At 61.8% G+C, this 56753-nt stretch carries 50 protein-coding genes, 4 tRNA genes and 1 pseudogene (2 of these 55 cut by a window edge); 21 read left to right on the top strand and 34 right to left on the bottom strand.

The window, feature by feature from the left end; genetic code table 11:
• Both J8Z04_RS03460 and J8Z04_RS09505 read left to right on the top strand, forming a co-directional pair.
• Window positions 1-389: the 3' portion of a COG4648 family protein gene (locus J8Z04_RS03460; protein WP_192848528.1), read on the top strand. The gene continues 283 nt to the left of window position 1, outside the view; 389 of the gene's 672 nt are visible here — the last part of the coding sequence; its start codon lies off the left edge, out of view; it ends in the stop codon at window positions 387-389.
• 218 nt (window positions 390-607) lie between these two features.
• A pseudogene (locus J8Z04_RS09505) lies at window positions 608-982 on the top strand (chorismate transformation enzyme, FkbO/Hyg5 family); the annotation flags it as partial.
• A gap of 399 nt (window positions 983-1381) precedes the next feature.
• On the opposite strand, the gene J8Z04_RS03470 reads toward J8Z04_RS09505, so the two are convergent.
• The 7 genes from J8Z04_RS03470 to J8Z04_RS03500 all read right to left on the bottom strand — a co-directional run bounded on the left by J8Z04_RS03470 (window position 1382) and on the right by J8Z04_RS03500 (window position 8317).
• Window positions 1382-1540: a hypothetical protein gene (locus J8Z04_RS03470; RefSeq protein WP_212125572.1), complete on the bottom strand. Its 159-nt coding sequence runs from the start codon at window positions 1538-1540 to the stop codon at window positions 1382-1384.
• A gap of 108 nt (window positions 1541-1648) precedes the next feature.
• A tRNA-Glu gene (locus tag J8Z04_RS03475) sits at window positions 1649-1724 on the bottom strand.
• Between the two features lie 41 nt (window positions 1725-1765).
• Entirely contained in the window at window positions 1766-3592 is a 1827-nt protein-coding gene (recJ, locus tag J8Z04_RS03480) for a single-stranded-DNA-specific exonuclease RecJ (RefSeq protein ID WP_192848530.1), read from the bottom strand.
• 17 nt (window positions 3593-3609) lie between these two features.
• Window positions 3610-4614, bottom strand: coding sequence for a class II fructose-bisphosphatase (glpX, locus tag J8Z04_RS03485; RefSeq protein ID WP_192848531.1), 1005 nt, complete (start codon window positions 4612-4614; stop codon window positions 3610-3612).
• The gene (locus J8Z04_RS03490; protein WP_192848532.1) at window positions 4611-5945 is read right to left on the bottom strand and encodes a homoserine dehydrogenase; all 1335 of its coding nucleotides are present in this window, start codon (window positions 5943-5945) and stop codon (window positions 4611-4613) included. The genes glpX and J8Z04_RS03490 overlap by 4 nt, the downstream gene beginning before the upstream one ends.
• 57 nt (window positions 5946-6002) lie before the next feature.
• Window positions 6003-7196 carry an LL-diaminopimelate aminotransferase gene (locus J8Z04_RS03495; protein ID WP_043561808.1) on the bottom strand — a complete coding sequence of 398 codons (1194 nt, stop codon included), beginning with the start codon at window positions 7194-7196 and terminating at the stop codon, window positions 6003-6005.
• Window positions 7197-7345: 149 nt separating this feature from the next.
• A complete protein-coding gene (locus tag J8Z04_RS03500; RefSeq protein WP_192848533.1) occupies window positions 7346-8317 on the bottom strand; it encodes a hypothetical protein in 972 nt (323 codons plus the stop codon).
• A 330-nt stretch (window positions 8318-8647) separates the two neighbouring features.
• On the opposite strand from J8Z04_RS03500, the gene J8Z04_RS03505 reads away from it, so the two are divergent.
• Together J8Z04_RS03505 and J8Z04_RS03510 are read left to right on the top strand one after the other, a co-directional pair.
• Window positions 8648-9253 carry an ATP-dependent Clp protease proteolytic subunit gene (locus tag J8Z04_RS03505; protein ID WP_181005240.1) on the top strand — a complete coding sequence of 202 codons (606 nt, stop codon included), beginning with the start codon at window positions 8648-8650 and terminating at the stop codon, window positions 9251-9253.
• Between the two features lie 26 nt (window positions 9254-9279).
• Window positions 9280-10299, top strand: coding sequence for a hypothetical protein (locus tag J8Z04_RS03510; RefSeq protein ID WP_081562520.1), 1020 nt, complete (start codon window positions 9280-9282; stop codon window positions 10297-10299).
• A 120-nt stretch (window positions 10300-10419) separates the two neighbouring features.
• On the opposite strand, the gene recA is transcribed toward J8Z04_RS03510, so the two are convergent.
• Complete coding sequence (gene recA, locus J8Z04_RS03515) at window positions 10420-11520, bottom strand: recombinase RecA (protein ID WP_052349241.1); 1101 nt, start codon at window positions 11518-11520, stop codon at window positions 10420-10422.
• Between the two features lie 141 nt (window positions 11521-11661).
• Entirely contained in the window at window positions 11662-13083 is a 1422-nt protein-coding gene (locus J8Z04_RS03520) for a gamma-glutamyltransferase (protein WP_332067165.1), read from the bottom strand.
• A 338-nt stretch (window positions 13084-13421) separates the two neighbouring features.
• On the opposite strand from J8Z04_RS03520, the gene J8Z04_RS03525 reads away from it, so the two are divergent.
• From J8Z04_RS03525 to folE, 4 genes are read left to right on the top strand one after another with little or no spacing between them, the layout of a single operon-like run.
• The gene (locus J8Z04_RS03525; RefSeq protein WP_052349239.1) at window positions 13422-14189 is read left to right on the top strand and encodes a DsbA family protein; all 768 of its coding nucleotides are present in this window, start codon (window positions 13422-13424) and stop codon (window positions 14187-14189) included.
• Window positions 14190-14216: 27 nt separating this feature from the next.
• Window positions 14217-15077, top strand: coding sequence for a dihydropteroate synthase (folP, locus tag J8Z04_RS03530; protein ID WP_232086384.1), 861 nt, complete (start codon window positions 14217-14219; stop codon window positions 15075-15077).
• Window positions 15074-15943, top strand: coding sequence for a 2-amino-4-hydroxy-6-hydroxymethyldihydropteridine diphosphokinase (gene folK, locus J8Z04_RS03535; protein WP_081562519.1), 870 nt, complete (start codon window positions 15074-15076; stop codon window positions 15941-15943). The genes folP and folK overlap by 4 nt, the downstream gene beginning before the upstream one ends.
• A 17-nt stretch (window positions 15944-15960) precedes the next feature.
• Window positions 15961-16602, top strand: a complete 642-nt coding sequence (gene folE, locus J8Z04_RS03540; RefSeq protein WP_081847770.1) for a GTP cyclohydrolase I FolE — start codon at window positions 15961-15963, stop codon at window positions 16600-16602.
• Window positions 16603-16623: 21 nt separating this feature from the next.
• Here the strand turns inward: folE and J8Z04_RS03545 are convergent, their stop codons facing one another.
• From J8Z04_RS03545 to J8Z04_RS03570, 6 genes are all read right to left on the bottom strand, one after another.
• Complete coding sequence (locus tag J8Z04_RS03545; RefSeq protein WP_103765739.1) at window positions 16624-17178, bottom strand: 6-pyruvoyl trahydropterin synthase family protein; 555 nt, start codon at window positions 17176-17178, stop codon at window positions 16624-16626.
• Entirely contained in the window at window positions 17175-17915 is a 741-nt protein-coding gene (queC, locus tag J8Z04_RS03550; protein ID WP_232086385.1) for a 7-cyano-7-deazaguanine synthase QueC, read from the bottom strand. Before queC ends, J8Z04_RS03545 begins: the two co-directional genes overlap by 4 nt.
• Window positions 17915-18556: a 7-carboxy-7-deazaguanine synthase gene (gene queE, locus J8Z04_RS03555; protein ID WP_103765772.1), complete on the bottom strand. Its 642-nt coding sequence runs from the start codon at window positions 18554-18556 to the stop codon at window positions 17915-17917. The genes queC and queE overlap by 1 nt, the downstream gene beginning before the upstream one ends.
• A gap of 144 nt (window positions 18557-18700) precedes the next feature.
• Window positions 18701-18777 (bottom strand) — tRNA-Asp (locus tag J8Z04_RS03560).
• A gap of 121 nt (window positions 18778-18898) precedes the next feature.
• Window positions 18899-19849, bottom strand: coding sequence for a retroviral-like aspartic protease family protein (locus J8Z04_RS03565; protein ID WP_192848535.1), 951 nt, complete (start codon window positions 19847-19849; stop codon window positions 18899-18901).
• Between the two features lie 63 nt (window positions 19850-19912).
• Complete coding sequence (locus J8Z04_RS03570) at window positions 19913-20917, bottom strand: tyrosine recombinase XerC (RefSeq protein ID WP_227656450.1); 1005 nt, start codon at window positions 20915-20917, stop codon at window positions 19913-19915.
• A gap of 34 nt (window positions 20918-20951) precedes the next feature.
• Between J8Z04_RS03570 and J8Z04_RS03575 the strand changes: the two genes are divergently transcribed.
• Window positions 20952-23201 carry a primosomal protein N' gene (locus J8Z04_RS03575; protein ID WP_192848536.1) on the top strand — a complete coding sequence of 750 codons (2250 nt, stop codon included), beginning with the start codon at window positions 20952-20954 and terminating at the stop codon, window positions 23199-23201.
• A 10-nt stretch (window positions 23202-23211) separates the two neighbouring features.
• Here J8Z04_RS03575 and J8Z04_RS03580 read toward each other — a convergent pair whose 3' ends face one another.
• Both J8Z04_RS03580 and ykgO read right to left on the bottom strand, forming a co-directional pair.
• Entirely contained in the window at window positions 23212-23958 is a 747-nt protein-coding gene (locus J8Z04_RS03580; protein ID WP_192848537.1) for a tetratricopeptide repeat protein, read from the bottom strand.
• 27 nt (window positions 23959-23985) lie between these two features.
• Window positions 23986-24111: a type B 50S ribosomal protein L36 gene (gene ykgO / locus J8Z04_RS03585; RefSeq protein WP_043561915.1), complete on the bottom strand. Its 126-nt coding sequence runs from the start codon at window positions 24109-24111 to the stop codon at window positions 23986-23988.
• A gap of 185 nt (window positions 24112-24296) precedes the next feature.
• On the opposite strand from ykgO, the gene J8Z04_RS03590 reads away from it, so the two are divergent.
• A complete protein-coding gene (locus J8Z04_RS03590) occupies window positions 24297-24758 on the top strand; it encodes a hypothetical protein (protein ID WP_081562513.1) in 462 nt (153 codons plus the stop codon).
• A gap of 65 nt (window positions 24759-24823) precedes the next feature.
• Here J8Z04_RS03590 and J8Z04_RS03595 read toward each other — a convergent pair whose 3' ends face one another.
• Genes J8Z04_RS03595 through J8Z04_RS03605 form a run of 3 tightly spaced genes read right to left on the bottom strand, consistent with a single transcriptional unit; the run spans window position 24824 to window position 29249 of the window.
• The gene (locus tag J8Z04_RS03595) at window positions 24824-26965 is read right to left on the bottom strand and encodes a S9 family peptidase (RefSeq protein ID WP_197981637.1); all 2142 of its coding nucleotides are present in this window, start codon (window positions 26963-26965) and stop codon (window positions 24824-24826) included.
• A gap of 52 nt (window positions 26966-27017) precedes the next feature.
• Entirely contained in the window at window positions 27018-27839 is an 822-nt protein-coding gene (locus J8Z04_RS03600) for an aminotransferase class IV (protein WP_192848539.1), read from the bottom strand.
• Window positions 27840-27842: 3 nt separating this feature from the next.
• Complete coding sequence (locus J8Z04_RS03605; RefSeq protein WP_332067166.1) at window positions 27843-29249, bottom strand: anthranilate synthase component I family protein; 1407 nt, start codon at window positions 29247-29249, stop codon at window positions 27843-27845.
• Between the two features lie 120 nt (window positions 29250-29369).
• Here J8Z04_RS03605 and gyrA point away from each other — a divergent pair, with 120 nt between their 5' ends.
• The 9 genes from gyrA (at window position 29370) to J8Z04_RS03650 (ending at window position 39070) form a co-directional block, all read left to right on the top strand.
• The gene (gene gyrA, locus J8Z04_RS03610; RefSeq protein WP_081562510.1) at window positions 29370-32147 is read left to right on the top strand and encodes a DNA gyrase subunit A; all 2778 of its coding nucleotides are present in this window, start codon (window positions 29370-29372) and stop codon (window positions 32145-32147) included.
• Window positions 32140-32646 (top strand): pantetheine-phosphate adenylyltransferase, encoded by a 507-nt coding sequence (coaD, locus tag J8Z04_RS03615; RefSeq protein ID WP_373364577.1) that lies wholly within the window; start codon window positions 32140-32142, stop codon window positions 32644-32646. Before gyrA ends, coaD begins: the two co-directional genes overlap by 8 nt.
• 116 nt (window positions 32647-32762) lie before the next feature.
• Window positions 32763-33242, top strand: a complete 480-nt coding sequence (locus J8Z04_RS03620; protein WP_043561902.1) for a peptidylprolyl isomerase — start codon at window positions 32763-32765, stop codon at window positions 33240-33242.
• 141 nt (window positions 33243-33383) lie between these two features.
• A tRNA-Lys gene (locus J8Z04_RS03625) sits at window positions 33384-33459 on the top strand.
• A gap of 17 nt (window positions 33460-33476) precedes the next feature.
• Window positions 33477-33563: transfer RNA gene (locus J8Z04_RS03630), tRNA-Leu, on the top strand.
• A 486-nt stretch (window positions 33564-34049) separates the two neighbouring features.
• The gene (gene katG / locus J8Z04_RS03635) at window positions 34050-36290 is read left to right on the top strand and encodes a catalase/peroxidase HPI (protein WP_043561779.1); all 2241 of its coding nucleotides are present in this window, start codon (window positions 34050-34052) and stop codon (window positions 36288-36290) included.
• Between the two features lie 87 nt (window positions 36291-36377).
• Complete coding sequence (locus J8Z04_RS03640) at window positions 36378-36821, top strand: pseudoazurin (RefSeq protein ID WP_043561777.1); 444 nt, start codon at window positions 36378-36380, stop codon at window positions 36819-36821.
• A gap of 110 nt (window positions 36822-36931) precedes the next feature.
• Window positions 36932-37516, top strand: coding sequence for a cytochrome b (locus J8Z04_RS03645; protein WP_248460281.1), 585 nt, complete (start codon window positions 36932-36934; stop codon window positions 37514-37516).
• A 270-nt stretch (window positions 37517-37786) separates the two neighbouring features.
• Complete coding sequence (locus J8Z04_RS03650) at window positions 37787-39070, top strand: cystathionine gamma-synthase family protein (protein WP_043561774.1); 1284 nt, start codon at window positions 37787-37789, stop codon at window positions 39068-39070.
• An 88-nt stretch (window positions 39071-39158) separates the two neighbouring features.
• Here the strand turns inward: J8Z04_RS03650 and J8Z04_RS03655 are convergent, their stop codons facing one another.
• The 6 genes from J8Z04_RS03655 to J8Z04_RS03680 all read right to left on the bottom strand — a co-directional run bounded on the left by J8Z04_RS03655 (window position 39159) and on the right by J8Z04_RS03680 (window position 44181).
• The gene (locus tag J8Z04_RS03655; RefSeq protein WP_043561771.1) at window positions 39159-39809 is read right to left on the bottom strand and encodes a methionine ABC transporter permease; all 651 of its coding nucleotides are present in this window, start codon (window positions 39807-39809) and stop codon (window positions 39159-39161) included.
• On the bottom strand, window positions 39790-40827 hold the full coding sequence (locus tag J8Z04_RS03660; protein ID WP_043561769.1) for a methionine ABC transporter ATP-binding protein: 1038 nt from the start codon (window positions 40825-40827) through the stop codon (window positions 39790-39792). The genes J8Z04_RS03655 and J8Z04_RS03660 overlap by 20 nt, the downstream gene beginning before the upstream one ends.
• Window positions 40824-41654 carry a MetQ/NlpA family ABC transporter substrate-binding protein gene (locus tag J8Z04_RS03665; protein ID WP_081562507.1) on the bottom strand — a complete coding sequence of 277 codons (831 nt, stop codon included), beginning with the start codon at window positions 41652-41654 and terminating at the stop codon, window positions 40824-40826. Before J8Z04_RS03665 ends, J8Z04_RS03660 begins: the two co-directional genes overlap by 4 nt.
• A gap of 306 nt (window positions 41655-41960) precedes the next feature.
• A complete protein-coding gene (locus J8Z04_RS03670) occupies window positions 41961-42848 on the bottom strand; it encodes an SMP-30/gluconolactonase/LRE family protein (RefSeq protein WP_086431702.1) in 888 nt (295 codons plus the stop codon).
• Window positions 42845-43717: a 3-hydroxyacyl-CoA dehydrogenase family protein gene (locus tag J8Z04_RS03675; protein ID WP_043561766.1), complete on the bottom strand. Its 873-nt coding sequence runs from the start codon at window positions 43715-43717 to the stop codon at window positions 42845-42847. Before J8Z04_RS03675 ends, J8Z04_RS03670 begins: the two co-directional genes overlap by 4 nt.
• A 176-nt stretch (window positions 43718-43893) precedes the next feature.
• Window positions 43894-44181 (bottom strand): YciI family protein, encoded by a 288-nt coding sequence (locus J8Z04_RS03680; protein ID WP_043561763.1) that lies wholly within the window; start codon window positions 44179-44181, stop codon window positions 43894-43896.
• Between the two features lie 212 nt (window positions 44182-44393).
• Between J8Z04_RS03680 and J8Z04_RS03685 the strand changes: the two genes are divergently transcribed.
• Window positions 44394-44558 (top strand): YqaE/Pmp3 family membrane protein, encoded by a 165-nt coding sequence (locus J8Z04_RS03685; RefSeq protein WP_086441572.1) that lies wholly within the window; start codon window positions 44394-44396, stop codon window positions 44556-44558.
• Window positions 44559-44664: 106 nt separating this feature from the next.
• On the opposite strand, the gene J8Z04_RS03690 is transcribed toward J8Z04_RS03685, so the two are convergent.
• The 8 genes from J8Z04_RS03690 to J8Z04_RS03725 all read right to left on the bottom strand — a co-directional run bounded on the left by J8Z04_RS03690 (window position 44665) and on the right by J8Z04_RS03725 (window position 55874).
• Window positions 44665-47127, bottom strand: coding sequence for a mechanosensitive ion channel family protein (locus tag J8Z04_RS03690; RefSeq protein ID WP_192848540.1), 2463 nt, complete (start codon window positions 47125-47127; stop codon window positions 44665-44667).
• A gap of 211 nt (window positions 47128-47338) precedes the next feature.
• Window positions 47339-48622 carry a tetratricopeptide repeat protein gene (locus J8Z04_RS03695; protein ID WP_232086386.1) on the bottom strand — a complete coding sequence of 428 codons (1284 nt, stop codon included), beginning with the start codon at window positions 48620-48622 and terminating at the stop codon, window positions 47339-47341.
• 3 nt (window positions 48623-48625) lie between these two features.
• A complete protein-coding gene (locus tag J8Z04_RS03700; RefSeq protein WP_043558836.1) occupies window positions 48626-49066 on the bottom strand; it encodes an ExbD/TolR family protein in 441 nt (146 codons plus the stop codon).
• A gap of 113 nt (window positions 49067-49179) precedes the next feature.
• Window positions 49180-49602, bottom strand: a complete 423-nt coding sequence (locus J8Z04_RS03705; RefSeq protein ID WP_192848541.1) for an ExbD/TolR family protein — start codon at window positions 49600-49602, stop codon at window positions 49180-49182.
• Window positions 49603-49605: 3 nt separating this feature from the next.
• Window positions 49606-50652 (bottom strand): MotA/TolQ/ExbB proton channel family protein, encoded by a 1047-nt coding sequence (locus tag J8Z04_RS03710; RefSeq protein WP_081563354.1) that lies wholly within the window; start codon window positions 50650-50652, stop codon window positions 49606-49608.
• A 202-nt stretch (window positions 50653-50854) separates the two neighbouring features.
• Window positions 50855-51544 (bottom strand): energy transducer TonB, encoded by a 690-nt coding sequence (locus tag J8Z04_RS03715; RefSeq protein ID WP_043558736.1) that lies wholly within the window; start codon window positions 51542-51544, stop codon window positions 50855-50857.
• Window positions 51545-52144: 600 nt separating this feature from the next.
• Window positions 52145-53276, bottom strand: a protein-coding gene (prfB, locus tag J8Z04_RS03720) for a peptide chain release factor 2 (RefSeq protein ID WP_103765750.1) whose coding sequence is annotated in 2 segments (ribosomal slippage) — window positions 52145-53206 and window positions 53208-53276 — 1131 coding nt in all. Because the reading frame shifts where the segments join, the coding sequence is not laid out codon by codon here.
• A gap of 39 nt (window positions 53277-53315) precedes the next feature.
• Window positions 53316-55874, bottom strand: a complete 2559-nt coding sequence (locus J8Z04_RS03725) for a penicillin-binding protein 1A (protein WP_192848542.1) — start codon at window positions 55872-55874, stop codon at window positions 53316-53318.
• A 174-nt stretch (window positions 55875-56048) separates the two neighbouring features.
• On the opposite strand from J8Z04_RS03725, the gene rph reads away from it, so the two are divergent.
• Window positions 56049-56753, top strand: partial view of a ribonuclease PH gene (gene rph, locus J8Z04_RS03730; protein ID WP_086431706.1) — the 5' portion only. It continues 18 nt past the right edge of the window; 705 of the gene's 723 nt are visible here — the first part of the coding sequence; it begins with the start codon at window positions 56049-56051; its stop codon lies beyond the right edge, outside the window.

Below are 56753 nucleotides of genomic sequence, written 5' to 3' on the forward strand. Positions count from 1 at the left end.
CCATTTACGGGTTGATGTTGTGGGGGATGCTGTGGCTGTTTGTCCGCTCTCTCAGGCGGGAGCAGGTCCCATTGGTGACCCGGCTGGCCGGGGCCGTGCATGGGACTCCCCTGCGGGCGGATGTGCAGCGTTATACGGTGGGTGTGACATGGGCATGGAGCATTTTTTTCACTCTTGCTCTGCTGGCCCCTCTCATGTTGTGGCTCTGGGCACCACATGAGAGGGCATGGCGTTGGCCTCTTGAGGGAGGAACAGGCCTTGCGGCGGTCGTTTTCTTTGCTGTGGAGATGATCATCCGCCGTCTCGTCATCCGGCATTATGACCATTCCACCCTGAAGCAGAATTTCATGGCTGGCCGTGCCGTTTTCATGCGGAAGGACCTGAAATGAATGGCAGGTTTCTGGCTGGCCATTAAGGCCTGTCATCTGGCTGGGCTTTCGCTTAAGACACGGGCAGATGGGTGAATTTGCAGGGGATGGCCTGAAACATGATGGTATTGCTGCCAGTCTATCATTCTGAACCAGAGAGAGCGGGGCCATCCCCCTTGGCCACGATCTGCTATGGAGGGGCCAGTGGTGGGCTGGATGTGCGGAATGGTCGTGTCCACATGACATTGCCCGGGCCTTTGCCGGCGACCTGCGAACAGTGGTGTCCAGCATCCCTATCGGGTGAGACCCGGCACGAACAGGCTGCCAGAGGCCGGCAGGCAGGGCTGGAACAGGGGATCGGCTGGAGTGCAGAAGGTGATCTGCTTTTCGCTGCCTTCTGGGTGGAAGACCAGCCGGAGCTCTGCGAGGCGGTGCAGACCAGTTACGAAAGGCTGATCGGCCTGGCGCGGGGCAAGGGTTTTGGCCACATCTATCGGATGTGGAATTATCTGGGGGCCATCAATCAGGACAATGCCCGGGGTGAGGAACGGTATCGGGATTTCTGTAGTGGTCGTTCCCAGGCGTTTGAAGCCATGAGCATCGGTTTGGGTGAGCTGCCTGCGGCAACGGGCATTGGCCTCTCTTCCGGTGGTGTGGCTGTCTTCCTGATCGCCCATCGTCATGTGGGTGGTGTCAATCTGGAGAATCCCAGCCAGCTTCCTGCCTATCATTATCCGCCCCGTTACGGGCGGTGTTCACCGTCCTTTGCCCGTGCCACCGTCATGGAAGGACCAGATCGGACAGCTCTGTATCTCTCCGGCACGGCGAGCATCCGGGGGCATGAATCCGTCGGGACGACGGTGGAGGAGCAGCTCTCTGTCACGATTGAAACAATCAATTCATTGCTTGATGCGGCCCGGAAACGTTTTCCCCGTCTTGAAGCAGGGCGCTTTGAGAGCATGAAGCTCTATGTCCGTCATTCTGAAGATGCAGCGCTCGTGCGGGAGGGTATTTCACGGGCCTTCCAGTGCCCGCTGGAGCAGTCCCCGCTCTTCATTGCCGACATCTGCCGGGCAGAGCTGCTGCTGGAGGTCGAGGGGGTGTTTCTGGGGGGAGGGGGACGGCTGATCCGTATCGGCACAAAGGCTGATGGGAGGGTGTTCCCGCCTCATGGCGGCTCAACTGGGCCGGAGAGCTTGGCCCCTGGCAACGTAATCCGTTATTTATGGGAGATGGCCCATGAAAGGCCACATTGTTCTCTTCTCATGTGGAAGAAGATGTGGCGTCCCGTACGGGATTCGAACCCGTGTTGCCGCCGTGAAAGGGCGGTGTCCTAGGCCTCTAGACGAACGGGACTAAAGGCGCGAGGCGGTTAATAGGCAGGAACGGGGGTGGCGTCAAGCCCGTGCGGCATCAAAAATGAAAAAAGTAAGATTTTCCCGTTCCTGCCATGTTTCCAGACGCAGCTGCCCGGCTACATGCAGCAGGGGGCGGCTGCGATCTTCCAGAAGATCGGTGAAGTGTTTGTCCCCAGCCCGAAAGACCAGCCCCTTGATCCGGCTGTAGCCATCAGCATCCTGAAGAATGACACGCAGTGTGTTGCCATCCTGCCCGATCCGATCGGCCTTCACGCAGCGGACATCCCGTATGGCCAGCAGGGGCTCCTCATTGCCCGGCCCAAAGGGGGCCAGCAGGGCGATCTGTTGGGCCAGTGTGGGGGTAGCCCCCCTGATGGTGACGACACCATCCAGCAGCAGGTCATCTTGGGGGGGGAGGTGACGGGCCTCATCAAGGGCTTCATCCAGTCGGGCATGGAGGGCGGCGCAGTTTTCTTCTTTTACGGAGAATCCTGCCGCCATGGCGTGTCCTCCCCCCGTCAGGAGCAGGCCGGACTGATGGGCCTGGATGATGGCTGCTCCGATATCCAGACCCGTGACGGAACGGGCAGAGCCTTTCACCACACCATCCTTCAGGGCACCGACCAGAGCAGGACGGTTGAATCGTTCCTTCAGCCGCCCGGCCACGATGCCAACCACACCGGGGTGCCAGTCATCACCATGCAGGAAAATGACCGCATGACCGGCCTCAACCTGTTCCCGGGCCTGCTCGACAGCGGCATCCAGAATGTGGCTTTCCACGGTCTGGCGTTTGCGGTTGATGTCATCCAGCTCTTCAGCAATGGCCTGTGCTTCATGCTCGGACTGGCTGAGGAGCAGCCGCAGGCCGTGATCAGCCCTGGCAATGCGTCCACCAGCATTGATGCGCGGCCCAAGGGCGAAGCCGCAGCTCATGGCGCTGGCATTGGCCTTGACCCCGGCCACATTGGCCAAGGCGGCCAGCCCGATCCGTTCACGGCGGTTCATGACCTTCAGCCCCTGTGCCACAAGAGCACGGTTGAGGCCCTGCAACGGCATGACATCGCAGATGGTGGCCAGAGCAGTGAGGTCCAGCAGGGCCATGGGGTCTGGGGCGTGATGGGTTTCAAACCATCCCTGCTGGCGCAGGGTGCGCTGGAGGGCCACGACTGTCAGGAAGGCAACGGCCGTGGCGCAGAGATGGCCCAGACCGGACTCGCAGTCCAGCCGGTTCGGATTCACGACCAGCCCTTTGGGCAGGCGCCGTCCATCCGGTTTGTGATGATCCAGAACGATCCGGTCGGCCTGCCCTTCAAAATGGTCCAGAACATCAATGGCCGCTGTGCCGCAGTCCACGCAGACAAGCAGGCTGGCGCCTTGATCCAGCAGGGATTGCAGCGCCGGAATATTGGGGCCATACCCTTCAGCCAGCCGGTCGGGGATGTGGGTGACGACATGGCAGCCCAGAGCCGTGAGTGTGGAGCTGAGCAGCGCCGTACCACAGGCCCCATCCACGTCATAATCGCCCAGAATGCCTATGGTTGCCCGAGCCTGTACGGCAGCTGCCAGCCGCAGGGCTGTGGCATCCATGTCCCGCAGGATGGAGGGGTTGGGCAAGGCATCACGCAGGCGGGGCCGCAGATAGGATTCCACCATTCCAGCCGAAATGCCCCGCCCGGCCAGAATGCGGGCAGCCAGTTCGGAGATGTCCATCTTCTGGGCGAGGGCCAGCGCAAGCCGGTTGTCCGTTTCAGCCAGGACAGGATGCCGCCAGACCCAGCGGCGCAGCCCCGCACTGCGCTGGACATTCAGGACAAGGGCGGGAGTGACCCGGGTATCAGGTTCTGGCTGGGACGTCGTCTGGAGCATAAGGGCGGAGGAGTGGCTCAAACCTTGTGGGGGTCGAAATGGTGGTAAGTCTCCATGTAACGGATTGTACCGCTTTCTGAACGCATCATGACGGAATGGGTACGGATGTAATTGTCGGAGGGATATTCAATGCCCCGTAGCAGGTCGCCTGCTGTCACGCCCGTAGCGCAGAAGAAGACCGGTCCGGCCGCCATGTCTGTCAGGCTGAGGGCCTGTGTGGGGTCGAGGTCGGGGCGGATCATGCGGCGGGTGCGGGTAATCTGCGCTTCATTCTCGAAGAGCAGACGGCCCTGCATCTGTCCGTTCATGCAGCGTATGGCGGCAGCGGCCAGAACGCCTTCCGGTGCGCCTCCGCTACCGGCGTAGATGTCCACGCCACTGCCAGGCAGGCAGGTGGCAATCACGGCGGCCACGTCACCATCGCTGAGCAGGCGGACACGGGCACCGGCTTCCCGTGCCTTGGCAACGAGCTCCTCATGACGCTGACGTTCCAGCGCACAGAGGACCAGATCGCTGACATCACATTTTTTTGCCTGCGCAAGGCTGGCAAGATTCTGGCCTATGGAGGCGTCAATATCCACCACGCCTTCTGGCAGGCCGGGACCTACGGCAATTTTCTGCATGTAGATGTCAGGAGCATGGAGGAAGCAGCCTTTTTGTGCCAGAGCCACCACCGTGATGGCATTGGGCAGACTGCGGGCGCAGAGATTGGTGCCCTCCAGTGGATCCACGGCAATGTCCATTTCCGGTCCGCCACAGCCCACTTTTTCACCGATATACAGCATGGGGGCTTCATCCATTTCCCCCTCGCCAATGGTGACGGTGCCATCGATGGCAACCGTATCAAAGGCTTTCCGCATGGCCTCAACAGCGGCGCCATCTGCCGCATTCTTGTCGCCACGACCGGTCCAGCGGGCGGAGGCAATGGCGGCGGCCTCGGTCACACGGGCCAGGTCCAGCCCCAGATTGCGGCCCGTGACCCGATATTCATGGGGAACGTGATGGGGCTGTTTGGCTGTCATGGCAGGTCTTCCACTTTCAGGGCTAGTGGAGTGCCTTTTATCAGGGGCATTTCCTCAAGGAGGGGCAGGATGTGGTTGATCCCGCCCAGCGTGACAGGCCCTGTCAGCAGGATGAGCTGTGCGTCGCCCTTCTGTGATGTGTGATGGTGTCCTTTCTCCACGGCAACATCTTCATTGCCGAGGACGGTGCGGATGTCTTCCAGAGCCGTTTCTGCCTCCACGGAGCCCTTCAGCGTGATGCGGAGATAGAAGCGGCTGACCAGGCCCTCCACCGGTTCGCAGGGAATGGGAGCCTGTTCATCTACCCGGCCCCAGAGAGGCAGGCCATGACCACGGGCCAGGTCGATCACGTCGGCCATGACGGCATCGGCCGTGGGGCCTTCCCCGGCACCCTGCCCGGAGATGGTGATGGGACCACTGAAGGGGCCTTCTGTCGTCAGGGCGTTATAGACGCCATTGACCTGCGCCAGCCCGGACCGTGCCGGGATGAGGCAGGGCTGCACCCAGGCTTCCACACGGTCTTCCGGCAGGCGTCGGGCCACGCCCAGCATCTTGATGGCATAGCCCAGCTTGCGGGCCTGATGGATGTCATCTGTGGTGATGCGCCGCATCCCGCTGACAGCCAGACTGTCAAAAACGATCGGGCGGAAGGCGATGGCTGTCAGGATGCTCAGCTTGTGGGCAGCGTCCCAGCCATCAATGTCGGCAGAGGGATCGGCCTCGGCATAACCCTTGTCCTGGGCCTCTTTCAGCACATCCTCGAAGGCACGGCCTGTTTCGGCCATTTCGGTGAGGATGAAGTTGCTTGTCCCATTGAGGATACCGCCCAGACGGGTCAGGGCATCAGCCGCCACCCCCTCCCGGACTACCTTGATGGCCGGGATGCCACCCGCCACGGCGGCCTCGAACAGGAGAGGAGCTCCATGCTGGTGGCTGAGATGGGCCAGCTCTTCTGCATGGCGGGCGACCAGCGCCTTGTTGGCCGTCACGACGGCCTTGCCTGCCTTCAGGGCTTCTGTCACCAGCGTGTGGGCTGTTCCTTCGGCCCCGCCCATCAGTTCGACAACAACGTCCACATTCGGGTCATTGGCCAGAGCCACGGGGTCGTCATGCCAGTAGAGGCCGGAAAGGTCGATCCCACGGTCCCGCGTACGGTTACGGGCGCTGACGGCTACGACCTCGATGCTGCGGCCGGTGCGGTGGCGCAGCAGGTCTGCATGTTCACGCAGCAGACGGATGACGCCCGTACCCACTGTCCCGAGGCCGGCAATGCCCAGCCGGAGCGGGGATGTGACGGAGGATGAGGCAGTGTTGCGATGTACGGAAGTCATGAGAGGCGGTTTCCTGTCAGGCTGTGGCCCTGCATGGAGGCAGGGCCGGGTGTGGCATTATGGTTTGAGGGCGCTGTGCTGGTTCATGAAGTTTTTGATGGACCGTGTGGCCTGGCGGAGGCGCTGGTTGTTCTCCACCAGCCCGATACGGACAAAGCCATCCCCGTGTTCCCCGAAGCCCAGCCCCGGCGCCACGGCAACCTTGGCTTCCTTCAGAAGAAGCTTGGAAAATTCCACGCTGCCCATGTGGGCGAACTGGGGAGGAATCGGAGCCCAGGCGAACATGGAGCCTTCCGGTGTCGGAACATTCCACCCTGCTGCATGGAGGCCACGTATGAGCACGTCACGCCGGTCCTTGTAGAGCAGACGCATGTTCTCCACATAATCCTGCGGACCGTTCAGGGCGGCGGTGGCTGCAACCTGCACCGGTGTGAACGCTCCATAATCCAGATAGGACTTGATGCGTGTCAGCGCCTGGATGAGGCGGGGATTGCCAGCCGCAAAGCCGATTCGCCACCCCGCCATGGAATAGGTCTTGGACATGGAGGTGAACTCCACGGCAATGTCCTTGGCCCCTTCAATGGAGAGAATGGAGGGCGGGGGCTCATCCCCGAAGTAGAGCTCTGAATAGGCGAGATCGGACAAGACCCAGATGTTTTCTCTCCGGGCGAATTTGACAATCTCCCTGTAGAACTCCTTCGAGGCGAGATAGGCCGTCGGGTTGGAGGGGAAATTGATGATGAGCGCCGTCGGCTTGGGGACAGAGTGGCGCACGGCCCGGTACAGGGCCTCCAGCATGGCATCATCTGGCGAGGCCGGAACGGAGCGGACAGAGGCCCCGGCAATGATGAAGCCGAACTGGTGGATGGGGTAGGACGGGTTGGGGACCAGAATGGTATCGCCGGGGCTCGTGATGGCGGAGGCCAGATTGGCCAGCCCTTCCTTGGAGCCGAGCGTGGCGATGATTTCCGTTTCCGGGTCCAGCTTCACGCCAAAGCGGCGTTCGTAATAGGCGGCCTGCGCTTTTCGGAGGCCGGGAATCCCACGGCTGACGGAGTAGCCATGCACACGGGGATTGCGCAGCGTTTCTGCCAGCTTGTCGATGACATGCTGGGGGGGCGGGCTGTCCGGGTTGCCCATGCCGAGGTCCACAATATCCTCTCCGGCGGCACGCGCGGCGGCCTTGGCCTTGTTGACTTCGGCAAAGACATAAGGCGGCAGGCGGCGGATCTTGTGGAACTCTTCGGTCATGATACTCAATCAGTCAGATGGAAGGGAGCCGGGCTGGCTCCCGGGAAACGGGCATCCCATGTTTCATGAGGCTGGTCAGTCCGGCAAGGGGGGGCCAGCAGAAAAGACGGAATTTTTACCTGGTTCGTGCCTCTATGGTCCTGCGGCCTTCAGTGGGCGGGGGCAGTTCCGGCCCTGATGTTCTTTTCGTAAGAGACACGCACGCCATCGCCGATGGCCTCCCCTGTCAGGCGCATGTCGTCATGCGGCACGCCGAGGCTGGCCAGACGCTGGGCAACGGCCCGGGCCCGGAGCAGGGCCAGACCGATTTCATGCGTCTGTTCATCAGGAGAAAGGCCGCTTTGGGCGCTCAGGGTCGTGCCGAAGCCCCGGATGAGCAGGAGATGACGGTGTCGCTGGGCTACGATCTGGTTGAACGTGTCTGTCTGGTCTCCATCCAGATGGTCGGTATCGGCCTGGAAACGCACCAGAGCCCCGACCGGTGTGGCGGTATCGAAATCCGGTATGACGGGCAGAACCGTGCTGGGGAGTGAAAAGCCGGGGAAAAGCAGAGGCTTTGGCGGCTGGCCGGGGTCCGGCAGGTGGATGGGCAGCGCATGGGTGACGGGCTGGTAGATCAGGCTGGAGCCACTGCCTGCCGGGCCGGTGGACCTGTCCTGACGGATGATGGCCGGATGGCTGGCAGCAGGCCCGTTGCTCTGGCTTTCCAGCGTCATGGAACCGCCATTCTGGGGCTGGGGTGGTGGCGGGTTCATCATGCCGATGGGCAGGGCCCCGCCAGCAGCGGAAATGCGCTGGGAGTAGTTGCGATCCCGCTCCAGACGAGTCGTGATCATCGCCCGGGCATCGGCACTTGGGAATTCCGGCCGGGTGGTGGGGATGAGGGCGATGTTGGGGGCGGGCCTGTCATAACCCGGCGTGGGGGGGCGCAGCCGTCTGATCTCCCCGCCCATGATGTCGTGTGCGATGTCCCGTGTGGTGTCGATGGCATCACGGTGCTGGCAGCCTGCGGTGAAGGCAGGCAGGGCCAGCAGGCAGAGCCCGAACCGGAAGAGGCCGGCACCCCGTGTGAGGGTGGTGGAAATGGAACGGAAAGAACGGGTGAAAAGGCTGGGTGTCATGGTCCGGCGTGCAACAGGGCGGAAGGGGCAGGGCCAAAACAGGAAAGCCCCGGAATGAAAGGGTGGGGAGGCAGGATATGTGTCTCTTCCCTCGGACGCAATTCCTTACTGGGGAAGAAAGGGAGAAAAAGGGTCCTGATTCGATCATGGGAAATGATGAAAAAGCTGCAAGAAAGCGTCGTTTTAAGGCTTGGCAGAGAGGTCAAGCAGGGGCAGGATAGCGGCATGATGACATATGATGAATGCCACACCCATGATGTTGCCCGCCTGCGGGCTTCTGCCTCTTCTGGAGAGGATGTCCGCCATGGCACCGCCACGGTGCGTCCCCGCATGGAGGACGAGCCGGATGGGCCTCCGGAGGACGAGAAAAAGTCCGGCCCGGCCCCGGAGGTGGAGCGCCACCTCTTCGAGCAGCGCAAGGTGCTGATCTTCGGTGGAGTGAATGACCGCATGGCCCGTGACATTACGGGCAGGCTGCTGGCTCTGGCTGGGGAATCGGACAGGCCGATTGATGTTTACGTCAATTCTCCCGGCGGCCACGTGGAGAGCGGCGATACCATCCATGACATGATCCGCTTTGTGGATTCTGTTGCTCCGGTCAACATCATCGGTACGGGCTGGGTGGCGTCTGCCGGTGCGCTGATTTTTGCGGCGGGGCGTCCGGAGCGGCGTCTGTGTCTTCCCAATACCCGGTTCCTGCTGCACCAGCCGATGGGCGGCGTGCGGGGCCCGGCGACCGATATTGATATCGAGGCCCGCGAGATCATCAAGATGCGTGAACGTCTGAACAGGCTTTTCGCGCGTGAAACGGGACAGCCCTACGAGAAAGTGGCCCGTGATACGGACCGCAACTACTGGATGTCGGCGAAGGAGGCGGTTGAGTACGGGCTTGTTGGCCGCATCATTTCTTCGGCAGCCGATCTCGAACAGGCCTGAGTCCCAGCAAGGAAAGGAGCCTTATCGTGAGCGATGCATATAAAGCGGACGGGAAGAGCTCTCTGGCGGATATTTATTCCCATCTGCCGGATAGCCCATCCGAAAAAACGCTGGAGCAGGTGGACTACGATGCCCGCCACTGGAGCAGCCCGGTCAAAGGGCCGCTGAAGCCGGGTACCCCGGAGCACAAGAAGGCCATGGCCGACATGTTCCGGGAGACGTTCAACCCCTACAAGCCGTCAGTCATCCCCTGGCCGAAGCTGGACCCGGAGACGCTGCACCGCATCACCTCCCTGCCGATCTGGGATATCGCCGTGCAGACCGAAGGCAAGGCCCGCCTGCGCATGGCTGCCTATGCCGACATGCTGGACGACCCGGATGTGAAGGACGCCATTGCCCGTAATGCATGGGAAGAGAACCGCCACAAGGAGGTTCTGGCCCGCATGGTGGAGCATTACGGTATTCCGCTTGCCCCGGAAGACCCTTACATCGAACCGCGGGATACGGAATGGGCCTATCTGGTGACGGGTTTCTCCGAGTGCTGGGACAGCTTCTTCGCCTTCGGTCTGTTTTCTCTGGCCGAGAAGGCCGGCCTGTTCCCGATGGAGCTGATCGAGACATTCGAGCCTGTCATGCAGGAGGAGTGTCGCCACATCCTGCTGTTTGCCAACTGGCTGGCTTACCATCGTGCCGTCATGCCGCTCTGGCGCCGTCCGTGGTTCGAGATGCGGGTGATCGGTGTGCTGTTCTTCCTGCTTTATGAGCGTCTGAGCCTCGTCCGCAGCTTTGATGATGATGGCGTGGAGCATACGCAGGACAACAATTTCACCGTGACCGGTGCCCAGAGCATGACGGACAAGAAGGTGGATTTTGTTGAGCTGATGGAGCTGTGCCTCAAGGAGAACGAGCGCCGCTTTGCAGGGTATGACCCCCGCCTGCTGCGCCCGCAGATGGCACCGTTTGCGGCCCGCATGGCCCTGCGCGGTGTCAAGCTGTGGCGTCGCCTGCGTGGTCAGAAGGATGGTGATGCCCATCAGGCTGCCTGAGGGGTAGTGCCAGTTCTTGGGACTGGATGGAAAAAAGCCCTGCTCCAATGTGCTGGAGCGGGGCTTTTTGCATGAGGCGTTCTTTTGTCCCCCGCTGCTGGGGGACAAAAGGACCTTCCGTCAGCTTTTGCGGCGGTTGCCGGTGCTGGTGCTGTCCAGCGGCAGCTCATTGGATGAATCCGTATCATCCTCTGCCGACTCACCAACCATCATGTCTTCAGCGATGATGCCAGCATCCTGCCGGACCCGTTTTTCAATTTCCGCAGCCATTTCAGGATGCTCACGCAGATACTGCTTTGCATTTTCCCGGCCCTGGCCGATGCGGGTGCTGTCGTAAGAAAACCAGGCGCCAGATTTCTCCACCACATTGGCCTTTACGCCAAGGTCCAGCAGCTCGCCCATTTTGCTGACGCCCTCGCCATACATGATGTCGAATTCCACCTGCCGGAAAGGGGGGGCCATCTTGTTCTTGACGACCTTCACCCGTGTCTGGTTGCCCACGACCTCGTCCTTGTCCTTCACGGAGCCGATGCGGCGGATGTCCAGGCGGATGGAGGAATAGAATTTCAGGGCGTTGCCGCCTGTCGTGGTTTCCGGATTGCCGAACATCACGCCAATCTTCATGCGGATCTGGTTCAGGAAGATGATGGTGGTGTTGGAGCGGGAAACGGAGCCTGTCAGCTTGCGCAGGGCCTGGCTCATCAGGCGGGCATGGAGGCCGACATGGCTGTCCCCCATTTCCCCTTCCAGCTCGGCCTTGGGCACGAGGGCAGCGACAGAGTCCACGACCAGAATGTCGATGGCCCCGGAGCGGACGAGCGTATCAGCAATTTCCAGAGCCTGTTCCCCGGCATCTGGCTGGCTGAGCAGCAGATTGTCGATGTCCACCCCCAGCTTGCGGGCATAAATGGGGTCCAGCGCATGTTCAGCATCAATGAAGGCAGCCGTACCGCCCTTTTTTTGCGCTTCAGCCACGGCGTGGAGAGCCAGCGTGGTCTTGCCGGAGCTCTCCGGGCCGTAAATCTCGATGATGCGGCCCCGTGGCAGCCCACCGATGCCCAGCCCGATATCCAGTCCCAGCGACCCGGTGGAAATGACATCCACCTGCTCCTTGGGCCGCTGGCCCAGCCGCATGATGGACCCCTTGCCGAAGGAGCGTTCGATCTGGCTGAGAGCGCCATCCAGCGCTTTGCTTCTTTCTGCGTTCTTGTCTGCTGACATGAAGACCTCGTGACTGACAGGCCCCGGATGATGGGGCAGGGAGTGGTGGCGGGGCATGTGCCTGCCCCATCAGATGGCGTTCAGAAGGGCTCTGGACAAGCCCTTGGGGCGTATCTGTCCAGAGTGGTGTTCCCTGCTGGTTCAGTGGGTGATGGTATGGGCGGTCAGACCGTTCCCGTTGGGGGCGGCCTGTCCGACACAGTCATCACCGGAGCAGACGATGCTGTTGAGCTGCCCTGTCCCTGTAGAGGGAGCAATGGCCTGCCCCTGTGCGAGCTGCCGCAGCGCATCAGCAACGCTCTGGGCGGCGTCGTTCTGCCCCGAGGCTGCAAGGACGGCCTGCATCCGTTTGTGGGGGGCTTCCAGCATGGCAGCGCTGAGGAGCGGGCGGGGGTAGTCATGCGGGGCTCCAGCGAGGACGACCCCCGTACTGCCGGCCAGACGCCCCGTGCCAAACAGGTTGTTGTCTGTCAGCACGCAGCCAACGCTCAGGCCATGGCCATCCCGTACGACAAAGGAGGTGGAGGCCGGCAGAGGGGGCAGGCCGGTGGCATCGCTCTGGCCAGAGGCCATGAATATCTGGCCTTCCTGGAGGCTTGTCCGGCCGGAACGGCGCCATGCGCTGATGACATTTTCAGCCCGCAGGTTCTGGCGGAAGGCTGCAGCACTGCCCAGTCCACCATCAGCTGGTGGCGCAAGGAAGCTGAGGCGATACGGCCCGCTGGTAAAATGCAGGGCAGATGTCTGTCCGGGCAGGGAGCGGCGCAGGTCGTCGCGTGTCAGGCCTGCACCAGCCTTGTTGGCCTGTGTGACAAAAACATCGGACAGGGCACCGGTATAGAGGTCTCCCACCCCAACCAGTTTCAGGCGGGAGAGGAATGACGTCAGGCGGGGCTGGGTCAGCTGGTCCCCTTCCCGGATGGCCACACCGGAATCCCCCCGGCTGAAGAGGGCCTTCATTCCTTCGTTGGAAAGGAGAGGCCCCTGCACGGCGGCGATGTCACTGGCCAGCTGGCGGCTGACCGTGATGCCCTGCTGGCCAAGTGTTATGGCCGGGTCGATCGTATCACCCAGCTGGACTGACCCGTACCGGAGATTCAGCAGGAACAGTCCACGGGCCATCATGGGTACGGCAGCGGGGCGGTCTCCGCCCGTGCCGGTGCCGTCAACAGGCAGGAAGGAAATGCTCTCGGCGGGCTGGCCCGGGCGGGCAACCAGGCAGGCCCCGCCACCTCCCAGAGAGGCACGGGAGGGGAGTGTGACGGACAGAGCGAAGGCCGTTGCCGTGGCAGCATCGGCGGCATTGCCCCCACGGGCGAGGACATCACGGCCGACCAGTGCTGCCTGCGGTTCATCAGCTACCACAATGCCTGTGTTGGCTCTGGCGGATGGGGCTGTATGGCCGAAGAGATGATGCTTGAGGCTCCTGCCACCAGAACAGGCGACAAGGCTGCTGCCCAGAAGGCTCAGGCAGGCCAGCAGACCAAGCCCGCGCGCCCACCGGGGAGTGGGACGGTCAGACAGGCAGGGGGGATGAGGGGTCCGGCTGTCAGGCTTTACCACGGTGGCGGCTCTCCAGTGTTGCGGGTCACGATCAGGGCTGTTTGCAGGGACTGTCTGCCATCATGGCGGTCCCGGATTGAGGTATGATAGCGTTAAACTGCCGGGATTGGGAGGGCAACCCCGCAGGGGGTGGTTTTAACGGGTCTTACATGCTTCGGCTGTAGGCTGGGGAGCAGCATCATCGTTCCTCATGAAGGGATGGGGCTTCAAAAACAGACCGGTTTGCTGTTTAACAGGGCTGGTCATCGGGGCGGTTCTACCTGCATGGTCAGGTGGAGGGGCCCCTCTCTTTCTCAAGCGCCCATGAAATGCTGCATAACCCCATGGAGGGCACGACCATGAAACAGCGTGTGAAGTCATTTTCCCTGGCCCTGCTGGCTGGCCTCCCTCTCATGGGGCTGTCCCTTGCGGGGACGTCCCATGCGGCGGATGAAGCGGTTTTTACCGCAAAGCAGCGGGCGGCGATCGTGCAGATTGTCCGTGAGGCCCTGAAGAATGATCCGAGCATCCTGTCCGATGCCATCCGGTCCATCCAGCAGCAGGCCAGTTCCCAGCAGGAAGCCCACGTGAAGGCGGCCGTGCGGGCCAACTGGCAGGCTCTTTCCACGGCGCCATCCTACGCCGTACGGGGCAACCCGCAGGGGCAGGTCACGGTCGTGGAATTTCTGGACCCGCGCTGCACCTACTGCCGCCACATGGCCCCGGTGGTGGACCAGTTCCTTGCCAGACACCCGGATGTCCGGCTGGTGGAGAAGGTCATTCCCGTTCTGGGTGATGCCAGCCTGCTGGATGCACAGGCCATCTATGCGGCAGCCTTCCAGGGGCAGTATGACGCCATGCGCCGCCGCCTGATGGAGGAGACGGCCAAACCCGGCATGGAGCATCTCCGTGATGTGGCAAAGAGCCTGAAGCTGGACGTGGCCCGCTTCGAGAAGGACATGAAGGGGCAGGCCGTCATGGGGCTGCTGACAGCCAACCTTGGTCAGGCCCAGAGTGTGGGCGTGCAGGGGACGCCGACCTTCCTGTTCGGTCAGGCTGCCGTGGCACCCGGTGCGCTGGGCATGGAGCAGATGGAGCAGTTTCTCGAGGCAGCCCGCAAGGGGTGATCCTCCCCCTGCTGGTGAAAGGCTGAGATGATGACCCTTGCGGAGCAGATGGCCGCCTGGCTGGCAGCACGTCCTTCCCCTTCATGGAGGCAGCCCCTGCTGATGGGGATCGTCAATGTCACGCCGGATTCCTTCTCGGATGGCGGGCAGTTCTTTACGCCGGAGGCCGCCCTGAAGCAGGCCCATGCCCTTCTGGCCGAGGGGGCGGACCTGCTGGATGTCGGTGCGGAATCCACGAGGCCGGGTTTCACGCCCGTGGATGCGGAAGAGGAATGGCGGCGTCTGGAACCGGTCCTGACGCCTCTGGCCCGGGAGGGGGCGGTCCTGTCCGTCGATACCACGAAGGCCTCCGTGGCCCGGAAGGCCCTGGTGGCTGGCGTGCAGATGGTCAATGACGTGTGGGGGTTGCAGGCCGACCCGGACATGGCTTCCGTCGTGGCCTCCGCCGGTGCCGTGGTGGCCATCATGCACAATCGTGAGGTGGTTGATGCCAGCGTTGATCTCTGGGATGACTGGCGGCGTTTCTTTGACAGGTCCCTGAAGCTGGCCGACCGGGCAGGCATCGCCCGTGAGACCATCCTTCTGGACCCCGGCGTCGGGTTCGGCAAGACGGTGATGCAGAATCTCTGGGCTGTGCAGAACATGCGGCGGCTGGAGGCCTATTACGGCCTGCCCGTGCTGCTGGGTGTGTCCCGCAAATCCATGTTCGGCAGGCTGCTGGGGCGGGAAGTGCATGACCGTCTGCCAGCGACGCTGGCGGTCAATCTTTACGGGGCGACGCAGGGGGCCTGCATGGTGCGGGTGCATGACGTGCAGGCACACAGGGACGTGCTGGACATGACCGCCCTGCTGGCCGTGAATGGAATGGTGAAGGGAGATGTCGAGTGATCATTCCGTCCCTGACCCATGTGCGGGTGCATGATCTCTGCCTGTTCGGGCATCATGGCGTACATGAGGAAGAAACCCGTCTCGGTCAGCGTTTCTATGTGTCGCTGGAGGTTCGGGCTGACCTGTCGGTAGCGATTGCGGGGGATGATTATACACAGGCCGTCTGTTACGGGCAGCTCTGCCAGAGTGCCGAGCGGGTCTTTCAGGCTGGTCCCTGCAAGCTGATCGAAACTCTGGCCGGGCGGATAGGCACTGCCGTGCTGGCGGACTGCCCCGCCGTGCAGGATGTGTCCGTCACGGTGCGCAAGCCTTCAGCCCCTGTGCCCCATGCGGTGGAGGATGTATCCGTCACGGTGACGCAGCAGCGGGAATACCGGGTCGGTTTTTCGCTCGGGGCCAATCTGGGCGAGCGGGAGGCCGTGCTGCGGGCTGCCGTGGAGGCTCTGGGCCATCAGCCGGGGCTGGAGATAGAGGCGGTTTCCTCTTTTTACGACAGTGCTCCGTGGGGTGTGGAAGATCAGCCTCCCTTCGTGAATATCGCCGCCCTGGGGCGGACGGTCCTGCCCCCGCAGGCCGTTCTGGGTCTCTGCAAGGAGATCGAGCGGTCGCTGGGCCGTGTGCCCGGGCGACGCTGGGGCGAGCGGGCGGTGGATGTGGACCTGCTTTTTCATGGGGATGGCACTGTGTGCCATCCTCTTCTGACACTTCCCCATCGTCATCTTTTTGACCGTGCCTTCGTGCTGGAACCCCTTGCCGAGCTGGAGCCGGAGCTTGAGATCGCTGGACGTTCCGTGAAGGAAGCGTTAGCAGGGTTGGATCGTGTAGCTGGGGATGTCACACGGCGCAGGCCGGGGCAGGGTGGATGAACTTTGGGGGATGCTGAATGTCAGCCAATGAGACAGGGATTCCGGGGAAACAGGCCCCGACACCGGAGGGTGCCGCCGGAGCGATCACCCGGCCGGAGGACGCCATCAGCCGCATTGCCGGAGGCGTGCGGGAGCTTCTGCTGGCCATAGGGGAAGACCCCTCCCGTGAAGGGTTGCGGGATACGCCGGACCGTGTGGCCAAGATGTATCTGGAGATTTTCTCCGGCCTGTATGAGGACCCGCGGGACCACCTGAAAAAGCAGTTCAGTGCCGACCAGCATGGCGGCATGGTGCTGGTGAAGGACATACGCTTCCAGTCCACCTGCGAGCATCATCTCCTGCCGGTTCTGGGGCGTGCCCATGTGGCCTATCTGCCGGAAGGTGGCCGCCTGACGGGGCTGAGCAAGCTGGCCCGTGTCGTGGAAGGCTATGCCCGCCGCCCGCAGCTTCAGGAACGTCTGACAGACCAGATCGTGCAGGCGATGGTTGAGGTGCTGGAGCCGAAAGCCGTTCTGGTCGTGGTGGAAGCCGAGCATATGTGCATGAGCCTGCGGGGGGTCCGCAGCCCCGGTGCCACGACCGTGACGACAGGTTCTTACGGTCTCTGGGCCGATGATGCTCAGGCCCGGCAGGAAGTCATGGCCCTGATGCGGGACTGAGACCGCTTTGCGGGGGTGGTATCAGTCCCGTGTGGTATCGTCGGCCCGGTGCCACCAGCATCGGTCTGCCGGGCGGTCCACCAGCGGGAGATAGAGGGACGGGTCGCCATGCAGGCGCACCGTGTTGGTGGGCGTCTCCTTGATCTCGAGCGAGGCGGGGGACAGCAGCCCGCCCTGGGCGGTCAGGAACGCCTGAAGTTTGCTCATCAGCAGGGCGGCGAGCAGTTCCGTCGTCGGGTCGCCGGGCGTGACGACAAGGCGGTCCAGCCGCTGGGGTTCATGCTCGGCAAACCAGCCCAGAAGCGGGTCAGACTCGGAAAGCTGGAAACTGTGGTCCATCCGTTCGTCGATGAAGCGGTGCCAGCGGCCCTTGGCCTCGGCAAAGGGCAGCAGCATGTTGCCGTGCCCATCCAGCCGCCGGTCCTGCGGAGCGTTGGGGCCGGGCACCAGCGTGACGGTGACATATTCGTTATGCCCGTGCGGGATGGCACAACGCTCGCTGCTGCCTGAGATGAGCCGGTGTCCCATGCAGAAACGTCGTGTGAAAACCAGTTCTGTCCGGGTGATGTCGCTCATGCCCCCTCCTGATACTGCCGCCACCCTTCGGCACGCAGGGCACAGGCGGGGCAGTCTCCACAGCCGAATCCCCATGCATGCTCATGGGTGCGGTCTCCCTTATAGCAGGAATGGCTCTCATGGCGGATGGTTTCTGTCAGGTCAGCTCCGCCCAGATCGTGGCAGAGCCGCCATGTCTGTGCCTTGTTGATCCACATGAGCGGCGTGTGGAGGACGAAACGCTGCTCCATGCCCAGATTGAGGGCAACCTGAAGGGCCTTGATGGTGTCATCCCGGCAGTCGGGATAGCCGGAATAGTCCGTCTCGCACACACCGGTGATGATGTGGCGGATGCTGCGGCGGAAGGCGAGGGCAGCGGCGAAGGTCAGGAAGATCAGGTTCCGGCCCGGCACGAAGGTGTTGGGCAGCCCGTTCTCCCCCATGCTGATCTCGGCATCCCGTGTCAGGGCGGTATCAGAGAGGGCGCCGAGGCTGGCCAGGTCGATCGTGTGATCCTCTCCCAGCTTTTCTGCCCATGCGGGATTCTGGGCACTGATGCTCTGCCGCAGGGTGGTGCGGCACTCCAGCTCCACGGCGTGACGCTGCCCGTAGGCGAAGCCGACCGTCTCCACATGGTCGAAATGATGCAGGGCCCAGGCCAGGCAGGTGGCGGAATCCTGCCCACCGGAGAAGAGGACGAGCGCACGGCGGTTCCGGGCGGCCTGATGGCTGGCGGAGGGGGAAGCGGGTATCGTCATCAGGGGATTCCGATCAGTTTGTGGGTTTGCAGGCTCAGCCGCCATTGCGGGTGGGTCTGGCAGTAGCGCACGGCTTTTTCCGTATTGGCAGGGCGGTCTGGTCCATCCATGGGTTGTAGCCAGAAATGCTGGAAGTCGCACGCCGCAAACTGTTCCGGCGTCAGGGTGTCCTGTGGATAGACGAGCTTCAGCTCATGGCCATGTGTCTGTTTCAGCGGCTGGCCGGGTTTGGGGCTGACGCAGACCCAGTCGATTCCTTCAGGGGCAGGAAGACTGCCATTGGTTTCCACGGCGATGGTGAAACCACGGGCCCTTGTGGCGGCGATCAGGGCTGCATCAAGCTGGAGCAGGGGCTCCCCACCGGTGAAGACGACATAACGCCGGGTCACGTCCGCGGTGTGGGCCTGCCAGCAGTCATCCAGCGCAGCGGCCAGAGCTTCAGCCGTGGCAAAGCGGCCTCCGCCGGGGCCGTCCGTCCCGATGAAGTCCGTGTCGCAGAAGGTGCACTGGGCCTTGTGGCGGTCCTCTTCCCGGCCGGACCAGAGATTGCAGCCGGTGAACCGGCAGAATATGGCCGCACGCCCGGAATGGGCACCCTCACCCTGCAATGTGGCGAATAGTTCCTTGACGATATAAGGCATGGGCAGAGATGTCGGGCAGCTGCGTTCAGGATGCAAGGATTTTCTTGCCTGAAAGGGCCGAAACGATCTTTCCGCAGCAGAAGGCGGATCATGATATCAAGGGGGAGAGAAGGGAATAAAAAACGCCACCCTTTTAAAAAAGAGTGGCGCGAGTGACGGGGCTCGAACCCGCGACCTCCGGCGTGACAGGCCGGCGCTCTAACCAACTGAGCTACACCCGCAGTCTTCAGCTTTTCTGGAAAAGCGTCGTTCCCTTGGGATGGCGTCTATCTAGCGGGATACGGTGTTGTTGGCAATAGAGAAATATCACTTTTTTACGTTTTTCTTCATGAAAATTCCATTTCAGGGGGCGTGTATGAAAACGGCCCCCTCCGGCCCTGCCGAGAGCCAGAGCTGATGATGGATCAGCCAGTCGGCTCCGAGGAGCATGTCGGCCTGTTCATGCAGGGAAGTGACGGTGAGGACCGGGTGCAGCTGGGTCTGCCCGCCAAGGGTGAGGCGGTTGAAACGGTGCCAGTGATAGCGGTGTTCCCTGTCGCCAATGCCTGCGCTGGTCCCGCCGGGGTCCCGGTCCAGCTGCTCTTTCGTGATGCCGAGCCTGTGGACGAAGTCCCGGCTGATGATGTGGGAGCGGGCCCCGCTGTCGATCAGCGCCAGCCCTTTCTGACCATCCAGCGTGAAGGGGATGAAGAACCGGTTGCGGATGCGTTGGGCGACAAGCCGCTGCCCCGGTGTGGACCAGAAAGGCGGCTGGCGGCAGAGGAGGGACCCGGTATGGATGTCCCACAGGCTGAGCCGGTGATGGGGCAGGTCGAGGTCCAGATCATAATGGCCGAGCAGGTCCATGCCGATCAGCCCCAGCACGGGGGGCTGTATGGCGGGGAATCCCGGCAGGGTGCCCAAAGGCAGGACAGGATGGTGATAGGTGAGCTGTCCAAGCGTGATGGTCGCCAGCTGGATGGTCGGCACTACATGCCCCCGTCCGTCCGGCCCGGAGATGATGGTGGCATCTTCCTCATTGGGGGTGAGATGCAGGTGGGTGATGGCATCTGGTGTCAGCAGGCTGCCCTCGGACCCTGTATCCACGATCATGGAGAGGGAGTGGCCATGAATCTGCGCCACGGTCGTCAGGTAATAGCCTGTTTCCTTGAGGGGCAGCGTGGTGATGTGGGTCTGGCGGCAGGCCGGTTCGGGGCTGGAGGCCAGAGCCGCAGAAGACGCCATGAAGGAACTGCCAAATGCCAGAATGATGCTGGTGAGGAAAGGGAGGAAACGGGAAGTGTGCGTCGTCATGGGATGATGGGTCTGTCCGAAGAGGTCGGCAATGAAAGGTCAGTCTGGATCAGGAAGGAGCTGTCAACGGTCGGCCCGGGGATGGGCCTTCTGCCAGACCTCCATGAGGTGATGTTCGTCTGCCAGCGTGTATATCTGTGTGCTGGACAGGCTGGCATGGCCGAGAAGCTCCTGAATCGCCCGCAGGTCTGCTCCATTCTGGAGCAGGTGGGAGGCGAAGGCATGGCGCAGGGCGTGGGGGGTGGCAGAATCGGGCAGTCCTTCCATGAGGCGCCATTGCCGCATGGCCCGTTGGGCCACACCCGGATTGAGGCGTCCACCCCGTACGCCGCAGAAAAGCGGTGCACTGGCATGGGGTGAGGGATGGACGGCCAGCCAGCGTCCCAGAGCATCCCGGACGGCGGGCAGGACAGGCACGGCTCTTTCCTTCCCTCCCTTGCCTGTGACAAACAGAATGTCATCGCTGATCCGCTCCACGTCACCGACATTGAGGGACAGTCCCTCGCTGATGCGCAGGCCCGTGCCATATAGCAGGGTGAACAGGGCGGCATCCCGCAGGGCAAAATGGCCATCGGCTGTCTGGTCGGCAATACCGTCCGGGGCCGTGCGTGCGGTTTCCGGCGTTAGAGGGCGGGGGAGGCGGGTTTTCAGCCGGGGGCTGCGCAGGAGGGTGAGGGCCGGATTGGTGATGCGGTGTTCTTTTTCCAGATAGCGGTAAAAGGCCCGCAGAGCGGAGATGCGGCGGGCCCGGCTGCGGGCGTGGCCATCTGGCGTGTGACGGCTGCCGGGATGGAGGCGGGCCATCTTTTCGGCCCGGTTCGTTTCATGGGCCAGCCATGAGCGGAAATCAGCCAGTGTCAGCTTGTCCAGCGCTTCCAGCGGCAGGTCCCCACCAAAGTGGCGGCTGAAGAAACCGAGAGCGAGGGAGACATCGTGCAGATAGGCTGTCCGTGTGGCCTTGCTGGCTCTTTTCTCATGGGTCAGCCAGTCCTGCCAGGCCGTGAGGGCCTCATGGGCCGTATGAATGGTCATGGCGCTGGAGGGGGGGCTTCCAAATGGAAGGCGCATGGTATTTCCCTGCCGGAGAGGTTAGGATGAAGACATGGCAGAAAACAGCCTCCCTCCCCATAGCAGGAGAATGGAAGCCGGTCATCGTCTTTCCGTTCTGGTGCCCCGTCCCTTCGATGGCCCGCTGGATTATCGGTCCGACAGGCTTCTGGTACCGGGAACGCTGGTGCGTGTGCCGCTGGGGCGGCAGGAGCTGACAGGTTGTGTGTGGGACGGCGAGCCAGCCCATCTTCCTGTCGATTTCCGTCCGGTCTCCAGAGGGAAAACGTTCGCTTTTGCAAAACTGCGTCCCATCTCGGCCGTGCTGGAACATGTACCGCCCCTCCCGGATGATCTCCGCCAGTTCATCGACTGGGTGGCGGCCTATGGCCTGAGTGCGCCGGGCATGGTGCTGGCCATTGCCCTGCGGGTTCCGGCGCAGGCGGGCAGCATGAAACCCCTCATGGGCTGGATGCGGAAACCCGGCCCCCTGCCGGACACGCTGCGTCTGACCCCGGCCCGCAGGGCCGTTCTGGAGGCTCTGGAACAGGGTGGTCCCGGCACCACGGCGATGCTGGCGGCGCAGAGCGGGGCCAGTGCGGCGGTGATCCGGGGTCTGGCCAATGCAGGGGTGCTGGAAGAGTGCCTCATGGAGGTACCATCCCCTGCCGGACAGGCGGACCCGGACCATGCCCCGCCGACCCTTTCCGCAGAGCAGGCCGAGGCGGCGGAGGCCCTGGTGGCCGGCGTGGAGGAGCGGACCTTCAATGTCACGCTGCTGGAGGGGGTGACGGGGTCCGGCAAGACGGAGGTCTATTTCGAGGCTGTGGCAGCGTGCCTGAGGCAGGGCAGGCAGGTACTGGTGCTGCTGCCGGAGATCGTCCTGACGGCCCAGTGGACGGACCGTTTTGAACGGCGCTTCGGCATCCGGCCTGCCGTCTGGCATTCCGAGCTGGGGCAGAAGACACGGCGGGAGACATGGTGCGCCATTGCCGAGGGGCGGCAGCAGGTTGTCGTGGGGGCACGCTCTGCCCTGTTCCTGCCTTTTGCCCGTCTCGGGCTTGTGGTGGTCGATGAGGAACACGAGAACACCTACAAGCAGGAAGAAGGCGTTCTCTATCACGGGCGGGACATGGCCATCGTGCGGGCGAGGCTGGTGCAGGGGGCGGTCATTCTCGTCTCCGCCACACCGTCCATGGAGACGCTCGTCAATGTGCAGAAGGGGCGCTTCCGTCATGAGGTGCTGGAGGCCCGGCATGGAACGGCCCAGATGCCGGAGATCACCCTGATCGACATGAAGGAGCATGGCCCGGAGCGGGGGCAGTTTCTATCCCCTCTGCTCTGTGAGAGCATTGAAGAGCGGATGAAGGCCGGGGAGCAGAGCATGCTGTTTCTGAACCGGCGTGGCTATGCACCGATGACGTTGTGCCGTGCCTGTGGGCACCGCCTGCAATGTCCTCATTGTTCGGCGTGGATGGTGGAGCACAGGCGCCGCCGGATTCTGGCCTGTCATCACTGTGAATACACCCAGCCACTTGTCAGTGCCTGTCCATCCTGCGGGGCGCAGGACAGTCTCGTGCCGATCGGCCCGGGGGTGGAGCGCATTCATGAGGAGGCACAGGCCCGCTTCCCGGATGCACGGCTGCTGAGCATGGTCTCCGACACGCTGACCTCGCCCACGGCCATGGAAGAAGCCGTGCGGAAAATCGCCAGCAGGGAGGTGGACCTCATCATTGGCACGCAGGTCGTGGCCAAGGGCTGGCACTTCCCGGACCTGACGCTGGTCGGGGTGGTGGATGCGGACCTCGGGCTGGGTGGGGGTGACTTGCGGGCGGCGGAACGGACCATGCAGTTGCTTCATCAGGTGGCGGGGCGTGCAGGGCGTGGCACGAAGCCGGGGCAGGTGATGCTGCAAAGTTATGCGGGCGATCACCCGGTGATGAAGGCCCTGCTGGCCAATGACTTCATCAGCTTCATGGAGCAGGAGGCCGCCCAGCGTCGTCCGGGATTCTGGCCTCCTTACGGGCGTCTTGCTGCTGTGATCGTCAGTGCGCCGAAGGAGCGGCAGGCGGAGGAGCTGGCCCGCCTGCTGGCCATGCACGCCCCACGGGGGGAGGGGATTCAGGTTCTGGGGCCGGCTCCGGCCCCTCTGGCCCTGTTGCGGGACCGCTACCGGTACCGTCTTCTCCTGCGGACCCGGCGGGACATCGCCCTTCAGCCCCTGCTGAGGCGGTGGCTGGACGGTGCGCCCCGCAAGAATGATGCCCGCATCGACGTGGACGTGGACCCGGTGTCTTTCATGTAACCGGGAAAGGTCAGTCCGGGATGCCGTTGGCCTGCTGTTCCAGCTGCCGGTAGCGTTTCTGTCCGTCCGGGAGCAGGGGGGCGTGTGTCAGGGCCTCGGTATAGGCATGGAGGGCCTGATGGGGATGATGGAGATGTTCCTGCGTGTGGGCCAGAATGTCCCAGCTCTGGGCATCGCCAGGGTCATGCACCAGCGCCACCTGAAGGTCCTGCACGGCTCCTGTCAGATCATTGCCGAGAAAGCGGACGGCAGCCCGCTGGCGGCGGAGGAAGGCGTTGTCGGGCTGGAGGGTCAGAGCCGCAGAGAGGTCTTTTTCAGCGTCACCTGTATGGCCCTGTTTGAGTTCAGCCTGTGCCTCGCTGAGCAGGATGCGGCCACTGTTCTTGACACTGTAGAGGCGCAGCGTGTCAGCCTTTTTCATCAGGCTGTGGGCCTTCTGGTCATCCTGTTCGCTGGCAATGGCCTGCTCGGTCTGTTCTAGCTTTTCTTTCAGGCTCGGGCTGTGCGGCTTTGGGGGCGGTGGAACATGAAGGCTGTTTTTGGAGTCGGGTGCGGGTATTGCTGCATGGGGCTGGCCCTGCACTGGCTTGTGGGCCGGAGCGGTGGCTGCCATGGCCGCTGGCCCTGCACTGTAGAGTAGACAGGCCGTCGCCATAAAAAAAGCCCCCAGCCGAAAAGCGGGAGGCTTCAGCCCCCCCGAGGGGGCTTCACGCTTCAGAGCATGAAAGACAGGGCGGCGCAGCGGAGCCGTGGACATGCCGCACCGTCCCATCCGTCTGTCAGCTCAGCCCTGACGGGCCTTCATGCGCGGGTTCTGCTTGTTGATGACATACACGCGACCGCGACGGCGCACGACACGGCAGTTCTTGTCACGAACCTTGGCGGACTTCAGGCTGTTACGGATCTTCATGATGTTCAGGCTCCCCGACAGAAAAGACAGGCCTGCCTGCCCTTCCGGACAGCGGCTCTCATAATGCAGGGCTGAGACGCCCGCGAAACTTGGCGTCCGCATACCCTGTCCTTTGGGGGTGAGTCAAGGTTGTGGCGGCCAAAACCCCATTTCTTCCTGATCCTTTTCAGATTATGCTGCCCGGCATGAGCCAGTTTCCATCTTTTCGTCCTTCATGTTTCCGCAAGCTCGTGCCGGTTCTTTTCCTGGGGAGCCTCTGTCTGGCCAGCCAGGCCTGGGCAGGGGGTGCGGCCCGAACGGATGATGACGATCCAGCCGTGAATGCCAAGGGCGTCGTGGTGAACAATATCCTTGCTGTTCTGCGGGTCAGCCCGAATTCGGCGGGCAACCAGTGCCTGAAGACCCTGGATGAGATGCGCAAGGTGCAGAAGCAGCTGGATGACGAGGAAACGGCCCAGCGCAGCTTCGATGTCGGTCTTCTACGGGATGTGCTGGAATCGGACATGGAGAGCGTGATTGCCAGCTGCGGCCGGGATGCCCGCACGGCCTGTGGGGGTGGGGTTGCCGGGCAGAATGCACGGCTGGGCAAGATATGTAACCAGCTCTCTGAACTCGATTCGGAAGATCAGGGCGACGATCTCCAGTAAGTGGGCGGGACCGCCAGAAAAAGCCCCTGTTCCGTAAAAGGAGCAGGGGCTTTTCTTTCAGGAGGTCAGTTTTCTGCCTGTTTCAGGCTCCAGAGGGCGAAGGCCTGCACGAGAGCCACTTCCTTCAGGCGGGCAAAGCGCCCCGAAGACCCACCATGCCCTGCCTCCATGTTGATCTGGCAGAGGAAGGGCCCCCCCCGTGCCTCTTCCCGCAGGCGGGCGATCCATTTGGCAGGCTCCCAGTAGGTTACCCGTGGGTCGGACAACCCTCCCAGGGCCAGAATGGCCGGGTAGGAGACGGGGCGGATGTTGTCATAGGGAGAATAGCTGGCGATGAGGTCGTAAGCCTCCGGGTCCGTCAGCGGGTTACCCCATTCCGGCCATTCCGGCGGCGTAAGCGGCAGGGAGACGTCCGACATGGTGTTCAGCATGTCCACGAACGGTACCTGTGCGGCGATACCGGCAAACAGCTCCGGTGCCATGTTGGCAACGGCTCCCATCAGCAGCCCGCCTGCCGAGCCCCCATGCGCCACGATGCGGCGGGGGGCGGTGTAGCCTTCGGCAATCAGGTGCCGGGCACAGCTGATGAAGTCGGTGAAGCTGTTGGTCTTTTTGGTTGCCCGCCCTTCAAGGAACCAGTTCCAGCCTTTTTCACTGCCACCCCGCACGTGGGCCGTGGCATGGATCACGCCACGGTCCACGAGGCTGAGGGCGGTGGTGGAGAAGCTGGCCTCCATGGAGATGCCGTAGGAACCATAGCCGTACAGCAGCATGGGATTCTGCCCATCCAGCTTCGTCCCTTTCTTCATCAGGAGGGTGACGGGCACCATGGCGCCATCATCAGCCCGGGCGAACAGGCGGCGTGTCTCATAGGCGGCAGGGTCGTGGCCCGAGGGAACCTCCCGTATCTTGCGGAGGTTTTTCTCCCCTGTCCGCATGTCATAATCATACCAGTGCGCCGGGGTCGTGGGGGACTGGTAGATGTAGCGCAGGAAGGGCTGGTCATATTCCAGCACGCCCAGCAGGCTGAGCGTATAGGCGGGTTCGTCCATGCTGATATGGCGGGCATGGCGGCGGATGTCGCCCCTGTCGGCGTCCTCACGGCTGAGGGTGAAGATTTCCGTATTGCCGTTGCGCCGCTCCAGCCAGGCCAGATGGTCCTTCCCGGCACTGACACCGAGGAGGAAATGGCCTTCCTCATGGGGCAGGAACTCCCGCCAGTGGGCACGGTCCGGCGTGGCTTCCGGGGCCGTCATCAGCTTGAAGTCCACGGCCCCGCCTGCGTTGGTCAGGACGATGAAGCGGTCCTGCCAGTGGGTCAGGCTGTAGCGTTCCCCCCGCACCAGCGGTGCAGCGACTTTGGGCATGGCCGTCGGGTCTGAGGCGGGGATGAGCAGGGTCTCGTTCGTGTCATGGTCACCCCTTTCAATGGCGATCCATTTCCGGGAGGCACTGACACCGATGCTGAGGAAGAAGCCGGGGTCGGTTTCGTCAAAGATGAGCGTGTCCTCACCACCCAGAAGCGGGCGGCGATAGATGCGGGAGGGGCGACCATTGTCGTCCCGGTAGATCCAGAAGAGATGCTGGCTGTCCGGGGAGAGGGTGAAGCTGCCCGTGCTGCTTTCCACGGCGGGGGCGCAGAGTTCACCCGTGGCAAGGTCCTTGACCTGAATCCGGTAGACTTCCGACCCCTGCACGTCCTCGGCATAGACGTAATAACGGTGGTCCTCTGTGTGGGCGGCCTGGGCGAGGCTGTAGAAGCTGTGCCGGGCGGCCAGTTCGTTCACGTCCAGCAGGATTTCTTCCGGTCCGTCGGCCTCGCTGGCCCCGGCCTTGCGGGGGCGGCGGACATGGAGCGGGTACTGGGCGTCCTTCTCGAAGCGCAGGCCGTACAGCCACGGCCCGTCAGGCAGCGGCACGGACTCTTCTGCCGGAGGAATGCGGCCGACCATCTCCTTGAAGAGGTCTTCCTGAAGCGGCACCGTTCCGGCGAGGACGGCCTCCGTATAGGCGTTTTCCTGTTTCAGATGGGAGCGTATGTCATCCCGCAGGACGGACGGGTCCCGCAGGACCTTCTGCCAGTTTTCGTCCTTCATCCATGCGTAGGAATCTGTACGGGTGCGGCCGAGCTGTTCCAGCACGACGGGATTGCGCCGGGCCACGGGGGCCTTGGGCAGGGCGGGAGTGGTGTGTTTGTCAGCAGTCATGGGGGAGATGTGGCGGTTGATCGGGAGGGATTCAATGGTCCAGATGGAGACGTCATGAGGCGTCATAAAGAAAATGCCGCAGCCGGCCCGTCTGTTCCGGCTGAAGTGGCAGCGCCTGCGTCCCTATGGCGGCGACCGGGGTCAGGCTCAGGGCCGTGATGAGCCAGGCCCCCTGGAACTTGGGAATGTCGGCTTCCGTCAGGAGGCGTTCCGTGCAGAGACCGGCAGAGAGCAGGCGGCCCCGGGAGATTCCGGGCAGGATTCCGGCGGAGAGGGGTGGCGTGACGATCTGCCTATCCAGCAGGGCCAGAAAGCTGGCGGCTGTGGCTTCGGCAATCTCACCCTCGTGGGTGAGCCAGAGGGCATCATCGGCCCCTTTTTCCCGTGCTTCCATGCGGGCAAGGATGGCGGGCAGGGCGTTGAGGGACTTCACCCGGTTCAGCACGGCTTGCCTGTCCCGTCGCTGCGTGCTGACATGCAGCCGGACGGGGGTGGCGGACTGTTCTGACGGCGGGGCTGTCGTGATGAGCAGTGTGGTGTGTGGTCTGACAGGCGGAGCCAGCCCTCTTGGGCCGGGGCCTCGTGTGAGGGTCAGGCGGGCGGAACCATCCGTCAGGCTGTTGGCAGCCATCAGGTGGGGCAGGGCCTGCCGGATCGTGTCCCGTCCGGGAAAGGGCAGGCGCAGGGTATGGCAGCCATCTTCCAGCCGTGCCAGATGGGCTTCCAGCCGGGGGGCAGCCCCGTGGCGAAGCTGCATGGTTTCAAAAAGCCCATCACCCAGCAGAAAACCACGGTCCTGTGCCATGATGGCTGGACTGTCCGCCGGGAGCAGCTGGTCATTGAGCCAGAGAAAGGGGCAGGGTGTGGGTGCCATGCATCAGGCTCCATGGTCACGCAGGACGGCCAGCAGGGGAGCGGCCTTGAGGCACATTTCCTCATATTCCCGCTCTGGATGTGAAGGGTAGGTGATGCCCCCACCGGCTCCTACCTGCAAATGGCTGGCTGTGGCGCTGATGCTGCGGATGATGACGGAACTGTCCAGCGCACCATCCCAGCCCAGCCGGAAAAGCGTGCCGCAATAGGCTCCTCTGGCAGAAGACTCGACCTCATCAATGATCTGCATGGCCCGGTATTTCGGGGCTCCGGTGACGGAACCGGGGGGAATCGTGGCTGCCAGAAGGTCGGTGGCATCATGGTCCCTTTGAAGCTGCCCCGTCACGCTGGAGACGAGATGGTGAACGTGAGCGAACCGTTCCACGGCAAAAAGCTGCGGAACATCCACACTGCCCAGCTGACAGACCCTGCCGATGTCGTGGCGCATGAGGTCGGTGATCATCAGGTTCTCGGCCAGCTCTTTCTCATCCCTGTGGAGGGCCTCTTTCAGGGCGCCATTCTGCTGGGGATCATCACTGACGGGGCAGGTGCCCTTGATGGGCCGTGTCTCGATGCGTCCCTGACGGTCCAGTGAAAGAAAGCGTTCGACCGAGGCACTGAGCAGCGTGAAGTCCGGCGTGTGGAACCAGGCCCCGAAGGGGGCCGGGCAGCGAGTGCGGAGCTGATTGTAGAGGGCGTGCAGATCGAGCGTCTCCGGGCGGGGGGCGACCCAGCGCATTGTCAGGTTGGCCTGAAAGATGTCTCCGGCCGCAATGTACTCCTGCACGGTCCGGACGGCAGCCTGCCACGTGGCGGCATCCTGTTCGGCCACGGGAGTGAGAGACGGCCCCGGGTGGTCCGGTCTGGCCGTGGTGGCGGGCTGGCCCGGTGGTGGGGTGCCGTCCGCACTGGCCCACCAGAGCCTCTGCTCCCGCCTGTCGAAAATGAACAGGTCCCGGCAGGCCAGTGCTGTGAAGGCGGGGCAGTCCGTTGCGTGGCGGGAGGTGAGGCCCTCACGGGCCATGCCGGCCTCATAGCTGAGCAGGCCGATCACGCCGCCGGTGAAGGGAAGTTCCGGCAGATGGGGGGAAGGGCGGCCCGCCGGTGCATGGGCGGCCCGAAAGGCCCGCAGATGCTGCGGGAGATGGTGCATCTCCGCCAGGGGCAGGGTGAGCCGTCCGGCCGGACGGGGACAGAGGAAGCTCCAGCGATGCCGTTCCTGTTCTGCCGGGCCGCCGCTATCGAGAAAGACGGATGCGCCTCCCTCCCGGCAGAGGGGGAAGAGCCGCTCCGGGGGGCACCATGGCAGTTCCGTGATGTGGGGGGCAGGAAGAGGAGGAGAAAAAGGCATGGGGGAGGGGCGGGGTATCAGGTCACGTTGCAGCAGGGCGGGTGGGGAGGAACTAGGCACCTGAGGTAGAATGGGTTATGCTCGATCACTGACCATTTACAGAAAACTGGTGGACCTGTCTTGAGCGAGCCGCACGATATTTTGCCTTCCGACCGCCTCCCGGTGACGATTGAAGAGGAAATGCGTTCCTCCTATCTGGCCTATGCGATGTCGGTGATTGTTTCCCGTGCGCTGCCAGATGTGCGTGACGGCCTCAAGCCCGTGCACCGGCGTATCCTGTACGCCATGCGGGAGAGTGGTTTCACGGCGGACAAGCCCTACCGCAAGTCGGCCCGTGCGGTCGGTGACGTGATGGGTAAATATCACCCGCATGGTGACAGTTCCATTTACGACGCCATGGTGCGCATGGCGCAGTCTTGGTCCATGCGTGTGCGGCTGGTGGATGGGCAGGGCAATTTCGGGTCTGTCGATGGCGACAGTCCGGCGGCCATGCGCTACACCGAGGCCCGGCTGGCCAAATCTGCCTCCTTCCTGCTGGATGACATTGACCGGGATACGGTCGCCTTCCAGCCCAACTATGACGAGAGCGAGCAGGAGCCGCAGGTTCTTCCGGCTGCCTTCCCGAATCTTCTGGTCAATGGGGCGTCCGGCATTGCGGTGGGCATGGCCACCAACATCCCGCCCCACAATCCGGGCGAGGTGATCGATGCCGTTCTGGCCCTGATCGCCAACCCGGACATGACGCTGGAAGAGCTGATGCAGATCGTCCCGGGGCCGGATTTCCCGACCGGCGGGATCATCATGGGCCGTCGGGGCATCCGGCAGGCCTATGAGACGGGCCGTGGCTCCATCCCTGTCCGTGCCCGTGCCGAGATCGAGGAGATCCGCAAGGACCGCTTCGCCATCGTGGTGACGGAGATTCCATATCAGGTCAACAAGGCCACGCTGCAGGAGAAGATTGCCGATCTCGTCCGCTCCAAGGACATTGAGGGCATTTCCGACATCCGGGATGAAAGTGACCGTTCCGGCATGCGGGTGGTGATCGAGCTGAAGCGTGACGCCACGCCGGAAGTGGTGCTGAACCAGCTTTACCGTTTCACCCAGCTTCAGACGAGCTTCAGCGTCAACATGCTGGCACTGGATGAAGGCCGCCCCCGCACCATGGGGCTGCGGGACGTGCTGGAGGCCTTCATCCGCTTCCGTGAGGATGTGATTCTCCGCCGTGCCCGTTTCGACCTGAACAAGGCGAGGGATCGGGGGCATCTGCTGGTCGGTCTGGTGCTGGCCGTGGCCAACATTGACGAGGTGATCGCCCTCATCCGTTCCGCCCCGGATGCCGCTACGGCCCGTGAGCAGCTCATGACACGCACATGGCCTGCCGCCGATGTGGAGCCGCTGCTGGAGCTGATCCATGATGAAGGCAATGTGATCGTCGATGGCCGTGTCCATCTGACAGAAGCGCAGGCCCGTGGGATTCTGGAGCTGCGCCTCCAGCGTCTGACCGGTCTGGAGCGTGAGAAGATTCAGGCGGAGCTGGCAGAGGTCAGTGCCCGCATCACGGAGCTTCTGGAGATCATTGGCAGCCATGTGCGCCGCATGGAGGTCATGCGGGACGAGCTTCAGGCCGCCCGTGCTGCTCTGGCTGACCCACGCTGCACGGAAATCTCCGATGCGCTGGGTGACCAGTCCGATGAGAGCCTGATCGAGCCGGGACAGATGGTGGTGACCATCACACGGGACGGTTTCATCAAGCGGACGCCGCTGGAGCTGTTCCGTTCGCAGAACCGTGGTGGCCGTGGCCGCACGGCAGCGGGGCGGCGAGGCGATGACATCGTCATCCGCAGCTTCAATGCCCATACCCACCAGTGGGTGCTGTTCTTCTCCTCGGGCGGGAAGGCCTACCGCATGAAGGTCTGGCACCTGCCGGAGGCGGCCCCGACGGCCAAGGGGCGGGCACTGGTCAACCTGCTGCCGGAGCTGGGCGAGGATACCATCACGGCCGTTCTGCCGCTGCCGCAGGATGAGGAGCTGTGGGATGACCTGCATCTCGTCTTTGCCACGGCGAGCGGGAACGTGCGGCGCAACCGCCTGAGCGACTTCCGCAACATCCGTTCTTCCGGTCTGATCGCCATGAAGCTGGATGAGAATGACCAGCTGATCGGCGTGGCAACATGCCGGGAGGGGCAGGACGTGTTCCTCGCCACCCGTAATGCCCGGGCCATCCGCTTCCAGATCACGGATGACGTGCTGCGTGTTTTCGCTGGCCGTGGCAGCACCGGTGTGCGGGGCATCCGCCTTGCTGATGGTGACCGGGTCGTTTCCCTTGCCGTGCTGAACCATGTCGAGGCCAGCGTGGAGGAGCGGGCTGCTTACCTCCGGGCTGCCAATGCCCATCGCCGTGTTCTGGCGGCCCAGCCCGGGGATGAGGGGCTGGAGGAAGAGATCGAGGATGGCAGCGAGCTGGCTTCCGATGAGGAAGGGCTTGAGGAGATTCTGGCTGACAGCCCGCTGAGCGAAGACCGTTATGCCGAGCTTGAGGCGCAGGAGCAGATCCTGCTCACCGTGACGGACACGGGCTTCGGGCGGCGGTCCTCTGCCTATGACTATCGTGTCTCCGGCCGTGGCGGGCAGGGCATCAACAACATGACCTTCTCCAACGCCCGCCGTGGGCGTGAGGTCGTGGGTACGCTCGTGACGCTGGATGGCACGGACGTGATGATGGTGACGGATACGGGCCGTCTCATCCGTCTGCCGGTCGAGCAGGTGCGTGTGATGTCCCGTCAGGCAGGGGGTGTGACGCTCTTCCGTGTGGATGGTGACGAGCGCATCATCAGCGTCTTCCCCGTGATGGAAGATGATGCGGACGATACCGCCGAGGGTGAGACCGAGGCTGATGGGGCGGACGGTGGAGACACCGGAGCTGCCCCGGCGGCTGATGCCGGTGGGACGGATGACTGACCGGCGCATCGGCTTCTATCCTGGCACGTTCGACCCGGTCACGTTCGGTCATCTGGACGTGATCGACCGGGCGGCGGCCCTGTTCGACCATGTCGTGGTCGGTGTGGCGATCAATGATGCCAAGGGGCCCCTTCTGGGTTTCGAGGAGCGACGGGAGCTGCTGGAGCAGGAAGTGGCCGCCCTGCCGCATAAGGACCGCATTTCCGTCACCGGGTTTGACACGCTTCTGGTGGATGCCGTGAGGCAGGCCGGGGCGGGCACGGTGATCCGTGGTCTGCGTTCTGCCGGGGATTTCGATTTCGAGACCCAGCTTTCCGGTGCGCTGCGGCGTCTGGCCCCGGAGATTGAAACGGTTTTTCTTCTGGCATCCGAGAGCCACCGTACGACGGCGAGCCGGATCGTGAAGGAAATTGCCCGTCTTGGGGGGGATATTTCCCCATTTGTCAGCCCCATGACCGCCCGCCTCGTGCGGGCAAAACTGACAGGAGAACAGACATGAGACGGCGACATTTCATGGCCGGTCTTGCAGCAGTTTCTGCCTTGACCGGTGGAACCCTGACACAGGCATGGGCCGGTGGTCAGGATGGTAACGATCAGCTCAGGGAGAGCACGACAATGACAGGTACGACAACAGGCAAGAAGCTGGTTCTGGAGCTGAAGGATGGCAAGGTGGTCATCGCCCTGCGTCCCGATCTGGCCCCCAAGGCTGTCGAGCGTCTGGAGACGCTGGCCAATGAGGGTTTCTATAACGGCGTGAAGTTCCATCGTGTGATCGAGGGCTTCATGGCACAGGGTGGTGACCCGACAGGCACGGGGACGGGCGGCAGCTCCTATCCTGACCTGCCGGCCGAGTTCAGCCAGACGGCCACCTTCGACCGTGGCACGCTGGGCATGGCCCGCACGATGGACCCGAACTCCGCCAACAGCCAGTTCTTCATCATGTTCGACCGTGTGCCGTCCCTGGATGGCCAGTACACCATTGCCGGTCAGGTGATCGAGGGCATGGAGCATGTGGACAAGATCAAGCGTGGCTCCGGGGCTTCTGGCATGGTCCAGAATCCGGATCATATCATCAAGGCTTACATCGAGAACTGACATAACTGTCTGAAACCTGATGATTCTCCGTCCGCATGGTGGCGTGCCGTCCGGCGGATGAAGAAAATCGTGAGGGTGGTGTTTTCTGCGGCCTCCGGGGTTGACGCTCCCCGGGGGAGCAGGTAGATAGCCTCCTCAAGTGAACCGGTAGCTCAGTTGGTAGAGCATTCGACTTTTAATCGAATGGTCCTGGGTTCGAGTCCCAGCCGGTTCACCATGCTCGCAAGAGAGTGTGCCCAGATGGCGGAATTGGTAGACGCGCAGGCTTCAGGTGCCTGTGTCCGCAAGGACGTGGAAGTTCGAGTCTTCTTCTGGGCACCAGTCTTTTTTCCAGAAAATATAATATCCGGTAACAGAGTGCTTGATATGAAGCAGAATTACTGGTGTGGGCTGTTGTGAATATTTAACAGCTGATAAAAGAGCGGCCCCTTTATTTCATGCCCCTGCCTGTGTGCTGGTAGCGTGTGGGGCGGAAACACAAGCTGTCAGGCCAGGTTCCACATTGTAAGAGATGGCCCGAAAATGGCAGGAAACTGGCAAAAAAAGATAACAAAGGTATCGTGAGGGGCTTGCAATAATAGTTTTCCTTGTATATATGCTAGGTTTCCTTTATGAGGAAGGGTTTCTCTGAAAAGAGTTAACTTATAAGAGTTATTAAAAATAACGATTTACTTGTTTTATCCCCCATCGATAATATAACTCCTGCGATGTGTAGTAGTGGCGTGTGGGACGGCTCCAATCGTGCTCCGGCTCGTTGTTGCTATACAATCTGTCGAGATCTTATCCATGAATGGGGAACTGATCAGGATGAAACTGAAGAATTTCGGGGCTGCTCTGCTGATCGCCAGCACGACCCTGACATCTTTCGCCTCTGCAGCCATGGCTGCCGATGTTCCGAGCCCGAACCAGTACTACTGGCCGAAGGGCATGAACCTGGCCAAGCTGCGTGCTCACGATTCAGAGTCTGATCCGTACGGTGCGGATTATTATACGAACTATCACAAGAAGTTTGAGCAGCTGAACCTTCAGGAAGTCCGCAAGGACATCGAGAAGGTCATGCTGACCTCTCAGCCCTGGTGGCCGGCTGACTACGGCAACTATGGTCCGTTCTTCATCCGTATGGCCTGGCACAATGCCGGTACGTACCGTGCCATCGATGGCCGTGGTGGTGAAGAGGGTGCCCAGCAGCGTTTCGCCCAGTTGAACGACTGGCCGGACAATGCCAGCCTCGACAAGGCCAAGCGCCTCCTGTGGCCCGTCAAGAAGAAGTACGGTGAGAAGCTCTCCTGGGGTGACCTTATCGTCCTGACCGGTGACGTCGCCCTGAACCAGATGGGCTTCAAGACCCTCGGCTTCGTCGGTGGTCGTCCGGATGACTGGCAGTCCGAGCTGATCTACTGGGGTCCGGGCACGACGTTCTTCCCGAACAAGAGCTCCTTCCAGGTCGGTCAGAACGGTACTCTGAAGCACCCGCTGGCTGCCACGCACATGGGCCTGATCTACGTGAACCCGGAAGGGCCGAACGGCGATCCTGATCCGGTCAAGTCCGCTGCCATGATCCGTCTGGCATTCGGCCGCATGGCCATGAATGACGAAGAAACCGTGGCCCTGATCGCCGGTGGTCATACCTTCGGCAAGGCTCATGGTGCCCATCCGAACTCCTGCCTGAGCGGCCCGCCGGTTGCCAACGGTGTGGAACATCAGGGTCTGGGCTGGGCCGACCACTGCATCAAGGGCAAGCAGACGGCTGACGATGCGTCCACCAGCGGTCTGGAAGGCTCCTGGTCTGCCGATCCGATCCACTTCACCACGCAGTACATTGACAACCTGCTGAACAATGACTGGGTGCTGGGCACAAGCCCGACCGGTGCTCACCAGTGGCACACCAAGACGGATGACAAGATTGCTCCGGATCCGGCAAACCCGAACGATCCGTCCAAGATGCGTCCGATCATGATGTTCACCACGGACATCGCCCTGAAGACCGATCCGGCCTACCACAAGATCCTTGCCCGCTGGGCCGAGCATCCGAACGAGTTCGCCGATGCCTTCGCCCGTGCATGGTTCAAGCTGGTCGTTCGTGACATGGGTCCGAAGAGCCGCTACTTCGGCAGCGAAGTTCCGAAGGAAACCTTCGTGTGGCAGGACCCGGTCAACATGCCGGCCAAGCCGATCAACCAGGCTGACGTCCGTGAGCTGCGCAAGCTGATCGCTGCAACCGGTCTGTCCGACCGTGAGCTGATCAAGACAGCATGGGCTGCTGCTTCTTCCCACCGCGTGACCGATCACCGTGGCGGTGCCAACGGTGGCCGTCTGGCCCTGATGCCGCAGAACGGCTGGGCCGTGAACGATCCGGAAGAGCTGAAGACCGTCCTGCCGAAGCTGGAGCAGGTCCGCGACAAGTTCAACGCTCACAGCGCCCGCAAGGTTGCTCTGGCTGACATCATCGTTCTCGGCGGTAGCGTCGGTATCGAGGATGCTGCCAAGAAGGCTGGTGTGAATATCCAGGTGCCGTTCGCTCCGGGCCGTGGCGATGCCACACAGGACCAGACGGACGTCAACTCCTTCAACCTGCTGGAGCCGACGGCTGATGCCTTCCGCAACTACTACCGTGCGGATGCGGACAACACGCCGCCTCTGAACGCTCTGGTGGACAAGGCTGACACGCTGGGTCTGACCATCCCTGAGATGACAGTCCTGCTGGGTGGTCTGCGTACTCTGGACATCAACACGGGTCACTCCGCCAACGGTGTGCTGACGAAGAACCCGGGTGTGCTGAGCACGGACTTCTTCACCAACGTGCTGACGATGGACACACGCTGGCAGAAGGTTGAGGGTCAGGAAGACCTTTACGAGGGCTTTGACCGTGCAACCGGGCAGAAGCAGTGGACAGCCACGGACGTGGACCTGGTCTTCGGTGCCAACCCCGAGCTGCGTGCCGTTGCTGAGGTTTACGCTTCCAACGATGGCAAGGCGAAGTTCTACAATGACTTCGTGAAGGTCTGGACGAAGGTGATGAACCTCGACCGCTTCGACCTGCAGCGCTAAGATCTGCTCCTTCCTGCGGGAAGATCAGACGATACATTCCGTCGGGGAGACATCTCCCCGGCGGTCTGTCCAAACGTGGAGGATAGCATGTTGAAATTTGCTGGTGGTGCACTCGCCCTGTTTATGGCAACAGCCTTTTCTGCCACGGCGGCAACGGTTGATGTGCAGATGCTGAGCCATGGCAGTCACGGTTTCTCTTTTGAGCCAGCTGTCGTTTACATCCATTCTGGTGACAGTGTTCATTTCATTCCGACGGACAAGGGTCATAACGCCCAGTCCATCCCCGGCATGACACCTGATGGCGCACAGCCCATCAATGTTCCTTTCAGCCAGGAAAAGACGGTACAGTTCACCAAGCCGGGTCTGTATGGCTATAAGTGCCTGCCCCATTTTGCGCTGGGCATGGTAGGGCTGGTTGTTGTCGATAATGCCAACAATGAAGCAGAGGCCCGCAAGGCGCCGCTTTATGGCGCTGCCAAGCGTCGCTTCAATGAGCTGTTCCAGGATGTGGACAGCAAGAACGGCAAGTAAGAGGGGTCTGGCCCGAGGGCTGGAGACTGTTTACTGCTGGGTCGGCCCTGTTTCCGTTCTCAGGAACGGAGGGGCCGTTTTTTTTATTCCATGGTCTATGGAGGCAGAGTGTGTCAGAGAAAGTGGAAACAGGAACCGGCAGACCGGAACGTTATGGTTTGGTGGCCATCATCCTGCATTGGGTGATTGCGGTATTGATCCTCTTTATGATCGGCTTGGGGCTGTATATGGATCATGTACCCCTCAATGATCCGACACCCCTGCATCAGCTGCACAAGTCTGTCGGCATCGTGACCATGCTGCTGATCGTGGTGCGTGTCCTCTGGCGCCTGACACACAGGGCCCCGGCCTTGCCGCAGGACCTGTCGGCAGGGCAGCGTGTGGTGGCAGGTGGGATGGAAGGGCTCCTCTACCTGTATCAGATCATCCTGCCCGTGACGGGCTGGCTCATGGTCTCTGCCATGGCCATGCCGATCGTGCTGTTCGGGCTGGTATCGTGGCCGCTGATCCCTCTGCCGCAGAGCGTGATGGATAGCGGCTATCTGGCGGAAATCATGCCAGATGTTCATAACTGGCTTGCATGGACTTTCGGTGGATTCATAGTCCTGCATGTGCTGGCAGCTCTTTATCACCGTTTCATCCGGAAAGATCAGGTGGTGGACCGCATCCTGCCCCGCCATGGGGGGGGACGGTAAGCGGTTCCTTTTTGCCGGGTCAGCCAGCAAGCACCCTCATCGGTTTGATGGGGGTGTTTTTTTATGTTGGCTGCCAATGGGGGGCACAGCTTTATCCAGTCTGGGGGATGTGGTATCAGTCGATGGATCAGGCAGGATATAAGGAAAACAACATATCCTTGTTCTGCTTTCCAGACTGGCTGCCCTGGTGCCGTATTGGCACTGTCCGGCAGTCCTGAAGCTGGGTGATGGATCATATACAGGCTAGGTACCTGCTGAAGGAAATTCCCAATGGCGTCAGATCACAAGAAGACCCATATTGGCAGCCATAAGCTGCATCCCGAGACACAGATGCTCAATTACGGTTATGACCCGGCCCTTTCGGAAGGAGCCGTGAAACCGCCCGTGTTTCTGACGTCGACCTTCGTTTTTCCCACGGCAGAAGATGGCCGGGATTTTTTTGATTATGTTTCCGGCCGGAAAGAACCGCCGGAAGGCAAGGGGCAGGGGCTGGTCTATTCCCGCTTCAACCATCCGAACAGTGAGATTGTTGAAGACCGTCTGGCTGTTTACGAAGAAGCAGAGCGTGGGGTGCTGTTTTCTTCTGGCATGTCGGCCATTGCCACCACTCTGCTGGCCTATGCCCGCCCCGGTGATGTGATTCTTCATTCCCAGCCGCTCTATGGTGGGACGGAAACCCTGCTGACCAAGACCATGGCTTCTTTGGGAATCAAGTCCGTGGGGCTGGGAAGCTGCGGAGTGGATGAGGCCATCATGCGTGAGGCTGCCGAAAAGGCCATCGCAGAAGGGCGTGTCTCCCTGATCCTGATCGAGACACCGGCCAACCCGACCAATGGTCTGGTGGACCTGAAGCTGGTGCGCCGCATTGCCGAGGAGATCGAGGCCAGACAGGGCAGCCGTCCCATCATCGTCTGTGACAACACGCTGCTCGGGCCGCTTTATCAGCATCCGCTGAAGCATGGGGCTGATCTGTCACTGTATTCCCTGACAAAATATGTCGGCGGCCATTCCGATCTCGTGGCCGGGGCCGTTCTGGGCAGTGATGCCATGACACGCCCGGTGCGTCAGCTCCGTGGGGCCATTGGAACCCATCTGGACCCGCATAGCTGCTGGATGCTGGGCCGCTCTCTGGAGACGCTGGGGCTGCGCATGGAGCGTGCCACCCTCAATGCCCAGCGTGTGGCGGAGCTGCTGCGGGATCATGCCAAGGTGAACAAGGTGCATTTCCCACCGTTCTACGAGGCTGATTCGGCGGAGGGGAAAGTCTATGCCCGCCAGTGCAGTGGTGCCGGCTCGACCTTCTCCTTTGATATTGAAGGGGGTGAGGCTGCGGCTTTCCGCTTCCTTAATGCGCTGAAGATCATGAAGCTGGCTGTCAGCCTGGGAGGCACGGAGTCTCTGGCCAGCCATCCGGCGACGATGACACATTCCGGCGTGCCGAAAGAGGTACGGGAGCGCATTGGCGTCACGTCATCCACCGTGCGGCTCTCCATCGGTGTGGAGCATGTGGATGATCTGCTGGTGGACGTGAAGCAGGCGCTGGACGCCGCCTGAAGGTCACGGTGTCAGCCCTGATACGGAAAAGCCCGCCTCTCTGAAGGGGCGGGCTTTTTTTAGTGGCGATAGAAAGAAGGCGGATGCTTCAGTGTTTCAGCCAGCGGGCCAGACTGTTGCCGATGAGCTGCATCAGGCTGACCATGATGATGAGAACCACCACCACCCCGAACATGACGGTGGTGTTGAAACGCTGATACCCGTAACGGATGGCAAGGTCACCCAGGCCCCCCGCCCCGATGACGCCCGCCATGGCAGAGGCCCCGACCATGGTGATGAGCGTGACCGTCACGCCGGTGACAAGTCCCGGCAGGGCCTCGGCAATCAGGACGGAGCGGATGATGGTCATGCGTGTGCCACCCATGGCCCGGACGGCATCCACAAGGCCGGAATCAACCTCCCGCAGGGCCATTTCGGCAATGCGGGCAAAATAGGGAATCCCGGCGATGGATAGCGGCACGATGGCCGCTTCCGTCCCCAGAGACGTCCCGGCGATGAAGCGCGTGACAGGGATGAGCAGCACCAGCAGGATGATGAATGGCACGGCACGGACGGCATCCACCACCATGCCCATCAGTCGGGCGGCAAAAGGCAGCCGGTACAGCCCCTGCGGGCCGGTGGCGATCATGAACAGGGCCAGCGGCAGTCCGAATAGGACGGAAAGGGCCGTGGAGGCCACGACCATTTCCAGCGTCTGCCATGTGGAATGGAGGATCAGCTTAAGAATGAGAGGGGACATATCCCAGGACCTCCATGTTCTGCGCTGCCGTCTTCAGGTGATTCAGAGCCTGTTCCGTCCTGTCTCCTTCAAGGCTGAGGATCATGTCACCACTCAGATGGTCCCCGACGGTGGTCACGCCGCCCTGTAGCAGGGCCGTCTGCACGCCGAACCGTTCATGCAGTGCACTGAAGAGCGGCTCGCTGGCATCAGTCCCGCTGAGGACGAGCCGTACGATGGCCTTGTGTGGTCCTGCTGACGGTGTGGCAGCCATCGTCTGTGCCAGAAAGGCAGGGAGGGAGGGACGGATATCTGCCAGAAGGGTCTGGAGGGTCCGGTTGTTCTGTCCATCCCGGAGGAAGTCCAGCAGGGTTCCATCTTCGACGAGGCGGCCATGATCGAGGACCAGGATCCGCTGGGCAAAGCGGCGGACCACATCCATCTCATGGGTGATGAGAACGATGGTCAGCCCCAGCTTCCTGTTGATGTCGGCCAGCAGGTTGAGGATGGAGCTGGTGGATTCCGGGTCCAGAGCAGAGGTGGCCTCATCGCAGAGGAGCAGCGTCGGGTTGGCTGCCAGAGCACGGGCAATGCCGACACGCTGTTTCTGCCCGCCGGAAAGCTGGGAGGGGTATTTCTTTTCAAAGCCCTTCAGCCCGACAAGCTCCAGCAGTTCCGCAATGCGGTTGGCCTGTTCTTTGCGGGGGCATCCGGCGATCTGGAGGGGCAGGGCAATGTTGCCTGCCACGGTGCGGGAAGTCAGCAGATTGAAATGCTGGAAGACCAGACCGATCTTGCGGCGGATGCGGACAAGCTGCCGCTCTGGTTGTGTGGTGAGGTCCACACCATCCAGCAGGATGTGGCCCTGCTGGGGGCGTTCCAGCGCACAGAGGCAGCGGAGCAGGGTGGACTTCCCTGCTCCAGAGCGGCCGATCAGCCCCACGACCTCCCCCTGCTTTACCGAGAAGGAGATGTCCTGAAGAGCCGTATGCTGCCCAAAACTGTGGGTGACGTGCTGGATGTCGAGAATGGGCTTCATGGCCACGCAGGTGTGACTGTGCCGTGATAGATGTCCAGAATGAGCTTGTGGACATTCGGCTGGTGATAGCTTTCCACCAGCGGCTTGACCCATTCAGCGTTGGCATCACCCTCATTGACGGAGATGAAATTGACGTACGGGTTGTTCTTCAGCCCCTCCACGCCAATGCGTTCCTGCTCGGTGATGCCTGCCTTGCGGGCCCAGTCCATGTTGACAACGGCAGCATCCAGATCAGGCAGGGAGCGGCCAACCACACCGGCATCCAGCTCTTCGATGGAGATGTTGCGGGGGTTGTCGGTGACATCCAGCGCCGTGGGGAAAAGGCCGGAATCAGCAGGCAGACGGATCAGCCCCAGTGTCTCCAGCACATGGAGAGCACGACCCTCGTTGCTGGGGTCGTTGGGGATGCCAATACGGGCATTCTGCGGAATTTCGGCCACGGAGTGCCATTTGTGGGAATACAGGCCAATCGGCTGGAAGTATGTGTCGCCGACAGGGACGATCCTGTAGCCGTGGGCCTTGATCTGGGCATCGAGGAAGGGCCGGTGCTGGAAGGCATTGGCGTCCACGTCATGCTCGGACAGGGCCTCATTGGGCGTGTTGTAGTCGGAGAATGGGATGATCTTCAGCGTCAGGCCACGCTGGGCAGCATTCTGGCTGACGAGCCGCCAGATATCCTCGTCCTCGCCAGACATGATGCCGATTTTCAGCGTACGGCCATCGGCACGGGCGATTCCCGGATGGGCCAGGCCAAGGGCGGCAGCACCAGCCAGCCCTGCTGAAAGGCCAAGAAAACGGCGCCGGGGAAGGTGGGAAAACCGGGACATGGTGGTACCTTTCAACATTAAGGGGTGGATCAGTACGGTATCATGGACAGTTCCACAGAGGTGGAAAAGTCTTGCCAAGGCTGCACCATTACATCCCGCTTGTGCGGAATGATTTTTCTGGCCGGGGAAGGCCGTGCGTAGAGAGTGTTTTTAGCGGGTCGCTCTATTCTGTCAAGGTAAAGAGATGACCATATGAACAGTTAATGATAAAGGAATATAAAGCCTGATGAATATGTGCGGGACTTTATGAAAGGCCTTTCACCGTGTCTGTTCGGGGGCAGGTGTTCCTGCCCCCTGTAGAGGAGGTCAGTCTTCCTGTACCACCAAACAGAGACCTGTTGTTGGTGCCTGTTTGGTGATGAGTCTGGCCTGTCCGGTTTCGAGAATGACTTCCCGGATGGATCCGCCAAGGTCACTGACAAAGGCCAGGGTACCTTCGGCATCGACCGCCAGACCGATGGCCTCATCCAGGTCCCGCAGGATGACCTGCTGGTCATGCAGCCCGTGTTCATCCACCCGGGCGACATTGAGGCTGTTGCCATCGGGCGCAGCGCCACGGTCCGTCCACCAGAGCTTGCCCAGAGCAGGCGAGACATGTAGGTCGATCGGCTCTGGCAGATGGTCGGCCAGAAGCTCGATGTCATGACGGTCTGCGGGGTCCGTACCGGCAGGGAGGTCCAGAGACATGCGGAAAATGCGGCCACGCCCCCCTTTGGGAGGGCCTTTCTGCGACCAGTAGAGATGGCCGTTGCTGGTATCAAGGGTGATGCCTACACAGTGGCGTGTGGCATCCTTCATGTGCTCCGGGTAGGTGCCGGTCTGAAGAAGCACCTCCACGTCGGAGCCATCACGGCGGCACCGCATGATGCGCATTCCTTCACGGTCGCACCAGTAGAGATGCTCGCCTCCCGGGGTGGATGTCAGCTGTTTGGGGGTGACGACCAGTCCGTTGGCCACAAGCACCTTGTGGTCGCTGCCATCCAGTCGGGCGGATTCGATGGTGCCATCGGCATCACTGGGGTTGGCGCCCATGTTCGTCCAGTATATCCGGCCTTCCGTGGGGTCGATCCACACCCCGTCCGGGCAGCCCCAGCCGATGTCGATATGGGACAGTGGGCAGCCATCCTGTACGGAGAGGGCAGTGATCCGGGCAGGTTCGATCTCGAGTGAATGAAGAATGATGTTTCGGGTCATGAGGTGGCCTTGCTGTAATCATAGAAACCACGCCCGCTTTTCACGCCCAGCCTGTGTTCGGCAATCATCCTGCGGAGCAGCGTGCGGGGCGCTTCGGGCAGGTGGGGGAAGGCTGCGGCATAATGTTCCTCGATCTGGAGGACGATATCGAGTCCGACCTGGTCCATGAGGCGGAATGGCCCGGCAGTCGTGCCCTGTGTCTCGCAGTAGAGGCGGTCTATGGTTTCGGGGTCGGCCACACCTTCTGCGGCGACACAGAGGGCCTCACGCTTGATGGCGGCCCAGATGCGGTTCTCGATGAATCCGATGCTCTCTTTCCGGGCAATGTAGGGGGACAGTCCCACCTCGCTGAAATAGCGGGCCAGATCCTCCATGAGGGCCGTGTCAGTCTCTCCACAGGACATGAGTTCCACGGCCCGTTTTTCAGGTGGCATCATGAAGTGGGTGTTGAGGACCCGGTTCTTCTTCGTCACCTTGCCGACGATCTGGCTGGAAGGGAATGAGGAGGAGTTGGTGGCGAGGATGGCATCGGCAGGTGCCAGCTGGTCCAGCTGGCCAAAGATGTCCGTCTTGAGGTCCTGCTTTTCAGGCAGGGCCTCGATGACAAGCCAGGCGTCTTTCACGGCGTCTTCCAGTGTGGTGGCGATGTCCACATGGCCGGCTTTTCCACCTTCGACAGAGGCGACAACGTCAGGCAGGTGCTGCCCGACATAGGCGATGGCCTTCCGGGTGGTTTCTTCCTGCCTGTCAAAAAGGCGGACGGTGCCGCCGCGTGTTGCCAGCATCAGGGCGATACGGGAGCCCATCGTGCCAGCGCCAAGGATGGCGGCAGGGCGTTCAGGCACCTTTTCCGTCAGAAAATCTGCCATGGCATGTTCCTTTGCTGAAAGGGGCGGGCGGGGGCCAGACCTCACGGCTCATCTTATTGAATGAATGGCTAACATTTACTTTATCATTACGTGTCGCCTGCTGCGATCATCTTTGGATAACGGAGACGTCATCTGGCAGGCCATGCTCCTTGTGGCGTGGCCTGCCGGGCTCATGGTCAGCGGGTCTCTGTCAGTTCGGGGGCAAGTTGCGCCGTTCTGAACTCGGTGAAGTCGTATTGCCCCACGCCAGAGGTGATGAAAGGGTCTTCCGCCAGAAGGGTTTCAATTTCCTCTCTGGTGATCCCATCCCGGACAATGAGAATGCCCCCATCCCCCGATAGTTTGGGGCCGGATGCCAGCAGGATGCGCCGCTCGAAAAGCGTTGCAAGGAAGGCACGGTGTGCAGGGCGTTGGGCCTGAACCTCATCCGGGGAGGCGAGATAGGACACTGAGGCGATGATCATGGCAGATACTCTTTTGATTCATGGTGCCGTTTTGGGGGAGAGGAGCCCCCGGGGCGGGTGGAAGTTCCGGTTTTCTGGCAGTGTCATTCCAGCGGACAGAATAACACTTTCATAATAATGGCATTTTTTTCAGGGATGAAGGAGATGGTTTTCCGTACTGGGAACCCACTGTTTTTGCAGTCATACCCGTATTGCATGGAGGAATAGCCATGATTCGTATTCTGATCGCCTTTTTCGTCCCCTGGCTGACGTTCTTTACCATTGGCCGTCCGATTGCAGGGATCATCTGCCTGGTGTTGCAGGTCACCCTTCTGGGCTGGATTCCGGCAACCATCTGGGCGCTTCTGGCTCTGCGCTCCTATGATGAGGCTCGTTGAGCTTTCAGTCTGGCCGGAAAAAAGCCCCTGTCCGTAAAGGCAGGGGCTTTTCTGTATCAGCCCCCTTTGCCTGTCATGGCGGAAGGGGGGGAAGGGCAGAGGCCGGTCAGGCCTTGTTCTGCCCGGTGGTTGTATCGGGCACGCCCCTGCTGTTGATGAAATGTTCCAGCGCCGGGCCCTGGATGTCCACCACATCACGGGGGTACTGGATACCCGCCTGTTCGAACCGTTTTTTCATGCGGCGGTTGAATTCCCATTCCACCGTCCAGCGTCCGGCATTCGTGGTGGGATAGACACCCTTCACGGAGACGGAGGATGTGCCGATGGCAGACACGCCCCAAAGGTCGAAATCTGCCAGGATGAGGTCTCTGTAGGCCTCTTCATTCCGCATTTCCTTGCCAATTTCCACAAGGATGGCAGCGACCTGGTCCGTATCGCTGTCGATGTCCACCGTGGCGAGAATCATTGCACGGGAGAAGTCACGGTTGTAGTTGGTCACCTGGCTGAGCGAGCTGAACGAGAAAATGTTCATCGACCCGTCATTGGCCCGGACATGAACGGAGCGCAGGGAGAGCCGTTCGATCACGCCATAGGTGCCGTTCAGCGTTACGGAGTCGCCGACAGTCAGGGCATTTTCCAGCAGGAGGAAAATTCCGCTGATGAAGTCCTGCACCAGCTTCTGGGAGCCGAAACCCAGCGCCACACCAAAGATGGAAGCACTGGCGATGAGCGGGCCTGTATCAATTCCAAGCTGGGAGAGGACCGTCAGCCCGATGATGACAGCCAGAACCAGCAGGAACAGGATGCGGAACATCGGTGTCAGTGTCTGCAGGCGGGCAATGCGGATCTGCACATCCCGGCTGTCCTGTTCGCCCAGACGGCGGATATGATGCTCGATGGTCACATTGGCGACCTCCCAAGCCAGAATCCCGATGACCAGAGCTACCAGAATGGTCAAGGCTGCCTGGAAGATGCGGGGACCAAGCGTGTCATGGCCGAGCAGGATGTAAACCGGTGCGCCCCACGCCAGAGCAAGGGCCAGAATGGTCAGGACGGCCATGACGAGACGGATGACCGTCGTGGCAGCCGGGTAGTAACGGCGGATGCGGAACAGCGTTTCTTCATTGAGATTCCAGCTGTCCAGTGCCCGCATGAAGCGCTCCAGTCCGCCATAGGCCAGAATGCTGACAATGCGGACAGCTACCAGCGCCACCAGGGTACGGACGAATATCTGGAGGATGAGCTGGTATCCGCCATCAATGTCGGCTGCCCAGACAAGCCACAGGGCGAAGTCGAAGAACAGGGCCACAATCCACCAGCTGCCGGAGACCAGCGCCATGATGGACTGGAGGCGGCGGTTGGCTGCACCGATATGCTGGCAGGCATGCTGCACCCGCTTGCGGGAGCGGATGATCATGACGGCGAGGAAGAGGTGGACGGCCAGCAGCAGGAGCTTCTGGAGACCGCTGGAAACAGCCATAGGCATGGCCATGGCGTGCAGCATGGCCAGCAGTGAGAAGCCCCAGGCCAGAATGACACCAATCTGGCGGAAATAGCGGAAGATGAAGGTTGAGGAACTGTCCCGCAGGATGCTCAGCCGCAGCCATGGGGTCTGTGGGGCGAGGAAGATGCGCAGGACCAGGGTCCACACGCCCAGCCCGATGCCGATCAGCCAGGAGATGCTCCAGATTGCATGGGCCGCTTCGGTGGAAGGGGCAGGGTCCAGCACGCCCATCAGCAGGGCGATCAGGGGAAAGGTGCAGATGGTGATCAGCTCCAGCAGGGCGCAGGCCAGCGTATAGGGAGCGCGGCGCAGGCAGAGCATGAGCTGTGTCAGTGCCCCCTGATGGCGGAGACTGTCCTCAAGGCTGGCCTGGGTGGCGGCGGCCTCCTCTTTGGTCTGCTCATTATGGGTGGCTGCCGTGCGGGCTGTATCCGTGGCGGCTTCCGTTGCTTCGGCACGGGTCTTGTGCAGTTTTTCAGCTTCCTGCTGGAAAACCATGTGGTCGTGCTTTTTCGCCATGCTGCTGATGCGCCGGTAGAGAGGGCGCAGGATGATGCGCACGCCGAAGAAAAGCAGGTAGCTGCACACCAGCATGATGACCACACGCAGGGCGATGTGGCCGACACGGGCCTGTAGGGCCGGGTCATGCACAAGGGCCTGAACCCACGGGGCAATGGCGCCGAAATCGATGATGCTCTGATGCAGGATGTGCAGCTGCTGGAGGGCACGGTCACCGAAAAGGGCAATGTTTTCCCGGGCCAGATCAATGACGGAGGCATGTTTCGCCTGTGGCGCGGCCTGGGTCAGGTTCTGGAGGGTCGTCAGGAATTTCTGACGCTGGGCATCATCGCTCAGGACAGAAATGAGCTGGCGGGCCTGGTCAGCGGAGAGACCTGTCGTGGTGGCTGGTGCCGGGGCGTCTGCGGCCAGTGCCCGGGCGGGCAGGGACCCGAACAGGGCCAGACAGGCCACCAGCAGGGCTGGCAACAGGCTGCGTACGAACAGACCGGTAAAATGCCGGTACGGAGCGGCCCCCGTGTTGGGGTGCGGTATTCTGTCAGTCATGTAGATACGCATCTCCTTTTTTGGTGTGAGGCGGCAGCATGCCTTCTGTCCGGGCCGTTTTCGCAGAACAGTGTCAGGATTTTAAGGCACGCTCTGGTGAAAGGAGGATTAATTTTCTGAAATCCCCTGTTTCAGGCAGGAGGGGTACCGCCATCCCGTCCCGGTATCGGAGATGGAATGGCGGAGTATGCAAGGCCTTATGGCCCGTTTTTCAGTGGGATGGACGTGCGGAGAGCTGCACGGCCCATAGCTGGGCCAGATTGTTGGCAGTCCCCTCGCCATCCATGCTGCTGAAGAGCTGGAGGGCTTCTGTCCGGCGTCCGGCGTCCATCATGGCCATGCCCAGGGAGAGGCGGGCGAGGTCCGGCTGGTGGGGCTGTTTCCCCAGCCCCTGTTGCATGAGGGCCAGACCCTGATCCACCTGTCCGTTGAGGACAAGGTTGTATCCGGCTGTCAGGGAGGGGCCCGCCTCGGTGGAGGTTTTGGCTTTTTCTACCATGGCGGGGAGGCTGGTGCGGGCTTCTGCGGCACGTTGAGCCACGAAAGCCCGGAAATGCGCCTGGGCTTCTGCCCCGGTGCCAGTTCCCAGCAGGTGGCGGGCATAGCCTTCATCCAGAAGGTTCAGGGCCAGCTGGGGCAGCTCCATCTGCACGGCCCGCTCTGCCATGTCCTGAAACTCGGCCGGGCTGGTCAGCAGGCCAGTGGCCAGGCGCAGACGCTGGAGATTGAAGACCATGCGTGGCGTGAGGGAATGGTCGGTTGTCAGGTCATGGATCAGCATCTGCCAGTACTGGGGTCGGGCATGATATTTCACCAGTTTGACATAGATGCCTGTCTTGCCCGCCGTGTCATGCAGCTGGTCGTAAGCGGCGGCGAGCATCTGGAGCTGGTTTTCCGCCGGAATCTGTCCAGCCTTCCGGTCGGCGGCCAGCATGGCCCGGCCTGCCTCCACCGTGCCCTTCCAGTCCTGCTGGAGATAGTGGCACTGGAGGAGAAGGGTCTGCATCTGCTGGTTCGGGCCGACTTCCTTCAGATAACGGCTGGCTGCGTTGGCGGCACTGGCATAGTCACGGGCTCCATAGGCCAGACTGGCCTGCGCCATGAGCATCTGCTGCCGTGCGGCCGGAGTGGTGCGGCTGTTCCTAATGAGGGTTTCATAGGCCTTCAGTGCGACAGGGACATTGCCCGCCTGGCTGGCCGCCGCTGCCCGCATCTGGGCGATGACGTAGCTTTCATAGTCGCTCTTTCCTGCCACGGCATCAGCAGCATTGACGAACTCCAGGGCTTTGGCTGGCTGATGGCTGGACAGAGCCGACTGTGCATTCTGGAGCTGCGTGCCGACCTCCCGGCCCAGCTCATCCTCTGCCTGCGCTGCCCCGATGAGCAGGCGGGTGGGAGCCTGCCCGGAGATGGGGGACAGGCAGGAGAGGGCAGACAGGCCAAACATGCCAGCCAGCAGCCAGCCGTGCGGGTGTTTCGGGTTTGGCAGGCTCATGGGTTACTGTCCTTCCACAAACTGGTCCAGACCAACAATGCCCAGCTTCGTCACGCCAAGGCGCTGGGCGTCCGCCATCACATGGGCCACGGTCTTGTAGGTGGCAAGACGGTCGGGACGGATATGGATCTCCGGCTGCTCACCTGTCACGGGATGGACGGCCCCGTTCAGATGGGCCTGAAGGTCCTCCTCCGAGGTGATGGGCGTGTCATTCCAGCTCAGCGTATTGTCATAGCTGATGCCAATTGTTGCAACCTGTGGCTGTATTGCAGAGGGTGGTGGATCGCCCTGGGGGAGGTCGATCGCTACGGAATGGGTCTGAAGCGGGATGGTGATGATGAGCATGATGAGCAGCACCAGCATCACGTCGATCAACGGTGTCGTGTTGATGTCGACAATGGCTTCATCTTCATGAGTGCTGCCCGTACCAACGTTCATGGCCATGAGGAATCTCCAAAAACTGTCTGCCTCGGGCGTCATGCCCCGGTGAACCGGGCCGGGGAGAACCGGCAGGAAGGGCCCCCACCCGGCAGGGCAGGGGCCGGAAAGACCACAGGTCAGTCGTACGGCTGCTCTGTGATGAAGTCAACGTGCTGGATGCCTGCCTCCTGGCAAGCCGCCACGATCTTGCCAATGGGCATGTACTGGGCCGAACCGTCCCCGCGGATCTGTATCTGCGGCTGGGGCTGCTGGCGTGCTGCTTCCATGAGACGGCTGACAAGCACCTTGTGGTCCCCGATGGGCTGTGTGTTCCAGTAGGTCTGCCCATCCGCCGTGACAGCCAGCACGATGTTGCCAGGCTTGGTCTGGGTTGGCTGGTTGCGGTCTACCGGCAGCTTGACCTTTACGGTGTGCGTGGCCACCGGGATGGTGATGAGGAAGATGATGAGCAGCACCAGCATGACGTCAACCAGCGGTGTCGTGTTGATGGCTGATACCACCTCGCCATCATCACCCATGTCTCCGGTGTTGAATGCCATGGTTCAGATCCGCTCGTTCGTGGTTGTCGTGGTCGGGCTGTTATCCTTCGTGCTGTTGAACACGGCGTCATGACGGTAACCGCCGATCAGGACGGAATGAAGGTCGGACCCGAAGTTGCGGACACGGTCCATCGCACCCTTGTTGCGACGGACGAGCAGGTTGTAGCCCAGCACGGCCGGCACGGCCGTGGCCAGACCGATGGCTGTCATGATCAGGGATTCACCGACAGGACCGGCCACCTTGTCGATGGAGGCCTGGCCGGCAATGCCAATGGCTGTCAGGGCATGATAGATACCCCAGACCGTACCGAACAGCCCGATGAAGGGGGAGGTGGAGCCGACCGTACCAAGGAAGGCCAGCCCGCCCTGAAGACGTGTGTTGATGGTCTCCAGCGCCCGCTGGATGGACATGCTCGTCCATGACTGGAGGTCGATGGAATCCCGCATGGAGCCTTCATGATGGCGTGCTGCCACGATGCCGGTCTCGGCAATGTAGCGGAAGGGGGAATCCGCCTTCAGTGTCTGTGCCCCTTCCTGGATGGTCTTCTGTGTCCAGAAGGTCTGGTTGACGGCCCTGGAGGCCCGGAAGAGGCGGGATTGTTCAAGGAATTTGCTGATCATGATGATCCATGTCCCCAGAGACATGATGGCCATGATGAGCAGGACGCCACGGGCGATGATGTCACCGTTTTTCCAGAGTGCACCCAGCCCGTAGGGGTTTTCCTTCGGTGCTTCCTCGGTCGGTTTTTCACTGACCGGCGTAGCGGTGACCGGGGTGCCGCTTTCAGCACCAGCTGGCGGAGCAGCGGGTGTGGCCCCTGCTGGTGCCGTGGCCGGTGCAGCCCCGGCGGGGGGAACTGCGGGTGTGGTGCCTGCGGGAGGCTGGGCTGTCATCGTGGTCCCGGCGGGCGGAGCGGCCGGGGCAGCGTCCTGCGCAAAAGCGGTGGAGGCCAGCGGCATGGCAGCCAGAGTCAGGGCCAGGGCCGTGCCATAGACAGCGTGCGCCCGGGGCGCAGCAACAGTTACGGGGAGGCGGAACAGTCTGGTCATGAATCCCATATCCTTGTCTAAAAAAGCACCAGTCTGGAGGTGCTGCACCGGTGGGAGAAACCTCCCGTATCGGTCTCCCTGTCATTCCTGCCATCCATGGCAGGTCGGGACAATGTGAAAACGTCTGCTACCCTGCCCCCGCAGGGGTGGCCCGTTTGGGGCAGGGCAGCTTCATGCTGGTCTGTGCTGGCTCAGAATGGCTTCATTCATCACCAAGGGTAAAGTCCACATGCAGGACGTGGTTGTGTTCCACGACTGGCTGCCCACCCACCACGGCTGGCTGGTAGCGGACTGGTGAACGCTCGAGGAAGTCCAGCGCACTTTCGGCAAAATCGTGCCCGCCCTTGACGCTCAGCAGCTTGCAGTTGGCCGGTTTGCCGTTGGTGAGGATGTCGCAGGAGGCCGTCACGGAGCCCTCACGGCTTTCCTCCTGTGCTTCCTCTGGATATTCCGGCCGTACATTGTTGATGGGCATGGCACCAGCGGAGTGGTCACTTTCAGACGAGCTGTTGCTGGAGCTTGCCGACGGTGCCGCTGCTGAAGACTGGGCCGGGGCCGATGGTGCAGGCTGGGGTGCCGCCGCCTTCGGTTTGGGGGCTTTCTGGTGGCTGTGCTGGATCGGCGGTTTGGGGGGGGGGGCCACCCTGATCTTGGGAGGGGGGATATAAGGTGGCGGCGGTTGCACCATCACCGGCTGCGGTGGTGGTGGAGGCGGCGGCGGTGGGGGAGCCTCCGCAATGACACGTGTCTGGATGGGAGGATGCGAGGGTTCCTGCTTTTCCATCCTGGTAAGTGTCAAGGCATAGACCACCAGCCCGATGGCCAGAAAAGCCACGACAACAGCGACGATGTAATCCGTCGGTTTGCGTTGCTGGGCGGCATAGCTTCTCATTCCAAAACCTTCTTACCCTTTTCCACGCCGCAGGTCCGGCGCTTCTTCCCGGCAGGGCAGGCCTGCCAGCATGACTGGTACCCTCACAAGACGGGACGTGCCCGTACGGGGGAGGGGAAAAACCTTGTGCCGCATCACGGGCACGGCCCCATGCCGATTCCTTCTCCTCGTCCCTGGCGGTCAGGCCCTGCCCGGTAAGGGGAGACAGCAAAGCAGCACGGGAACGTTCCCGTATCGGTTCCTTTACCAATGGCCCAAGCCGCCCCTTTGATGCAAGGGCTCTCATGCGACTCTTTCGCAGGATCGCCTGTGCATAAATAGGGGCATATCTGTGGATATTTTTTGAGGAAACCGGAAAAACGGCAGTTTATGGACGATTGTGAAAGGTTTTTCGTGGCTGTGATGATGCCCGGCCTGTGAATTGTTTTGGTTGGTCCTTCTTATGAAAAAAACATATTTTTTTGATGATTGATATTAAATACGATATTTAATCGTTTTATTGGTGGAAAAAGCTACCATTAAGAGAGGGGACATGAACCAGAATGTCATGCCCCCTCTCTTGCGGTCTGCTCCGGGTGAGTGCCCCCGTGTCAGACGGGTTTACTGTGCCGTGGCGCTGGCCTCGGAGCGTGTGGCGCTCACACGCTGGGCCAGAGATGCTGCCATGAATTCATCCAGATCGCCATCGAGCACAGCATCAGGGTTGCCCTTCTCGATGTTGGTCCGCAGGTCCTTGACGAGCTGATACGGCGCCAGAACGTAGGACCGTATCTGGTGCCCCCAGCCGATGTCCGTCTTGGCGGCCTCGGCGGCGGAGGCCTCGGCCTCCCGCTTCTGAAGTTCGGCCTCATAGAGGCGGGCCTTCAGCATTTCCATGGCCGTAGCCCGGTTGCGGTGCTGGGACCGGTCCGTCTGGCAGGCCACGACGATACCTGTCGGGATGTGGGTGATGCGGATGGCGGAGTCCGTCTTGTTGACGTGCTGCCCACCAGCCCCGGAGGCCCGGAACGTATCCACACGGAGGTCGGAATCGATGATCTCGATTTCGATGGAATCATCCACAACAGGTGAGATGTAGATGGAGGCAAAGGAGGTCTGCCGCCGTGCAGCGGAGTCGAAGGGGGAGATGCGCACGAGGCGATGCACCCCGGCTTCCGTCTTCAGCCAGCCATAGGCATTGGGACCGCTGACGAGGATCGTGGCGGATTTCAGCCCGGCCTGTTCCCCTTCACTGCTTTCCATCAGAGAGACCTTGTAGCCATGCTTTTCGGACCAGCGGGTATACATCCGCAGCAGCATCTCGGCCCAGTCCTGCGCTTCCGTACCGCCAGCACCGGCATTGACCTCAAGATAGCAGTCATTGCTATCGGCTTCACCGGAGAGGAGGCTTTCCGTCTCACGCTGCTGGGCCTGGGCGGCGAGGCTGCGCAGGGTGGCGAGGCCTTCCTGCACCACGGTGTCGTCATTTTCCATCTCGGCCAGCTCGACAAGGTCCAGCGTGTCCTGCACGTCGGCCTCCAGAGCCTCGACCCCTTCGATCTGGTTGGCGAGCATCGTGCGCTCACGCATCAGTTTCTGGGCGGCGTCCGGGTTGTTCCAGAGGTCCGGGTCTTCAGAGAGATGGTTCAGTTCGGCAAGGCGTGTTTTGGCGACATCCCAGTCAAAGATGCCTCCTCAGCAGTGCCACCGACTGCTTGATCTGTTCGGAGAGGGCTTCGGTCTCAGCCGACATCAGGCGTTCTCCTGCTTTCTTCAGGTTGATGTTGCTGCTTTAGTATAGACCACCGACGCCAATGTCACCTCCCTCTGCCGGGTTTGCTTTCTCCTGGGGCGGTGCTGCAGGCAGGGAAGCAGGGGCATGTGAGGGCATGGTTCCATCCAGCGGGTCGGTGATGGTACCATTGCTGGACGGGCTGGAGCTGGGCATGTCCGTCTCGGAATCAGGAATCATGTCCGCACCGGTGTCAGCAGCGGTAAGGGCCTGTGTTCCGGCTCCGAAACCATGCAGCGGCACGGAGGCTCCCGGAATCTGGTTCGGTTTGAAGGCATCCGTGGCACGGATGCGCCCTGTATCATATTCCGCCAGCGTGATGCCGTCCGGTGCGGGGAACTCCAGCCGGGGCCGGGTGGCGAAGACGGCCTTCATGATGCCGTTCCAGATCGGCCCGGCCAGATGGCCGCCTGTTTCATTCTTGCCCAGGCTGCGGGGCGCATCATAGCCGATCCACACCACGGTGACGGTGTCGGGAGAGAACCCGGCGAACCAGGCATCATGATAGTCCTGACTGGTACCGGTCTTCCCGGCGATGGGGCGGTCGATTCCCACGCCAGCCCGTACGCCCGTGCCACGGGCGATGACATCCCGCATCATGGTGGTGATCTGGAAGGCACTCTGCGGCGAGGCCAGGACCGGACGGCCATCATGGATGACGGGCATCCCGTTTTCTGTTGTCACGGTACGCCGGTTGGCCTGGTTGCGCCAGATGATGGTGCCATCAGGATTCTGGATGTAGTCGATCAGGCTGGGGGTGATGCTGTGGCCACCGTTGGCGATGGCCGCATAGGCCCCGGCCTCCCGCAGGACGGTGGTCTCCACGGCCCCGAGGGCAGCGGGCAGGTAGGGTGGCATGTTGTCCACCATGCCGGACCGTACGGCCATGTCGCTGACGGCCTTCATGCCCAGATGGGCCGCCACACGGATGGTCACGAGGTTGCGGCTTTCCCGCAGGGCATCATGCAGGGTAGTGGGTCCCCAGTTGTCGTGTTCGTAATTCTGTGGCTTCCAGTCTCCGAAACTGATGGGAGAATCATCGAATGTTTCGGAGGGGGAAATGTCCCGTTCCATCGCTGCCAGATAGACCAGCGGCTTGAAAGAAGACCCCGGCTGGCGCTGCGCCTGCGTGACACGGTTGAACTGGCTCTGCTGGAAGGACCAGCCCCCCACGAGGGCCAGGACACGCCCCGTATGGGCATCCAGCGTAACGGTCGCCCCTTCCACCTGCGGAATCTGCTCCAGGGCGGCGGAGCCGTCATCCTGCGGCTCGATCATCACGAGGTCACCCGTCTGAAGCGGATGGGTGCGGCGGCTCCATGTTTCGTCTGTCTTGCGAAGCGTGGCAGTGTGGGCCTCATGCGCCTTCACCCAGCCGACACGGGGTGCTGGTGTTGTGGAGAGGACGACGGCCAGACGCCATGTGGACAGCATGCCAGCCGGATTTTTCTGCCGGGCCATGCTGCCCTGCCAGTCTGCCATGGCGTCACCGTCCAGATGGCCGACAGCCCCGTGCCAGCCCTCATGGGTGCGGGCATAGGCCATCAGCCCTTCCCGCAGCAGTTTCGTGCTGACCTGCTGGAGGTGCGGGTCGAGGCTGGTATGGACGTCCAGCCCGCCTTCCGTTGTCTGTTCCTCATTATAGAGGGATGTCAGCTGGCGGCGGACTTCCGCAGCGAACCATTCGGACCCTGCAAGCGGACCGAAGCGCACCTGCCCTTGCGGCACGAGCGGGTCCTGCTTGGCCTGCTGGGCTTCATCGGCAGGGATGGCGTGGGTTTCGCCCATCCGGTCCAGCACCCAGTTGCGCCGCCACATGGCCGCTTTGGGGTGGAGGAACGGATTATAGTTGCTGGGGGATTTGGGCATGCTGGCGAGCATCGCCGCCTCGGCATCGCTCAGCTGGTCCAGCGTCTTGTTGAAGTAGGTCTGCGCCGCCGCCTCGACCCCGTAGGCTCCGTTCCCCAGATAGATGCCGTTCAGGTAGATTTCCAGAATCCGGTCCTTGGAAAGCGTGTGCTCGATCCGCATGGCGAGCAGGGCTTCCCGCACCTTCCGTTCGATGGTCAGGCTGTTGTTGTTCAGCAGCATGACCTTGGCCACCTGCTGGGTGATGGTCGAGGCCCCCAGAGGCCGTTTGCCCTGATGGGTGAGGATGCTGAAGATGTCCGTCACGCCCGCCCGCAGCATGGCCAGCGGGTCCACGCCGCCATGGGAATAGAAATTCTGGTCCTCCGCCGCAATGAAGGCATTGCGGACGAGCGGGGGAATGGCCCGGATGGGCACATAGATGCGCCGCTCGTGGGACAGCTCCGCCATGAGCTGGTCATCGGCCGTGTACAGTCGGCTGACCACGGGCGGCTTGTAATGCTGGAGAGCGTCCACGCTGGGCAGATTGGCGCTGAGATGGGCATACAGTCCCACCCCTGTGAGAATGACGGCAGAAACGCCAAACGTACCGATGCCAAGGGCAGCCCCCAGCAGAAACCGCCAGCGGCGGAAACGGGGCTTCTGGGATGGTGAGGGCGGGCTGTCTGGCAGCATGGGGGAACGCTTCATGCCCTCCCTATAACATGGCCTGCAAAAGAACGGGAAGAAGCAGAGTGTTGCCTGTTTTTTATGGGTGGGTATGGCCGAGGGGACGGGGGCTGCCTATGGTGGTGCCCTGTCATGGGGTGGCTGGTCCAGTCCCGCCCATGTGGATTTTCTGAAGAGATTCGAGGAAGCTGTTTCATGTTCGAACGTCCCTCCGGCCGTACTGACGACGCCCTTCGCCCGGTTACCATCGAGACCGGTTTTTCCACTCATGCGGAAGGGTCCGCCCTGATCCGTGTCGGCGGGACGGAGGTGCTCTGCACCGCTTCCGTCGAGACACGGGTCCCGCCATTCCTGCGGGGCCAGGGCCAGGGCTGGGTCACGGCGGAATATGGGATGCTGCCCCGTGCCACCCACACCCGTGGTTCCCGCGAGGCCGCCCGTGGCAAGCAGTCCGGCCGCACGCAGGAGATCCAGCGTCTCATCGGCCGTTCCCTGCGGGCCTGTGTGGACCTCAAGGCTCTGGGCGAGTGCATGATCACGCTGGACTGTGACGTGCTGAACGCCGATGGCGGCACACGCTGTGCCTCCATTACCGGGGCGTGGGTGGCTCTGGCCATCGCTCTGGAAGGCATGGGCAAGTCGAAGGCGCTGACGGGGCAGGTGGCTGCCGTGTCCTGCGGGCTGACGGATGCCGGGCCGGTGCTGGACCTTGATTATGCGGAAGACAGCACGGCACAGGCTGATACCAATTTCGTTCTGACCGCTGATGGCGGCATCGTGGAAATTCAGGGTACGGCAGAAGAACGACCCTTCCGGCCTGAAGAATTCCAGATTCTGTTTGGTCTGGCCCAGAAAGGTGCAAAGGAGCTGTTCGCCGTACAGAAGGAGGCCCTGGCCCGC

Source organism: Bombella apis (genome assembly GCF_018221685.1).
GTDB classification, from domain to species: Bacteria; Pseudomonadota; Alphaproteobacteria; order Acetobacterales; family Acetobacteraceae; genus Bombella; species Bombella apis.

Coding starts and splice junctions, on each gene's coding strand:
- J8Z04_RS03655 (WP_043561771.1), bottom strand. CDS start 39,809: ATGTCCCCTCTCATTCTTAAGCTGATCCTCCATTCCACATGGCAGACG.
- J8Z04_RS03725 (WP_192848542.1), bottom strand. CDS start 55,874: ATGAAGCGTTCCCCCATGCTGCCAGACAGCCCGCCCTCACCATCCCAG.
- J8Z04_RS03570 (WP_227656450.1), bottom strand. CDS start 20,917: ATGCGCCTTCCATTTGGAAGCCCCCCCTCCAGCGCCATGACCATTCAT.
- folE (WP_081847770.1), top strand. CDS start 15,961: ATGTCAGCCAATGAGACAGGGATTCCGGGGAAACAGGCCCCGACACCG.
- J8Z04_RS03545 (WP_103765739.1), bottom strand. CDS start 17,178: ATGAGCGACATCACCCGGACAGAACTGGTTTTCACACGACGTTTCTGC.
- J8Z04_RS03640 (WP_043561777.1), top strand. CDS start 36,378: ATGTTGAAATTTGCTGGTGGTGCACTCGCCCTGTTTATGGCAACAGCC.
- J8Z04_RS03565 (WP_192848535.1), bottom strand. CDS start 19,849: ATGACGACGCACACTTCCCGTTTCCTCCCTTTCCTCACCAGCATCATT.
- J8Z04_RS03580 (WP_192848537.1), bottom strand. CDS start 23,958: ATGTCCACGGCTCCGCTGCGCCGCCCTGTCTTTCATGCTCTGAAGCGT.
- J8Z04_RS03665 (WP_081562507.1), bottom strand. CDS start 41,654: ATGTCCCGGTTTTCCCACCTTCCCCGGCGCCGTTTTCTTGGCCTTTCA.
- glpX (WP_192848531.1), bottom strand. CDS start 4,614: ATGACAGCCAAACAGCCCCATCACGTTCCCCATGAATATCGGGTCACG.
- katG (WP_043561779.1), top strand. CDS start 34,050: ATGAAACTGAAGAATTTCGGGGCTGCTCTGCTGATCGCCAGCACGACC.
- J8Z04_RS03715 (WP_043558736.1), bottom strand. CDS start 51,544: ATGAGAAGCTATGCCGCCCAGCAACGCAAACCGACGGATTACATCGTC.
- J8Z04_RS03695 (WP_232086386.1), bottom strand. CDS start 48,622: ATGAGCCTGCCAAACCCGAAACACCCGCACGGCTGGCTGCTGGCTGGC.
- J8Z04_RS03505 (WP_181005240.1), top strand. CDS start 8,648: ATGGAGGACGAGCCGGATGGGCCTCCGGAGGACGAGAAAAAGTCCGGC.
- J8Z04_RS03490 (WP_192848532.1), bottom strand. CDS start 5,945: ATGACTTCCGTACATCGCAACACTGCCTCATCCTCCGTCACATCCCCG.
- J8Z04_RS03680 (WP_043561763.1), bottom strand. CDS start 44,181: ATGATCATCGCCTCAGTGTCCTATCTCGCCTCCCCGGATGAGGTTCAG.
- queC (WP_232086385.1), bottom strand. CDS start 17,915: ATGACGATACCCGCTTCCCCCTCCGCCAGCCATCAGGCCGCCCGGAAC.
- ykgO (WP_043561915.1), bottom strand. CDS start 24,111: ATGAAGATCCGTAACAGCCTGAAGTCCGCCAAGGTTCGTGACAAGAAC.
- J8Z04_RS03595 (WP_197981637.1), bottom strand. CDS start 26,965: ATGACTGCTGACAAACACACCACTCCCGCCCTGCCCAAGGCCCCCGTG.
- J8Z04_RS03710 (WP_081563354.1), bottom strand. CDS start 50,652: ATGACCAGACTGTTCCGCCTCCCCGTAACTGTTGCTGCGCCCCGGGCG.
- J8Z04_RS03660 (WP_043561769.1), bottom strand. CDS start 40,827: ATGAAGCCCATTCTCGACATCCAGCACGTCACCCACAGTTTTGGGCAG.
- J8Z04_RS03620 (WP_043561902.1), top strand. CDS start 32,763: ATGACAGGTACGACAACAGGCAAGAAGCTGGTTCTGGAGCTGAAGGAT.
- gyrA (WP_081562510.1), top strand. CDS start 29,370: ATGCGTTCCTCCTATCTGGCCTATGCGATGTCGGTGATTGTTTCCCGT.
- J8Z04_RS03470 (WP_212125572.1), bottom strand. CDS start 1,540: ATGAGGCGGGAACACCCTCCCATCAGCCTTTGTGCCGATACGGATCAG.
- recA (WP_052349241.1), bottom strand. CDS start 11,520: ATGTCAGCAGACAAGAACGCAGAAAGAAGCAAAGCGCTGGATGGCGCT.
- J8Z04_RS03650 (WP_043561774.1), top strand. CDS start 37,787: ATGGCGTCAGATCACAAGAAGACCCATATTGGCAGCCATAAGCTGCAT.
- J8Z04_RS03690 (WP_192848540.1), bottom strand. CDS start 47,127: ATGACTGACAGAATACCGCACCCCAACACGGGGGCCGCTCCGTACCGG.
- J8Z04_RS03495 (WP_043561808.1), bottom strand. CDS start 7,196: ATGACCGAAGAGTTCCACAAGATCCGCCGCCTGCCGCCTTATGTCTTT.
- J8Z04_RS03590 (WP_081562513.1), top strand. CDS start 24,297: ATGAGCCAGTTTCCATCTTTTCGTCCTTCATGTTTCCGCAAGCTCGTG.
- recJ (WP_192848530.1), bottom strand. CDS start 3,592: ATGCTCCAGACGACGTCCCAGCCAGAACCTGATACCCGGGTCACTCCC.
- J8Z04_RS03525 (WP_052349239.1), top strand. CDS start 13,422: ATGAAACAGCGTGTGAAGTCATTTTCCCTGGCCCTGCTGGCTGGCCTC.
- J8Z04_RS03500 (WP_192848533.1), bottom strand. CDS start 8,317: ATGACACCCAGCCTTTTCACCCGTTCTTTCCGTTCCATTTCCACCACC.
- coaD (WP_373364577.1), top strand. CDS start 32,140: ATGACTGACCGGCGCATCGGCTTCTATCCTGGCACGTTCGACCCGGTC.
- J8Z04_RS03700 (WP_043558836.1), bottom strand. CDS start 49,066: ATGGCCATGAACGTTGGTACGGGCAGCACTCATGAAGATGAAGCCATT.
- J8Z04_RS03675 (WP_043561766.1), bottom strand. CDS start 43,717: ATGGCAGATTTTCTGACGGAAAAGGTGCCTGAACGCCCTGCCGCCATC.
- queE (WP_103765772.1), bottom strand. CDS start 18,556: ATGCCTTATATCGTCAAGGAACTATTCGCCACATTGCAGGGTGAGGGT.
- J8Z04_RS03575 (WP_192848536.1), top strand. CDS start 20,952: ATGGCAGAAAACAGCCTCCCTCCCCATAGCAGGAGAATGGAAGCCGGT.
- J8Z04_RS03670 (WP_086431702.1), bottom strand. CDS start 42,848: ATGACCCGAAACATCATTCTTCATTCACTCGAGATCGAACCTGCCCGG.
- J8Z04_RS03705 (WP_192848541.1), bottom strand. CDS start 49,602: ATGGCATTCAACACCGGAGACATGGGTGATGATGGCGAGGTGGTATCA.
- J8Z04_RS03600 (WP_192848539.1), bottom strand. CDS start 27,839: ATGGCACCCACACCCTGCCCCTTTCTCTGGCTCAATGACCAGCTGCTC.
- folP (WP_232086384.1), top strand. CDS start 14,217: ATGATGACCCTTGCGGAGCAGATGGCCGCCTGGCTGGCAGCACGTCCT.